This is a genomic window from Candidatus Ichthyocystis hellenicum (assembly GCF_001460935.1).
Lineage (GTDB): Bacteria > Pseudomonadota > Gammaproteobacteria > Burkholderiales > 2013Ark19i > Ichthyocystis > Ichthyocystis hellenicum.
The window spans coordinates 1,818,314-1,875,984 of sequence record NZ_LN906597.1; the positions used below are offsets into that span (position 1 = coordinate 1,818,314).

Genomic DNA, 57,671 nt, shown 5'->3' on the forward strand with positions numbered 1-57,671 from the left:
AATTTGGGTATGATAAGGATGGATATAAGAAAGATGGATATGATAAGCATAGATATGACAAATTCGGATATGACAGAGCTGGGTATGATCGATTGGATTTTAATAAATATGGTTACAACAGATATGGAAATGAATATAAATATGAAAAATATGAGGGATAAATCATCTTAACGTATTTCCTAGGTTAGGCGTCGAGGCGCATAGTTGTTGAAACTAGAATCCACAGAAACGCCTCAACCGAACCTTCCTCCATACTCAGCCGCATTCCACATATCAATACCGGTGATATCCGTCTATATCGAATCCTTCTCTATCAAACCATTTTATGTTACATCCACTCCCATCTTTATCAAATATTCTTTTTGTGGAAAATAATAATCGATCAAATACTGATCCATCAAATCAAAGTAGGAATCGCACTAAAACTAGAAGATTATCCTGAAGTTTCCACCTCGGTATTAGATATAGATTCTGTTACAGATTTATATACATAAACTATAGCAAATAAATCACATTCATTAATTTTGCATTTTTATCTAAATCTAAATCTTTTTACGGTTACATTATCATGTTAATTTTTCTTCACTAAAAAATCACTATGGTTGGTCACTATGGTTGGTAATAATGTAATAATATTTATGTTATTACTGACCAACTTGTATCTCAGAAAAATATCAAAAGCAAACATGATTTTTTAATTAACAAAATATCGTCTGATTAATTATAAATTATCGCTAAAATCTTCTAGTTTGGATAACCCCTTCATCATACCTATATGTTACTCTGTTACCATTTTATTCTTATTCTATCTACATATCCATACATGTATCTCCATATTTATCAAATTCTTATTTCGTGATTACGATAAAAAAAGAAAAGGATATAACAAATATACAGACATGACGAATACACAAGAAAGATAGTAGTAGATATAGTAATCATGACAAAAAAATATAAATTTAAAAAATAATAAATACTTATAAATGATTGTCATAAGCACTACATTTAGACAATAAAATTAAAAACTAATGGGAGTTATTAATGAACGTGATTTATTTATTGCATTTAAAATATTACAAATGTTACCTTGGGAATACGATTGTTGATAGCCTATGGTCGGATGATATTTGGGATGAATAAAATGTCAATCGCACCCCTTGCGATCACTTTTTGTGTACTTGCTAACTGCATAAAGGATGTTAAACAATGAGTGATTGTTCTATTACTGCATGTAAGTCTGAAAGAGTGTCCATTTCTGATAATGAGACAAAAGATTTAGAAGAAATTGCTAGTACGAGTGCAGCACCTTCTTCGATTACGGAGCTGTCACAATCAACTGATATTCAGTCTGGATCTTCATTTGCCACTCAAAGGTTTAATGAAAATGGATATGACAGATTTGGGTATAATAGGTGCGGTTTCAACAAAGAAGGATTTCATATAACTGGATCTAAGTATAATGATTATGGGTATGATAAAGATGGATATGGCAGAGATGGATATGACATATCTAGATATGATAGAAAAGGATATGATAAATTTGGTTTTAACAAAGAAGGATTTCATAAAACTGGATCCGAGTATAATCAATATGGGTATGATAGATTTGGATACAATAAAGACGGATGCAGGTATGGGAGTGAATATGATAAAGATGGATTTAACAAAGATGGATTCGACAAAGATGGGTTACATAAAATTAGCTCTGGGTATTATAATGAAGATGGGTATGATAGATTCGGATACAATAAGGACGGGTACAATAGCAATGGGTATGATAGAAAGGGATATGATAAATTTGGGTACAATAGATGGGGTTTCAACAAAGAGGGATTACATAGAACTGGATCCAAGTATAATGAAAAAGGGGAAGATAAATTTGGATATGACAGAGATGGCTGGAAATATGGTTATAAAAATGGGTTTGATAAAATGGGTTATGACCTTCGCGGGTATGATAAACATGGGTTTGATAGGCGTGGCTATAACATTCAGGGATATAACAAGGATGGGTACGATAAGCGTGGGTATGACAAGTACGGGCGTGATCGTGATGGTTGCATAAAAAAAGACATAGAGGGTGTATTCGATAAGAATGGTCTTGATAAGGATGGTTTTGGTAAACACGGATTAGATAAGGATGGGTTTGATAGAGCCGGGCTTGATAGAGATGGATTTGATAGAGATGGGTTTGATATAAACGGATTTAATGAACATGAATTAGATAGAGAGGGGTTTTGTCCAGATGGGTATAGTGATGATGGGTATAATAGGAATGGATTTGATGGAGACGGTTATAACAGGGATGGATTTGATAAAAATGGATTCCGCAAAAATGGACTTTATGTAGATGGATCTAGATATGATAAAGAGGGTTATGACAAGTTTGGATATAATAAAGATGGATATAATAGAGATGGATTTGATGGATATGGATACAATCGTGATGGAGTTAACAAGTCAGGATATAACAGGGACGGATCGAGATCTGAAAAAATAGCTAAATACGAATCGGTTAATGATGAACCTGAATTTAATGAAAATGGATACGATAGATTTGGGCGCGATAGGTATGGATATAATAAAGATGGATATGATCGCGATGGATATGATCGCGATGGGTATGATCGCGATGGGTATAACAAGTCAGGGTATGATTCACTTGGATTTAATAGGAATGGGTATAAGAGGGAGGATTTGTTATCGTGAGTGAATCAAGTTGCATGCTCGATAAGGTTAGTGCCGCCGTCTCGAGCATGCGCTGCACTGGTTAGTACGTCAAAATTAGGTGCAGGTTAGATACTGCTGAACTTTACAACTATTCATGATAAAAGTGTCATAAATAAAAGTCCAATAATTAATTATGCAATAAAAATATAAATGCTACAGTTCAGACAGTCTATTTTTTACAGGAAAAATAATGTTTTGCACTAATAGTAAATGTTTGAATTGTTCTCAGAGCGATAACTTTGAATCCCAAACAGAAAGCAAAGTTGAAGGAGGAATTGAATGTGTAACAATTATTGATGAACATGATGAAAGTTTTCAACAAACCCACCGTTCCATCAGTAAAAATTTAGTTAGTGCTTTAATTACACTTAGTGTGTTGGGGGAAACAACTGGGTCTGCACCTGAACGTAGACGTCCTAAACCTCTTGACCCTCTTGACCTTCAATGCAATAATTATATAAATTATATAAAAGTTAAACGTTATTCATGCTATGTAGCACAAAAAATCTGTAGTATTTCTAGCTTTAGTAAAAAAGTAAGAGTCATTGATTCTTACGAAATAATTAGAGAAGCTATTAATGTATCAGTGTCAAGAATGAAAAATTTGGAGAAAACAAACCATGTTATTAATAATGGTATTCCATTAAGTTTAAACTTTACTTACGACTATTTTAAGGACGATTGCAGTAAGGTAGAGAACACTGCAAGTGTACTATCATTTGTTAATGGCCACCTTTACTCTTATATTAAAGATAATAACTTAATAAATCCTGCCGAATGCAGGTTTGATACTGATAAACTTTGCGGTCACGACAAAAACCCAAATAATTATCTTTTGAGTAAATGTTGCTCTGATATTGGATCATACCTAATTCACCCTAATATATCATTATCAGAATCAACAATTACTGAGACTGTGGCAACTACTGTAGCATCTAATATTGCAAGTTCAACAATTGGAATTTCGACTGCAACTACTGTAGCATCTAATGTTGCAAGTTCAACAATTGGAATTTCGACTGCAACTACTGTAGCATCTAATGTTGCAAGTTCAACAATTGGAATTTCGACTGCGACTGAATCTGAATTGCCATCTGCTGCTAGTATTATTAGTACGTCAAATATTGTATTAATTGTATTTTTATCTCTTGCTCTTGCTTTAATATCCTTTATAGGACATAGAGCTCTCAAACATTCTAGATCACAACAACCTCAGCCCATATCACAATCTGATAACACAGAAAACGCTGAGAGAGAAGATCTTGTTTAGTATTTAGTACAATGTTTCCAATAGTATGGACTATTGGAAACTATGGAATTTTTTCCAGTAAAAACATACTAGTGCATGCTCGAGGCAGAGATGCTAACCTATCGAGCATGCACTTATTTGTCATATTCATTAACTAGAATCCAGAAACGCCCCAACCTAACCTTCTCCCATACCGGTGATATCCACTCCCATAAATCAAATTAGGAATCTCACTAAAAGCCGCACTAAAAACAGAAGATTATCCTGAAGTTTCCACTTCGGTAGCAAATAAATTACATTCATTAATTTTGCATTTTTATCTAAATCTAAATCTTTTTACGGTTAAGTTATCATGTTTTATGTCATTATAATTAATAAAAACACGATTTTTAATTAACAAAATATAATTAAATATCGTCGAATTAATTATGAATTATCGATAAAATCTTCTAGTTTGGATACCCCTTTCATAATACCTATTCTCCTTTCGTGATTACAATAAAAATGTAAAAGGATATAATAAATATACAGAAATGACGCATACAGAAATGACGAATTATTTATTGCATTTAAAATATTACAAATGTTACATTGGGGGTGAGATTGTTGATTGCCTCTGTCTAGATGATATTCGAGATGAATAAAATTTCAAGCGCACTCCTTACGATCACTTTTTGTGTACTTGCTAACTGCATAAAGGATTAAACGATGATTAATTGTTGTTCTATTACTGAATTTTGTTGTTCTATTACTGAATTTGAATCTGAATCTGAAACAGTATCCATTTCTGATGATAATATGAAAAATTTAGAAGAAATTTCTGGTACGAGTACAGTCTCTTCTTCGCTTACGGCGTTGTCAACATTATCTGATATTCAATCTAGACCTTCATTTGCCACTCAAAGGTTTAATGAAAATGGATATGACAGATTTGGGTATAATAGGAGTAGTTTCAACAGAGAAGGATTTCACGGAAGTGGATCTAAGTATAATGATTATGGGTATGATAAAAAGGGATTCGACAAGGATGGGCTACATAAAAGTGGATCCGGATATTATGATCAAGATGGGTATAATAGATTCGGGTACGATAAGGATGGGTACAATAGCAATGGGTATGATAGAAAGGGATATGATAAATTTGGGTACAATAGATGGGGCTTCAACAAAGGGGGATTACATAGAACTGGATCCAAGTATAATGAAAAAGGGGAAGACAAGTTTGGATATGACAGAGATGGCTGGAAATACGGTTATAAAAATGGGTTTGATAGAGATGGGTTTAATAGGCGTGGGTTTAATAGAGATGGATTTAATAGGGATGGGTTTGATGAAGACGGGTATAACAGGGATGGATTTGATAAAAATGGATTTCGCAGAAATGGACTTTATGTAGATGGATCTAGATATAATGAAAAGGGTTACAACAAGTTTGGATATAATAAATATGGATATAATAGAGAAGGATATGATGGATATGGGTACGATCGTGATGGATTTAATAAGTCAGGATATCACAGGAATGAACATTGGGTTAATATAGATAGAGACGGGTTTGATAGAGATGGGTTTGATAAAAATGGGTTTGATAGAGATGGGTTTGATGTAAACGGATTTAATGAGCATGGATTAGATAGAGATGGGTTTGATATAAACGGATTTAATGGGAATGGATTAGATAGAGATGGTAAATGCCCTAATGGAAATTAGGGCATCTTGGCTAAGGCATTTTTTGTCATGTTATATTATGTCATTACCATATATATCATTACCGTACCTGTCGAAGCCATCTTTATTAAAACCTGAACTATCAAACCCTCTTATATTAAAATTTTCTCTATCATATCCATTTTTGTCATACCCAGATTCATCATATATCCCCCCTCCTTTGTGTAACCCATTTTCATCAAAAAAAATTAGTATTCATTAATTTTTTAGATTTCAGTATATGAATCCCCAGACCTAGGTACAGTCAAAAGATATCACACTTCTTTTAATATCCATTACACTGCATTAAAACAGATGGGTATGATGCACGGGTTATCCAAACTAGAAGATTCATAATTCATTCCACGATATTTAGTTATAATTACATTATTACCAACCATAGCACTTTTTTAGCGAAGAAAAATTATTAACATGGCAATGTAATTGCAAAAAAATTTAAAATTAAATAATAAAATGCAAAATTAATAAAATTTATTTGAACGTGATTTACTTGCTTATAGTTATGTTATTCCAAATGTTACTCTCACTTAATGTCATATCATTTATGTTTTATGTATAAATGTAATGGTACGTCATATTTTATACGCTTGTTGATTGATAGGGAGATTGTGTAATGGATGCTTCTATCGTTTATGTATCTAAATCTGGAACAGAATCTATATCTAATACCGAGGGGGAAACTTCAGGAGAATCTTCTGGTTTTAGTGCGACTTCTACTTCGATTTCAGTGTTGTCAGAGTTATCTGGAGCAGAATCTAAATCTAATACCGAGGTGGAAACATCAGGAGAATCTTCTAGTTTTAGTGCGCTTCATACTTCGATTCCAGTGCTGTCACAGTTATCTGAAGCAGAATCTAAATCTAATACTGAATCTAATTATATGAAATCCCTCTCTGTTTCAACATTTAGACCAAAAAGAATATTTAACGATGGATATGACAATAGGGGGTATAACATAAAGGGGTTTAATAGAAAAGGATTCGATGCAAAGGGATATGATAAGGATGGATTTAATAGTAATGGATATCATAGGTATGGATATGGGCATAATGGAATGGGAGTAAGGGATAAAAAAGACGGATATAGGTATAAGGATACCCATTATGGGTTTGATGAAAATGGTTATGCCAAAGATGGGAGTAAATTTGAAGATCTAGATTTTCGTTGGTTTAAGTCGCCTTATCCGCCGATAGATAGAGACATATATGATGCCGATGGGTACAATAAAAAGGGATTTAATAAAGAAGGATTCCGTAGGGATGGATCTATATATGATGCGGCTGGGTACGATAAAGAAGGATATGATGATGAAGGATTCGATAGACTAGGATTTGATAGACGAGGATTTGATATATGTTGGTTCGATAAGTACGGTATAGATAGAGACGGGTGTGATATTTACGGATTCAATGAAAAAGGATTTGATAGACGAGGATTTGATAAATACTGGTCCGATGAGCTCTGTACTAAAGATGATGAGATAGTACATAAATATAGATTAACATTATGTAGATATGATAGAAATGTATATGATGCAGAAGGGTACAGTAAAAGGGGACTTAATAGGGAAGGATTAACCAGATATGGATCTAGATACGATGCTGCTGGGTATGATAAAGAAGGATATGATGTAGAAGGATTCGATCCCAAGGGATTTAATAGATCAGGGTATGATATAGAGGGATATAATAAGTATGGAGTTAATAGTCGCGGATTTGATAGGTATGGATACAGAGATAGTGATAACGACGACAGCGGTAATGAAATTGAAGTAATAAATGATGATGGTTATATAAGTGCATGATAATTAATCACTTCGGTTGCGGCGTTCTTCAACGCCGCAACGTGTGCCTCGCTCTCATATTTATAATCACCAAATTTCATCATATATCCCCCCTCCTTTTATTGAATCCATATTCGTCAATCAAGTTAATAACAAAGGTAACTCATACTAAAAAATTCTCCTGGGTATTCCATTTTCGTATCAGGTGTCGTGGCTGTTTCAGTATTACATAAAGACATAGAGCAATCACTCATTTGACTGTAATTAATAAATCTCATTTAGCATTTTGTTGTTTAAATTAGTATTAATTATTTTTTTAGAGATGAAGCAAAAGCAATCTTCTTCTAAATTTTTTACACACTATTAAATAATCACAAAAAAAACAAACGTACAGCGCACCACTTTTATATTTTTCATTCATCACAAACTCAGAATCATGTTTCTAGATCACTAGAAGTAATTTAGCTCTAAATAACTACAACTCTAGAAGGTGTCCATGATAGTTTTAGATTATTTTATTTTATATGTACATAGCAAATGTGAGGTAAACAATAATTTTAGATAATAAAATGCAAAATTAATCAACGTTGAATGTTATTAATGCATGTGATTTAATTCGCATGTGATTTATTTGCTATAGTTATATTATTCCAAATATACTTTAGCTAATTTAGTGTCATATCTATATAAAACAATGTAATGGTATGTCATATTTTATACGCTTGTTAATTAATAAGGAGATTGTGTAATGGCTGGTTCTACAGTTTATGCATCTAAATCTGGAACAGGATCTGCATCCAATGACGAGGTGGAAAATTCAGGAGAATCTTCTGGTTTTAGTGCGCTTCCTACTTTGATCCAGTTATCTGGAACAGGATCTATATCTAATACTGAAGTTGAAACTTCAAGCTTTCACCCAAAAAGAATATTTGATGGTGGATATGATAAGAGGGGATATGACATGAATGGGTTTAATAGAGAAGGATTCGATATGGATGGGTATGATACGAATGGATTTAATAGTAATGGATATCATAGGTATGGATATGGGCATAATGGAATGGGAGTAAGGGATAAAAAAGACGGATATAGGTATAAGGATACCAATTATGGGTTTGATGAAAATGGTTATGCCAAAGATGGGAGTAAATTTGAAGATCTAGATTTTCGTTGGTTTAAGTTGCCTTATCCGCCGATAGATAGAGACATATATGATGCCGATGGGTACAATAAAAAGGGATTTAATAAAGAAGGATTCCGTAGGGATGGATCTATATATGATGCGGCTGGGTATGATAAAGAAGGATATGATGATGAGGGATTCGATAGACGAGGATTTGATAGACAAGGGTTTGATAGATGCTGGTTCGATGAGTGCTTTAGAGATAGAGACGGTTATGATATATACGGATTCAATGAAAAAGGACTTGATAGACGAGGATTTGATGGATACTGGTCTTGTAAGATCTGGGCCGGTAGGACGGATATTAAAAGAGATGATGCCAGAGTGCATAAATATAAGTTCACGTTAGATCGGTCTCATACAGATAGAAATGTATATGATGCAGAAGGGTACAGTAAAAGGGGATTTAATAGGGAGGGATTAACCAGAGATGGATCTAGATACGATGCTGCTGGGTATGATGGAGAAGGATATGATGTAGAAGGATTAGATCCCATGGGATTTAATAGGTCAGGTTATGATATAGAGGGGTACGATAAGTATGGACTTAATAGTCGAGGATTTAATAGGTATGGATACGGAGGTAGTGATGACGACAGCGGTAATGAAATTGAAGTAGCACGTAATAACGGTTAAAGTGCATGATAATGAATGACTTCGGGTGCGGTGTTCTTCTACGCCGCACCTAGGCGTCATATCCATCAATCCCATCTTATGTCCCTCCTCCTTTGTGTAATCCATCTCTATCTCTGTCAAAACCGTCCTCATCATATCAATTATGACAAAGATGGATACAATGTGAAAGGATTTAATCAAAAGGGGTTATGTAGAGATGGTTCCAGGTATGATAAAGAAGGATACGATAGTGGAGGATATGACAGGGATGGATATAATAGGAGAGGGTTTAATGTAAAGGGATTACGTAGAGATGGATCTGAATATGATAACACCGGATATGATAATAACGGATATGACGAAGACGGATTTGATAAACATGGATATGATAAAGACGGTCGTAAATATGGGTACAAGGATGGGTACGATAGGAGCGGATATAACCACCAAGGATTTAATAGGGATGGGTATGATAAACGCAGATATGACAAGTACGGGCGTGATCGTAATGGTTGCATAAAAAAGTATCCAGAAGGTGTATTTGATCAAGATGGCTTTGATAAACGCGGATTAGATAAGAATGGATTTGATAGATCCGGATTTAAGGATGATGATGAATTTGATAGGGATGGGTATGATCAAAATGGATTTGATGAACATGAATTGGATAGAGATGGGTTTTGTCCCGATGGATATAATAATAATGGGTACAATAATAGGGATGGATTTGATGGAGACGGGTATAACATGGATGGGGTTAATAAAAATGGGTTCCACAAAAATGGACTTTATGTAGATGGATCTAGATATGATAAAGAGGGTTACGACAAGTTTGGATATAATAAAGATGGATATAATAGAGAGAGATTTGATGGATATGGATACAATCGGGATGGAGTTAATAAGTCAGGATATAACAGGGATGGATCGAAATCTGGAAAAATAGCTAAATTATTATTAGTAAATGATGATGGATATGATAAATTTGGGTATGATAAGGATGGATATGACAGAGCTGGGTATGATCGATTAGAGTTTAATAAATATGGTTACAATAGATATGGAAATGAATATAAATATGAAAAATATGAGGGATAAATCATCTTAACGTATTTCCTAGGTTCGGCGTCGAGGAGCATAGTTATTGAAACTAGAAGCCAGAAACTCCTCAACCGAACCTTCCTCCATACTCAGCCGCATTCCACATATCAATACCGGTGGTATCCATTTCTATTAAATCCATCTATATCAAACCATTTTATGTTATATCCACTCCCATCTTTATCAAATATTCTTTTTAGGGGAAATAACAATCGATCAAATCCTGATTCATAAAATCAAAGTAGGAAGCGCCAAAGTAGGAAGCGCACTAAAACTAGAAGATTATCCTGAAGTTTCCACCTCGGTATTAGATATAGATTATGTTACAAATTTATATACATAAACTATAGCAAATAAATCACATTCATTAAATATCAAAAGCAAAATAATTAATAAAAACACATGATTTTTTAATTAACAAAATATCGTCTGATTAATTATGAATTATCGCTAAAATATTCTAATTTGGATAACCCCTTCATCATACCTATATGTTACTCCGTTACCATTTTATACTTATTCTATCTACATATCCATACATGTATCTCCATATTTATCAAATTCTTATTTCGTGATTACGATAAAAACGGAAAAGGATATAACAAATATACAGGCATGATGAATACACACGACTTAAATGTTAAGTCTGCAAAAAAATATAAATTTAAAAAACAATAAATACTTATAAATGATTGTCATAAGCACTTAGATAATAAAATTAATGGGCGTTATTAATGAACGTGTATTAATGAACGTGGTATATTTATTGCATTTAAAATATTACAAATGTTACATTGGGGGTACGACTGTTGGTCGCCTCTGGCCAAATGATATTTGGGATGAATAAAATGTCAATAGTATCCATTGCGATCGCTTTTTGTGTACTTACTAATTACATAAAGGATGTTAAACAATGAGTAATTGTTCTATTACTGCATGTAAGTCTGAAACAGTGTCCATTTCTGATAATGAGATAAAAGATTTAGAAGAAATTGCTAGTACAAGTGCAGTCCCTTCTTCGATTACGGAGTTGGCACAATCATCAGAATTTCGGTTAGATTCATCTTCTTTTACCTTTAAAAAAGAGTTTGATGTAAATGGATTTGATAAAGATGGTTATCATAAAGATGGATACGAACATAATGGTTGCGGAATAAGGAATAAGAAGGATGGTTATAGGTATAAATATATAGATCATAAATTTGATAAAAACGGTTGCGATAAAGATGGAAACAGATATCTAGTAGGAAGTCCTATGGTGGAGAATTTTGTCGACTATATAAAGGACTACGATTATGACAAAGATGGATATAATAGGAGAGGGTTTAATGTAAAGGGATTACATAGAACTGGATCTAAGTATAATGAAAATGGGTATGATAAATATGGATATGATAAAGACGGCCGTAAATATGGGTATAAGGATGGGTACGATAGGAGTGGTTATGACAATTATGGGTACGATAAAAATGGGTACGATAGGAGCGGATGTAACTACCAAGGATTTAATAGGGATGGGTACGATAAACGCGGATATGACAAGTACGGGCGTGATCGTAATGGTTGCATAAAAAAGGATCCAGAAGGTGTATTTGATCAAGATGGCTTTGATCAAGATGGTTTTGATAAACGCGGATTAGATAAGAATGGATTTGATAGAGCTGGATTTAATAATGATGATGAATTTGATAGGGAAGGTTATGATCAAAATGGACTTGATAAATATGGATTGGATAGAGATGGGTTTTGTCACGATGGATATAATAACTATGGGTACAATAGGAATGGATTTGATGGAGACGGGTATAACAAGGATGGGGTTGATAAAAATGGATTCCGCAAAATTACACTTAGTGTGTTGGGGGAAATATGATAAAGAGGGTTACGACAAGTTTGGATATAATAAAGATGGATATAATAGAGAGAGATTTGATGGATATGGATACAATCGGGATGGAGTTAATAAGTCAGGATATAACAGGGATGGATCGAAATCTGGAAAAATAGCTAAATTATTATTAGTAAATGATGATGGATATGATAAATTTGGGTATGATAAGGATGGATATAAGAAAGATGGATATGATAAGCATAGATATGACAAATTCGGATATGACAGAGCTGGGTATGATCGATTGGATTTTAATAAATATGGTTACAACAGATATGGTTAAATGAAGATGCTCATGTTGTGGCTGATCATCTTCAACAAAAAGAGAAAAAAAATACTAGATATTCTTCATTAGTAAGTCTGGTTCCTACTATGTTGGGTGCTCTTAGTATGTTAGGATTGCCCGGAAGTTCTCAGGCACTTGATTTTTTGTCTTCTAGTTTTTGTCAATTGAAATCGGATGTTTGTAGTATAATTCACAGTGGGAACTGCAACCTTAACCGTAATTATACGTATAACATTACGGATATAATTAATGCTGCTTTTGTCAGAGCATCAAATGAATTAAATAGTTCCAGAGATATGTTGTTTAACTGGAGTTTTCCTCTTATAGTTCCAGTGTCTAAAGACGTAGACGGAGAATTCTTCATAATGGGAGATCAATTGAATCGCATGTCTAAATATATACGTGGAAATATGTCTGCTCTTACTGATAACAATTGTACTTCTGACATTATTAAGATACGTTCTTCATGCTTATCCAGTCCATATATGACCAAGGAAGTCGTTAATAAGTACTGCCACAATATTACTAAGTACTTGTCAGATAGTAAAGATATAGACGAAAAAACTATAGTTACTACTGAAGAAAGTAATACAAAAACTTGGGCATTAATTTGTGCATTAACTTTATTTTTACTCATTGCTGGAGTTGTAATGTTTTTAGTAAGACGCAGGCATAAAAGCAGGGGCGCTTACTATATGAGACAAAATCGTCCATTAGAAATAGAACTCAGGTCTCTTGAAGAAAGAAGGACATCAACTGAAGAAGAAAACTAGAATCACTTTAAAGTAAAGATTACATTTTGATTATACTAGCATAATTTTCATTATATCACTATGATATCCTACTTGAATTTTCCACTACTGGTCGGAGTGCAACTGCACTAATTTATCTAAACAATGTACTCCGAAAGTACTTCTGTCGCCAATTATACAGAACTAACCATCTCTAGCATAACCACATCTTCTCTTCGTCTTTGTTGCAGCAATCTTTGTTGATCATTACGGCGTTTGTATTTTACCAAGGCAAATACTGTAGCACCAATAATAGCTAAAGCTAAAAGCAGCACACAGGATACAATAATTGCAGTATGATCTTTTTCTTCATCTGCTGATGTAGATCTAATAGTTGTTGATTCCAAAAATGTTGGTGCGACAGATGTTGAATTTATCACCGTTTCTGCCAAAGATGTAGATTTAATAGTTGTAGGCATCAAAGTTGTTGGAGTTATAGTTGTTGTTTTAATAGTTGTAGGCATCAAAGTTGTTGGAGTTATAGTTGTTGCTTTAATAGTTGCAGGCATCAAAGTTGTTGGAGTTACAGTTGTTGCTTTAATAGTAGTAGGAATAAAAGTTGTTGGAGTTACAGTTGTTGCTTTAATAGTAGTAGGAATAAAAGTTGTTGGAGTTACAGTTGTTGCTTTAATAGTAGTAGGAATAAAAGTTGTTGGAGTTATAGTTGTTGCTTTAATAGTTGTAGGAATAAAAGTTGTTGGAGTTACAGTTGTTGCTTTAATAGTAGTAGGAATAAAAGTTGTTGGAGTTATAGTTGTTGCTTTAATAGTTGTAGGAATAAAAGTTGTTGAAGTTATAGTTGTTGCTTTAATAGTTGTAGGAATCAAAGTTGTTGGAGTTATAGTTGTAGGAATAAAAGTTGTTTGAGGTGTAGCTGTTGATTTAATAGTTGTGGAGATCAAAGTTGTTTGAGCTATAGTTGTAGGAATCAAAGTTGTTGGTTTAACGCTGGTTAATTTCATAGTCATTGAAGACAAAGATGTTGGATCAGACATTGTAGGAGAAAATATTTCTGAAGGCATACTTGTTGCAGGACTAAGTGAATCACCTAAAATACCACTAGCATATTCCATCGTATTAATAAAAACTAAAGATGACATTAAATTTTTAATAAAGGATGATTTTAATAATGAAACTCCCTCATTAAATGAAGAGGATCATGTTGTAATTGATCATGCGCAACAAAAAGAGAAAAAAAATACTAGATATTCTTCATTAGTAAGTCTGGTTCCTACTATGTTGGGTGCTCTTAGTATGTTAGGATTGCCCGTAAGTTCTCAGGGACTTGATTTTTTGTCTTCTAGTTTTTGTCAATTGAAATCTGATGTTTGCAGTATAATTCACAGTGAAAACTGCATTCCTTACCGTAATTATACGTATAACATTACGGGTATAATTAATGATGCTTTTGTCAGATCATCAAATGAATTAGAGAGCTCCAGACATATGTTGTTTAACTGGAGTTTTCCTCTTACAGTTCCAGTTTCTAGAGACATAGACGAAAAATTCTTCATAATGGGAGATCAATTGAATCGCATGTCTAGATATATACGTAGAAATATGTCTGCTCTTACTGCTAACAATTGTACTTCTGAAATTAGTAAGATACGTTCTTCATGCTTGTCCAGTTCATATATGAGACAGGAAGTCATTAATAAGTACTGCAGTAATATTACTAAGTACTTGTCAGATCGTAAAGATATAGACGAAGAAACTATAGTTACTACTGAAGAAAGTAATGCAAAAATTTGGGCAACAATTTGTGCATTAACTTTATTTTTACTCATTGCTGGAGTTGTAATGTTTTTAGTAAGACGCAGGTATAAAAGCAGGGGCGCTTACTATATGAGACAAAATCATCCATTAGAAATAGAACTCAGGTCTCTTGAAGAAAGAAGGACATCAACTGAAGAATAAAACTAGAATCACTTTAAAGTAAAGATTACATTTTGAGTATACTAGCATAATTTTCATTGTAATCACTATAATATCTTACTTGAAGTTTCCACTACTGGTCGGAGTACAACTGCACTAATTTATCTCAACAATGTACTCCGGAAGTACTTTTATCGCCAATTATACAGAACTAACCATCTCTAGCATAACCACATCTTCTCTTCGTCTTTGTTGCAGCAATCTTTGTTGATCATTACGGCGTTTGTATTTTACCAAGGCAAATACTGCAGCACCAATAATAGCTAAAGCTAAAATCAGCACACAGGATACAATAATTGCAGCATGATCTTTTTCTTCATCTGCTGATGTAGATCTAATAGTTGTTGATTCCAAAAATGTTGGTGCGACAGATGTTGAATTTATCACCGTTTCTGCCAAAGTTGTTGCTTTAATAGTTGTAGGCATCAAAGTTGTTGGAGTTATAGTTGTTGCTTTAATAGTTGCAGGCATCAAAGTTGTTGGAGTTATAGTTGTAGGAATAAAAGTTGTTGGAGTTACAGTTGTTGCTTTAATAGTTGTAGGAATAAAAGTTGTTGGAGTTATAGTTGTTGCTTTAATAGTTGTAGGAATAAAAGTTGTTGGAGTTACAGTTGTTGCTTTAATAGTTGTAGGAATAAAAGTTGTTGGAGTTACAGTTGTTGCTTTAATAGTTGTAGGAATAAAAGTTGTTGGAGTTATAGTTGTTGCTTTAATAGTTGTAGGAATAAAAGTTGTTGAAGTTATAGTTGTTGCTTTAATAGTTGCAGGCATCAAAGTTGTTGGAGTTATAGTTGTAGGAATAAAAGTTGTTTGAGGTGTAGCTGTTGATTTAATAGTTGTGGAGATCAAAGTTGTTTGAGATATAGTTGTAGGAATCAAAGTTGTTGGTTTAACGCTGGTTAATTTCATAGTCATTGAAGACAAAGATGTTGGATCAGACATTGTAGGAGAAAATATTTCTGGAGGCATACTTGTTGCAGGACTAAGTGAATCACCTAAAATACCACTAGCATATTCCATCGTATTAATAAAAACTAAAGATGACATTAAATTTTTAATAAATGATGATTTTAATAATGAAACTCCCTCACCATATCTGTTGTAACCATATTTATTAAAATCCAATCGATCATACCCAGCTCTGTCATATCCGAATTTGTCATATCTATGCTTATCATATCCATCTTTCTTATATCCATCCTTATCATACCCAAATTCATCATATCCATCCTTATCATACCCAAATTCATCATATCCATCCTTATCATACCCAAATTCATCATATCCATCCTTATCATACCCAAATTCATCATATCCATAATCATTTACTAATACTAATTTAGCTATTTTTCCAGATTTCGATCCATCCCTGTTATATCCTGACTTATTAACTCCATCTCGATTGTATCCATATCCATCAAATCCCTCTCTATTATATCCATCTTTATTATATCCAAACTTGTCGTAACCCTCTTTATCATATCTAGATCCATCTACATAAAGTCCATTTTTGCGGAATCCATTTTTATCAACCCCATCCTTGTTATACCCGTCTCCATCAAATCCATCCCTATTGTACCCATAGTTATTATATCCATCGTGACAAAACCCATCTCTATCCAATCCATATTTATCAAGTCCATTTTGATCATAACCTTCCCTATCAAATTCATCATCATTATTAAATCCAGCTCTATCAAATCCATTCTTATCTAATCCGCGTTTATCAAAACCATCTTGATCAAAGCCATCTTGATCAAATACACCTTCTGGATCCTTTTTTATGCAACCATTACGATCACGCCCGTACTTGTCATATCCGCGTTTATCGTACCCATCAGAATCATAACCATTCCTATCGTACCCATCCTTGTACCCATATTTACGACCGTCTTTATCATATCCATGTTTATCAAATCCGTCTTCGTCATATCCGTTATTATCATATCCGGTGTTATCATATTCAGATCTATCTCTACGTAATCCCTTTACATTAAACCATCTCCTATTATATCCATCCCTGTCATATCCTCCACTATCGTATCCTTCTTTATCATACCTGGAACCATCTCTACATAACCCCTTTTGATTAAATCCTTTCACATTGTATCCATCTTTGTCATAATTGCTATCCTCCGACTATATAACAGCTTTACTGCTAATTTCAGCAGCACCCAAATAGGTTTTAGTTATTAGTAGTATATTTTGTCTAATTTCTATTGTTAAATGTATTAGTGTATGACATAATAATAATGTAATTGTTTAGTATGACGTTTGTGATGTGCGTCGATCAGTGCACTATGCTTCGTGTATGTATTATTGTGCTGGGTTGGAAATGGGGCCTGCTGTCATCCTGTAGTGGTGGTGGGCCTCTCGTTGTTGTATAATCATAATATAGTTATCTCTAACCCATGGGTGCCTGATTGAGTTTGTAGGTAGCTTGACTTCCTAAGCATTGATCTTGGGTATTTTTTTGTAGCAAATATGATATTTGTAAGTGATCGATGGTTACGCTGGTCATAATGAAAATATACTCTTTTGGGTGTATGTCTCGTTTTTGCAGTTGTGATTTTATGTAATACGTGGCAATTAAATCTATTTCAATCCTAAGGTAACAGACGTTGGTGCTCTATCTTGAATCAGGAAGGGATAATATCTTCTGCAACCATTCGTGACGCGATGGTGCCCATTCTGTTTTTATCGCCCTCGTATAAAATAATTTTTAACGCACAAAAACGAAAGACATATTTCAAGTCCATGTAGTCTGATCTATAAGTTACGTTTTTTGTAAAAATGTATTGTTGAATCTAGATATCAAAGCAATCATGGATACGTAACAGCGCTCAAAAATGGCAATCGTTGTCTTTTAATTAGTATCATTTAATATTAACTACCAGTGATACAATTTATATAACTACTTGTAAATACATAAATAACTGTTAACTACTATCATGCCCAGCTCTCGTTCATTATAAAAAAATTAAAAACACATGAACAAAAACCTTACAATAACACTTTAATTTAAAAGTCAAAAGTTATAGCTACTAACAAATATAAGAGATGTAGCTTAAATAGTTTTATCGTATAGCAGCTGTGGATTTCTTTTCGAGGTAAAAAATTATTTATTCTTAGAATAATAATAAAGAACAAAAAAGTGGCTACAGAACTTAATCCACAACTATGCTATACAAAATATCTAATTTTTATTACGAAATACACTATACGCTTTCCTTAAATCAATAAATATCAATCTATGGACTCATATATGTTTTCTTCTAAATTCTCTACCTCTAAATCTTTCATAAAATCGCTATCAGGCTTAGCTGAGCAAGCATTGCCAACAGAATGAGAATGTGGTGAACACTCGTATTCATTTTCCACTACCAGTAATGGTGGCAAAATACGGACTTCTCGTTCTTCCAATTCTTCTGATAATACTACTCGTTCTTCTCTTCCCATTCTTATATAGCGAACATACTTTAAGACACTATTAGTAACATGATGCTTTTTATATCTTGCATAGAAAAATATCAAAGTAAATAGTGATAAAGCTGCCATAAATATTACTAATATGTTTGTTATAAATGAAGATGAAGAAGTTAATTCAGTATCAGGTAATACTGCGGTGGTATTCCCAATCGAATAAGTCACGACTGTACCATTATTGGTATCTGCAGATACACTATTTGGTGTATTTGTATAAAAGGAAGATAAAATTGTATCAAGGGTACTTTTAAGCACTGTCGATGCAGTCACTTGTACAGTGGTTGATGCAGTTGTTGGTATAGTCGTAGCAACAGTAGACGCAAGAGTTGTTGATGTTGTTTCAGGAGCTGTATTATCCAAGTATTCATGCAAATTTGAACAACTCTCAATGTCTAAATTAGCACTGCTGTATAACTGTTGGGCTTGACGTACAGGCTGCCTGTCTATGCCAACTGATATTAGCCTTACTTTGAGGTCACTCATAACAGTTAATACTCTATCTGATAACGATTTAATAGCATCACGCACATTATCATGGCTCATTGCACTCTTGATTAATTTAGACCTGCCTACGATCGACTTCAATTCCGATTTAACATTTATACTAGGAAAATTACCTTGTCTTTCGAATTTACGATCACCCTTGAAACTTCCAACTGTTCTCTGTAAAAAAATTAGGAGACACAACCTTGACAGCAACAAGTCCCAATCTTCAGTTTGTTCATCTTCGGCATTAATGCCTACGACAAAGCTCATAAATATAGCTGATGACATGATAATGTTAGCTGGTAAGATAATTCTTTTCAAAAATCTGTTAAGTATTCCTCTTCTCACAGTAACAATATCACTGCCAGAAATATAACTCTGTGAAACTGAATTAAGCAACAAATGATTATTTAATAAAACGCCTGAATCACTTGAATCACTTCTATCACCATCCTCTGTAGTCTCTCTAAAAAAATAACTATCACATGATTTCACTGTAAGCATTCCCATAAAATTTACTGTATTCCCATATTTTATATAGGACGATATATTTTACTAAAGGAACTCTTATACTTATATGCTGACACATATATCAATGCCAAGATTTACTATTACACAGTTTAATTAAATAAAACTTATTATATTACTAATAATAGATTAGTAGAAATTTGCAAATCATCCTCAAATAGATAAAGCTTACAACTCCTGTATATTATCTAGTGCAAATGCAGCACTACTAATTGATACCATTCAATATATGTTTATTTATAACTCACTGATAATTTGTTATAAATATAAAATCAGTGATTTTTTATTTATCATCATAACGTATTAATTAATAATTTATTTCTAACAATTTTTGTGATTTAGTAGATCCAAATTTCACACTATAATCATAGCCAACAAATTTTGCCGTTATCTTCATTGTAAAAAAATCATATTAATATTGATTAATGATCATCACTATTAGCAATGAAATTTATTACATACATAAATTTCAATATTTGTAAAACATATGACTACCCTCATATGACCACCTTAATAATTAATTTCATATACTAAAGCCTCTATTATCTATTGTTTAAATAAACATATAAAATAAGAAAGAAGATAGATAAAAATTTACGTTATTTACACAACAATTAAAATATGCCTATATATTATCAATAATTAAGGAATATAGATTAACTAGCAAGAAAATTTATTACATAAAGATAAAAAGAAGATATGATTATGGTGCATAAATTTCATATTTTGACTATTTATAAGAAAAATAATTAATTACTATTATGATAAGCAATGCTGCATAGTAATTGGGTTACAACATTAAATTTACTCGAACACGCTTTATGAATTTATCTGAGAGAAAGACAAATTTCAAGTACATTGATAATATGTAATCTTATCAATAGTGGTAATCATATTGTTCGCATAAATTCGCCTTACTCTAAAGGTACAACATCAAAGGAAGTAACTACTATTACGAATTAAATCTAATAAATTATGCTATAAAAATATGTATTTTGACGAAATTTAAATTTCTTATCAAAATAACGTAATTGCATGTATTATAAATAATAAGTGAATTAATAAAAACAAGTAATATAAGTAATTTGTCTAAAAATCTTATTTTTATTTCTTTAGCCTACTTAATTGAAAATGATGTTTCCATGTTCACAAATAAAATTTTATACTAAATCCATAGATTAGTGTACAATTAAAATCATAGGAGATAACATATAATTTATTTTTAGACCTTAGAATGTTCAGGTATTTTCATATGTATCCGTACTGCTCAAGAGATAATTTAGATATAAGTGATATAGACGAAACTAACAATGCTGTAAATAGTATAATTGGTAGTAATGATGACAATGTTTTATACCAAGATCAGTTATTAAATCAAGATCCATTCTTAAATCAAGACTTGGACGCAACCTTAAGTTCATACATAGATAAACTAATAAACGAACAATCATTCAGTGATTTTTTAAACTTCCCTGTTGACGATGAGTTATTACAGGACAATTACGATGACAATAATTATGAAGGTTTACCTGGTATATTCGAGTTTAACAAACTAGATGGACTTAGCGCAGAAGGTGCTGTTGAAAATTTTGATGATGGCCAACCCTCTACATCTGCTGGGATAAAGCGCTCATCAATTGAATGTGAATTGCCACAGACAGAACCAAGTCACAAAATAATTAAACAGGATATTAATGAAGAAAATACTTTAGGTGATTCAAATATAACTGCTGCAGAACCAATAATAACAGCACCGCTAATAAAAAGTGCAGAACAATTGGTACAAAATCAGTCAATTAATCAACAAAAATATACTCCCGATACAACAAAACAACGTGTAATGAAAAAAGAAATAACTCTAAGATCGTATCATCGTAATGACCTCTATTATACAGAATTTAATGCAAGCATATATAAGGATGCTATTAGAAGAATTAATATTGATAATGATGGATTATTCAGAAAAACGATACTAAAAGAACTTGATTCTACTCTTAGAGAAAAAGGTCTCACGAAATTGTTTGCTGATTTTTTTGATACTTATTCAAATGTGCGTAAATATATTTCAGATATAATTTTTCCTTTTCTTAGCGATATTATTCCTAATGCAGATGTATTGATAACCCCTGGGATGTCCATTTCAGACATGAAGTTTAGCTGCATGTCAAATAAAATTTTCTTTGAAAAACTAACTAAAAAATGTGAAAAAATCATAGGAGATATTCGTGCAGCTCCCGATGATTCTTTATTGCATGTATTTCAGAGTTATATTAATTTTAGCTATGAAATTTCTGAAAATATGAAAAACAAGAAATTTAGACTTTTCCCAAAGAGAATTAAATTTATCCCGGCGTTAAAAATTTTAATTATAGATACGTTGTTTGGTTTAACACGCAGTATTATTCGTGAAATTGATAAATTTGATCAAAATGACATTGTGAGAGGATTATTTTCAGATATACACGGTGTATTTATATCTAAATCTTTAATAAGAGATATAAATTCATCTTTTGATTCCAGTAGTAGGAATAAGTTTATAAATAATGACTTTAATGATAATTTAAAATTACTTAATAATTTGTTTGAAAAGTTAAGCAGTTTAGTAAGGAAGAGATGTGTATTCCACGAAGGAGGAGTGTTTTTTCTAAGTGAGCACACGGTAGAACAGCTATCCAGATATCTTTTGTCCGATATATATGGTATACCATCTAGGTTTCATAAAGAACTTAAACTATCAGAATTAAACTCAATAGCAGAACAAAATAATAGTGATGATTATTATAAAACCGAACAAATTTCAACTGTGTCAGGTATAGTAAACACAGAACAATTAGAAAAAAGGTTCAGCGTAGGGTCATATCACAGAAATAACTTGCGTTCAAAAGTATTTATCGAAAGCATATACGAAGATGCTATCAAAAAAATTGACGTTGACACTAAAGGATCATTTGAAAATAGCGTAATAGAAGAATTAGCTAATAATATTATAAGCAAGGGTTTCATAAAATCATCTATTAACCTCTCTTTAACATATTCAAATGTTCGCAAATATATTTTAGATAAAATTTCTCCACACATTAATGATATTATTACTGCTGCAGACATATTGGTATCAGTTGGAATGTCTATTTCAGACATGAAGTCTAGCTGTATATCAAATAAAATTTTCTTTGAAAAAATGAATAAGAATTGTGAAGAAATAACAGAAATTATACGTGATATTCCTGAGGGCACTTTCTCAAATATGATTCAGAGCAATGTTCGCTTTGGATCAGACGGACACTTGAATATAGTTCATAAGAGAAGTAAGTTTTCCTCAAAAATAAAGGAGTTGATTATAGAAACAATATTTAATTTGTCAAATAGTATTATTCACGAAATTAGTAAATTTAAACAAAGTGAAATAGTAAAAGGTTTGTTTTCATATACTCATGGAATGTTTATATCTAAATCATTAATAAGGAATATAAATTCATTTTATTATTACAATAGGCTTCCAAGTAGTAACTTTGATGATCATTGGGATTTGCTCAATAGTTTTTTTGAAAAAGTGTTAAATATGGTAAAAAAGTCCTGTATATTATTCGAGGGAAGACTATTTCTTCCTGATATGCATACAGCAAAAATACTTTCTAAATACTTTTTATCAGATATGTACGGTATTCCGTCTATATTCCATAAAAAGATTGAATTATCTGATGATCCAGTATCAACTTACAATATTAAATCACCTGGTGATGATACGATTGATAGTTATACAAAAGTAGAATCAAATTTACCAGAAGAGTCAAAGTTTATTCCAAAAATAAATCCAAATTGGAATCAAATGCTTATAACATCTTTGAATATATATGAATTAGCTTTATCAATGATAAAGCTGGACAAGGAAGAGTTTGAGAATCATTTCATAAATAAGATGAAGCAATCATCATTAGTAAAAAAACATTTTAATGCAAAAGAAAGTATTGCTATTGACCTTTCTATAACATATGCCCGCATTAAAGGTTATATTTTAGAATCATTTTATCCTTTATTGAAAGAAAGCGAAGAAGAAATAAAAAATACAATAAAAATACACGATGGTATAACTTTATCTGGACTGGAACATGCTTATGTATCAAATGAAAAATTCTTCACTAAGTTGCGCGAATTCCGTGGAAAATTAATAAAACGTATTAAAGATTCCAGTGATAGCACATTAAGTGATTTGATCCAATACCTTATACATTTGAAACCAAAAACAGGAGCTCATAAGAAAATATTGATGAAAAAAAAGAGGAGAGTTACATTTAGCAAATCTATAGCACAGCTATTAATTAAAAATATTTCCAGCGTTCCAGAAAAAGTTGTAAATGCAATTAAAATGCTCCCTCCCTCTAAACTTGTAGAAGAACACTTCTCTCTTTTTTATAATTTGTATATTGATAATGTATCATTACTAAAAGTAAAATCAGCGTTTGACTTTACACGGGAAAAAGTAATGAATGATCCTATCTTAGTTTCGTTAGTAGATAAAATTTCTTTAGATATGGTAAGTAAATTCGGAAATAGAAAGAATTCTAGAGTATCAATAAGTACTTATAAAATCATCAATAGTAATATTGTTACTGACAAGTTATCAACTTATAACTATATAAGAAAATTAGTAAGAGAGGAGGTTATTTTACTTAAAAACAATATAAGTGAATCTATTATGGTTATGTATGGCGATAAAATTAAAACTGCAGATCAAAAAATAAAAAATGAAATACTAGATAAACTAGAATCAGATCTAATTGAAACGTCTATAAAACTATATAGAGGTTTATGTGTTAAAACATACAAATCAAAAATAGCAACTAGCCAGAAGTGTAGCCTGTAATTGGATAAATTTAATAGTGATAGTTGATAAATTCGTTGATAACTAGATATGAGGAATTAATCTTAAAAAAATTTATTGTTAATACTAGAGAAGGTATAAACTATGGATTATTATGCCAAGTTAATAAAGTAAAAATTAATCTCCATAGTTAGGTATTTGTATATGTGTCTATATAATTCAGTTAATAATTTCAATGTAAGTAACGTTGATAAAAATATTAAAAGCGATCAGTGTGGTAGCACTTCTGAACAATCATCCTGTCAATACCCAAACATAAGTAAAAATAAACAGTTAAATTGTTGTATTAGTGTCTTACAAAGATATAAATCATTACATGATATTTTAAATTTGTCTAGTCATGATGAATTATATCAAGAAGATAACTACGAAGAAAAATTATTACCTCCCAATATATTTAAATTGTCCTACTTAAATAACTCTAATTTAACTAATTACCATACTGAACAATTATATACATCTAGTTCTGTAAAGAGAACATTAGCAGAAGATGAACCATCGTCAGTAACAAATTCAAAAAGAATAAAAAAGGAACTTACACTAAAATCATATCGACGCAATAATCTATATGTTTCAGACTTCAATGAAAGTATATATAAAGATGCTATTAAAAAAATAGACATTGATAGTAAAGGAATATTTAAGAATAGTGTACTAGAAGAACTAGACCCCACCATTAAAGATAGAGGGTTTATAAAATCTTCTGCTGATTTATCTGCAACCTATTTTAACTTAAAAAAATATATTTTAGAGAAAGTTAATCCTTTCCTTAACGAAATTACTCCTACTTCAGATATAGTAATAACTCCAGGAATGTCCATCTCAGACTTGATATTTAATTGCATATCCAATAGTAATTTTTTTGAAATGCTTAGTGAAAACTGTAGAAAAATGTTAATAAACATAAGAGCAACCTTTGATGAGGTATTACCCCATATACTTCAAAATTACATCAATTTTAAACACAATGATTCTTTTAAGAAAACTAAAATTTTCCTAAATAAAAAAAAGCTACTCCCAATAGTAAAAGAATTAGTTATAGATACAGTACTAAAATTGCCAGATAGTATTATTCATGCAATTGAAAAGTTTGATCAAAATGAAGTTATAAGTAGTTTGTTCATAGATTTCCATGATGTCTTTATCTCGAAATCATTTATGAAAAGAAATATAATTCCCATCATTAATTCCAATAAAAATAAATTTGTAAATAAAGAAGTTGATAATAATTTAATATTTTTTAATAACTTACTTGAAAAAATAGGAAACTTATTAAAAACGTCTTGTATATTCAATGAAAGAGTAATTTTGCTAGGAGAATATGAGGTAGAACAATTAGCTAAATATCTATTGTCAGATATATGTGGCATGCCAGCTAAATTTCACAAAAAACTTAAATTAAATTTTGGAAATATAGAAGACCACCAAAAACTAATTGATTATGATGATTTAGATAAGCATTGCAAAAAAAACATGGTAACCTCCCCCTCCGTAAAAGAATTACAGCAATTTACAAAAATAAATTTAGAAAATATAGCAAATACCAATAGCTATGAAGTAATTAACAAAATAATTGAAATAGATGGTAGTTTAAAACAAGCAGAAGCTACATCAATCATAAAAAATAATAATCAACTAAGACAATACATAGCAATAAAAGAGTTGAATTTACGGTCATACCATATAAATAATTTGCGCCATAGAGAACACACCTCGAGCATATATGAACATGCTATACAAATGATTAACATTGATAATATGGAATTATTTAAGAATAGCGTACTAAGAAATCTAAATGTGATCATAAAAAGAAGGAATTTTACTAAATCTTTTATCAATCTTTCATTGACATATTCAAATGTTCGTAAATATGTTTTAGATATCATTTCCCCACACATTGATAACATTATACTTACTGCAGATATAAAAATAACTCATGAAATGTCTATTTCAGATATAAAGTATAAATGTCTATCAAATACTGTTTTTTTTAAAAAATTAGATAAAGTCTGCAAAAAAACAGCAGAAAAAATAGTTACTATTCCAGATGATAATTTCTCACATATTATTCAAAGTCACATTAATTTTGATTCTGAAGGGCGCCTAAATATTACACATAGGAAAAATGAATTTTTCTCAGAAATAAAGTCGTTAATTATAGAAACAATATCTAATCTCCCCCAAAGCATTATCAATGAAATTAATAAATTTGAACAAAATGAAATATTAACAGGGGTATTTTCAGTCACACACGGAATACTTTTACCAAAGAATTTGATAAGGACTCTAAATTTACTTTTTAATCGCAATATGCTTTCTTATGATAGCTTCGAATGTACTTTATATCTTAGTAGTATGATTAGAAAAATAGGAAATATAGTAAAAGAATACCCTATATTCCACAAAGGAAAATTGTTTTTTCTAAACGAATATGCAGAAAAAACATTATCTACATACTTATTGGGTGACATATATGGAATTTATGACAAAACAATCACCAAAAAATTAAATTGTGATATAAATTTTATGCCCCTCCTAGGTATATATGAACAGGATTTATCTATGATTGTAATCGACAAAGAAGAGTTTGAAAATTCTTTCATAGATAAACTTAAACAGACAACACAATTAGATAAATATTTCACTAAAAAAGGAAAAGTCGATATTGACCTTTCTTTAACCTACTCTCGCGTTAAAAACTATATGTTGGAAAAGTTTTACCATTTCTTAAAAGAAGTTGAAGAAAATACAAAAATAAAATTGTATCATGGCATGACTTTAGATGATTTGAAAATATCATATATATCAAATGAAAAATTATTTCATCAATTACGAATGTTTTGCAGTGATTTAAACGACTTCATTAAAAATTGCACTAATAGCATATTAATTAATTTGATTCAGTGCGTTGTATATTCAAAGATAGAATCATCACAAAAGATAGTGCTAAAAAAAGATATGAGAGCTGTATTTCATGAAGATATATCAATGCTATTAATTAAAAATATCCCTAAAGCATCAAAAGCAATTGTAACTGCAATTAAATCATTAACTCAATCCAAACTTGTAAAAATGCATTTCTCTTTGCTAGATGGAGTGTACGTTAATAATACATCTTTAATAAAAATCAAATTGGCATTCGAGTATACGCAAAATAAAGTGGAAAATGACAAACTATTAATTAGCTTAGTAAATAAAATTGCTCTAAATGTAAATACTATTGATAAATACGAGCATAGTAGTTTTAATAAAATTATCAATAGTCACATCGTTTTTGAGGATATGACTGCCTATGATTATATAACAAAGTTAGTAAAGGAGGAAATATATGCTCTTAAAAATTCCTTAGCTGCATCCGTGAAGATTATTAATAATGGTAAAATTGAAAATGCCGATCAAAAAATAATGTGTAAAATATTAGGTAATATTGAATCGCACTTAATTGAAATATGCGTAAATTCATACAAAATTTACGTATTAAAACATGTAAATCAATAATTAAGACGCAGCTGACTGTCTTATTTATCTAAACTCCATTCACAATTATGAAAAACACCAAATAACTGCGATGATAAACAATCATCCCATATTTTATGCCTTAAAATACCAACTAAAAAAATATAATTAAAGCAGATCATGAGCAAAAAATAGCATTACATACTTAGCCACCACAAAACACATAACAATAAATACGGTACTACAAGCATTAATAAAAATACAGGGCCAAAATAGCAACACTAACAACAAGTCATTGCATAAGAATAAAATGTATTTTTTATAAGTTACCTATGCACTACGTGCTAACACCAAAAACAACCTTTTACGTAAATTCACTGAAAATAGTAAAATTACATAAGGCAACTGTGCTCAATAAAATTTCTAATGCAAAAGAAAACATAAATACATACATTCTAACTACACCACCCGTGGTAGATTATACACATACTTAATATTAATTAGCAAGGAAAAGACAATGCAATCATGCAACATAAGTGATCATACAATGAATATTATTCATAATAAGATTGAAACTGCAGATAAAAAATAAAATTTTAGAGATACTATGTGTAACTCTATCAACCCATTGTAAATGCAGCGCACATAAATTTACGTATAGGGCCGTATAGGGCATATAAATCAAAATAGGAAATAAAAATTCCTAATAATCACACTTATGGTACTTAAATAAAAGTTTAAAAACATAAATGATGATTTTGAAAAATTATTTTTACTAAAATTAAGATAAGTGTACAATCTACACCTGTCATGAAGAACTGGGTTATTTTAGTTTGTTTAGGTTTTTACATATATGTATCCATATTGTTCAAGCAATAATCTCAATGTAAGCGATGTTAGCAAAGCAGAAAATATTTCAACTAATACTGCTCATGGCACTGACGGTAGTGACCAAGTCCCATGTAAGTACTCGTGCGAAAGTAAGAATAAAGATTTAGATTATTATGCTAGTGTTTTACCTGAAGGTGGGTCTTGCTATGATCGTTTGGATTTTGACACTGTTTCCACCCATGAAAAATTATACCAAGATAATAATTGTGAAGAAAAGTTAGTGCCCCTTAGTGTGTTTGAATTAAATGAGGTATGTGGATCTAACATATTAGAAACAACTATTTGTTCAGGCAGTGAACAACTTACTACTCCTAGCGCACTAAAACGTCCCTTTGTTAAATATGAACCTGAGTTGGAATTATCAAACAAAAAAAGAATACCACTTGTAACAGTTACCGAACCAACAATAGATATCATTGGAAATATCAAACAATCATCACTACAGTACTCAACTAACAAACAACTTAAAAATTGTAAAAAGTTAGAAGGATATGTAACCCCAAAAGAACTAAGATTGAGGTCATATCATCGAAATAATATGTGTCATGCAGAGTTCAATGCAAGCATATATAAAGATGCTATGAAAAAAATTGATATTGATAGTAAAGGGTTGCTTAATGATATTGTATTAGAGGAAGTAAGGAATACCATTAAAAACAGAGATCCTATGAAGTTACGCATTGATCTTTCTGCAACTTATTCAAATGTACGCAGGTATATTTTAGAAATATTTTCTCCATGCATTAATGATATCATTCATACTTCGGATATATTAATAACACCTGGAATGTCTATTTCAGACTTAATGTTTAGTTGTACAACAAATGATGTATTTTTTGATAAATTGCGTGAAAATTGTGAAAAAATATTAAAAAATGAACGTGAAATTTCTAATAGTTCTTTGTCACGTTTATTCCAGAGTTATATAAATTTCTGTTCCGATAATAAGAAAGGAAGAATTAGTTCGCAGAAAAATAAGTTTCTACCAATATTAAGAGACCTGATTATAGGGACAATATCTGATTTACCTAATCGTATTATATCTGAAATTAAAAAATTTGATCCAAGTGAGATAATTAACAGTCTGTTCTTAGACTCTCATGGTGTATTTATATCAAAATCATTAATAAGAAATTTAGTATCTTTTTTTAATTCTAGCAAGGATGAATTTGTATTAAATGTTGATGGTGATAATAATTTAAATTTATTAAATAAGTTGCTTGGGAGAATAGGAAATTTGGTAAGAACGTTCTGTATCTTCCATGAAGAAGTGTTATTACCGAATGAGCCCATGGTAGAATGGATTTCTAAATATCTCCTGTCAGATATGTACGGTATTTCTGCCTCATTTCATAAAAAACTTAAACTAACTACCGTAGATATACCAGAATCTCAGGATGATGTTAGTTTCGAGCCAGAACATAAAAAGCATGTTTCACCTATTAATACTGTCGAAGAAAAGTTTGGTCTATCTGAAGTTGATACTATAGTTTATAACGTCATTAACACCAAAATAGATATTGGATACAATAGTGATCAGGATGAAATAAAATTGCTCAAAAAAGATGAAACAAAGTTAGAAGAGCATACAAAATCAATAAGGTTTAATCTGAGACCTTACAATCGAAGCAACTTGAACTCTGCAGAGTTTACTTCAAATATATACGAAGATGCCATCAAAAAAATTGACGTTGATAGTAATGCTTTGTTTAAAGATGTTGTATTAGAAGAAATAAAAAGTTCTATTGTAGGCAAAGGATTTATGAAATCATCTATCAACCTTTCATTAACTTATTCAAATATTATTAAATATATTTTAGATAAAATTTCTCCTTACATTTCTTATATTATAACTACTTCGGATGTTATAATAAATACTAATATGTCTGTATCAGACATTAAGTATAGCTGTATATCTAATGAGATTTTTTTTAAAGAATTAAGCTATAATTGCATAAAAATTGCGGATGAAATAAAATTAATTCCAGACAATACTTTCTCAAACATAATTCAAAGTCATGTTTCTTTTGGTTCAGATGGACGCTTTAACATTCGTCACAAAAAAAACAAATTTTGCTCAAAAATAAAATTGTTAATTATTGATACAATAAATAATTTACCCAGCAACATTATTAATGAGATTAAAAAATTTAAGCCTCATGAAATTGTTAAAGGCACCTTTTCATGTATTCATGGTGTATCTATATCAAAAAACCTAATGAGAAATTTAAATTTATTTTTCAATTATAGTAAAATTTCAAATGACAGACTTAGTTTAGATTTACTCAAAAATTTATTTATAAAAGTATATAACCAAGTAAAAACATCGTTTATATTCCATGAAGGAAATATTTTTTTTCCAGATGAACCTACAGCAGAAACATTATCCAGGTATCTATTGTCGGACATGTACGGCATTCCTGCCAAGTTTCACAAGAAACTTAAAATATCCCCTGAAAGCAGCGAAAAAACTCATGAGTTCATTGATAGTATTAATTTAGAAAAAGACAATATGGTTAATGAACACATGAATATAGAATCAAAATTGCTAAAAAAATCTATCCTCGCACCTCAAAAAAAATCGAAGTGGGAACCAGCCCTTATAACATCTTTAAATATATATGAACTAGCTTTATCAATGATAAAAATTGACAAAGGAGATTTTGAAAGTTCTTTCATAGATAAAGTTAGACATACATTTTTGATAAAAGAGCATCTTAGTAAAAAAGGAGAAATTAATATTGATTTCTCAATAACATATGCTCGTGTTAAAAATTATATTTTGGAAACTTTTTACCCTTTCTTAAAAAAAATTGAAGAAGAAACAAAAATAAAAATAAATATATATCCCAGTATAACTCTAGATGAATTGCAGTATTCATATATATCAAATGAGAAATTCTTTAGTAAGTTACGTGAGTTTTGTAATAAAGTCACTAAGAACATAGAAAACTGCGCCACTAACAGAATAATTGACTTAATGCAGTGCGTTTTACGTTTAAATGACGGATTCAAAAAAAAAATAGTGCTAAAAAAAAGAAGAAGAGTTGCGTTTCATAAAGATATGGTAAAACTTTTAACTAGAAATATTTCGATAGTACCCGAAGTAATTATAAGTTCCATCAAATCATTACCACGCCCTAAAATTGTGGAGGAATATTTATCTCCTTTTCACGGTATATATATTGACAATTCATCATTATTAAAATTAAAATCGGCCTTTGATTTTACTCAAAAAAAAATAATTTGCGATCCGGTATTAGCTGGACTAGTTGATAGAATTTCTCTGAATATTATTGATAAATTTGGAGATGGAAAGAATGCCTGCATATCACTCTACCTGTATAAGATTATTAATAGCTATACTGTTTGTGGAGAATTATCCACGTATAACTATATAAGAAAATTAGTAAGAGATGAATTGCCAATTATTAAAGACAAGACTCTTAATGATCCTATCATGATTATGCATAATGACAAAATCGAGGCCGCAAATCAAAGAATGATATCTGAAATATTCGATAAAATTGAATCAGATCTAATTGGAATATCTATAAAATCATACAGAGAGCTGTGCATTAAAACATATAAGTCAAAATTAAATACAGTAATTTTAAAAAAATTATTTTTACTATAATTGATATGGGTGTACAATCCTTACTCCAGCTGTAGGTATTCTTTTGTCTTTTGTTTTTTTACTTCTTAGGTTCTTTGAATGTATCCATGCCGCTCAACAAATGATTTTGATGTAACTAATGCCGATGAAATTAAAGATATTGCAAGTGATAGCAGTGTTAGTAAAGTATCTTGCATAAATCAATGTGAGAATAAAGATCAAGAATCGTATAATTACGTAGGTTTTTTTCCAGAATCTGGATCTTTACATGATTTTTTAAAACTTCCTACTAATGATAATTTATGCCAAGATGATAGTTGTATAGAAAGATTATTAGTACCTGATGTTTTTAGCGACACCTTTGAAAACACTAAGTTAAGTAAATCTGAACTGGTAAGCGCTACTGATAGCTGTAATGCTCATCAGTCTAGTGCCAAAAAACTTCCACTAGCTGAATATGAAGCATCTTCAACAGAATTAATCCCTAAAACAGAAGATATTCAAGACACAGATAATGGAAAATATTCTGATTCGTCATCTGTAATGTTTACCGAAAGAAAACACAATGTATATGAAATGTCAGGAATACACGTAGTAAGAAAAGAACTAAAATTAAAATCGTACCATAGGAATAATTTGTCTTATAAAGAAACCAACGCAAATATATATAGAGATGCTATTAAAAAGATTATTGTTGATAGTAATAAATCATTTATTAATTTTGTGTTGGAAAAAACAGAAAATAACTTTAAAAGAAAGACTATCGTAAAATCGTCAGTTGATATTTCCAAAACTTATTCAAATCTTAGAAAGTATATCCTGGAAAAACTTTCGCCTTTCATTGATGAGATAATGCCTACTGCAGATATATTGATTAGTGCTGAAATGTCTGTTTCAGATTTAAGATCAGCTTGCATATCGAATGATGTTTTTTTTGAAAAATTACGTGAAAACTGCGAGAAAATTGTTACAAATATTATTTGCACTTATAATGATAATCTGGAACATATATTCCAGTCTTCTATTAGATTTGAAGCAACTAATGACTTGAGCGGAATGCATAAGGATGTTTTGTTTATCCCAAACAAGAGTATCTTTATTCCGAAATTAAAAGAGTTAATTATCGATACAATATCTAATTTACCCAACAGCATTATTAGTGAAATTGAAAAATTCAGTCAAAATGATATTGTGGACAGTATCTTTTTGAACGTGCATGGCATATTCATTTCAAAATCATTAGTGAGAAACATAAATTATTTTTTCAAATCCAATAAAAATAAACCGATAAGTAATGATTTTGATGATAATTTAAATTTATTTAATGTATCGCTTGGAAAATTAGAAAGGTTAGTAAAAGAATCATGTATATTTCACGAAAAAGTCATTTCACCTAATGAATCTATAGTAAAGCTATTATCTAAATATCTACTCTCTGATATGTATGGTATATCTAGCAAATTTCACCATAGACTTAAGGCTTGTGATGAAAATGTAGAAGAGTCTGATGATTTTCCGGAAAATGAATTTGAAAATGAGGCCAAACAAACCGAATCAACTCTAGCCGCAAAAAACAGCATTCAGTTAGAAAGATTCATAACTTTAAAAGAATTAAGACCTAGAGTATACCATCGTAATAGATTTATTTTTAGAGAATTTACTGCAAATATATATGAAGATGCCATTAAAAAGATTGATGTTGATGACAAGGGATCATTTAAGAACATTTTATTAAATGAGCTGGATAGCTATATTACAAAGAGATGGTTTGTAAAGTCATCTATGGATATTTCATTAACTTATTCAAATGTTCGCAAGTATGTTTTAGATAAAGTATCTCCTTATATTAACGACATTTTAAAAAACATGGATGTATTAATAACTGTTGGAATGTCTATATCTGATATGAGATTTAATTGCACTTCAAATGAAGTTTTTTTTGAAAAATTGCGTGAAGGCTGTGAAAAAATTGAAAAAGATACAAGAATGATTACGGACGATGTTTTGTTAAAAATAATTCAGTCTAATATAAGCTTTGGTTCTGACGGACGAATAAACATATCTCACTTTGTTAGGATAAACAAAATTTTATCTGAATTAAGGACATTGATAGCAGAGACAGTATCTAATTTACCAAATAGCATTATTCACGTAATAAAAAATTTCAAACAAACTGAAGTTGTAAAAGGTTTGTTCTTAGATGTTCATGGTATATTTGTCTCCCGGCATTTAATAAGGACCCTGAAGTCATTCTTTGATTTTAACAAAGTAGAAGAAAGCTTTAAATATGATGTAGATTTTTTTAATAATTTGCTCATAAGATTGGTAGAAAAAGTTGATGAATACCCCGTACTTCATCAAGGAAAACTATTCTTTCCAGACAAGTATACGACAGAAATAATATCTAGGTATTTGTTGTCAGATGTGTATGCTATTACCGCCAAACTTAGAAAAAAGATTAAAATATCTGATAAAACTGAAAACAGTGAAGGTGAAGAAGAATTTAAGGAGTCCATTAACATTGTTAATGTTAATCCTAGTTATAAAAATAATGTGGCACCAATGGTTTTACCCCAAACTATGGGGGCACAATCCATTGAAAAAGAAACAGATCTTTCAAACGAAAAATTAAAATGGGACCCAACTCTCATAACATCTTTAAATATATACGAATTAGCTATATCAATGATTAAAATTGATATAGGAAATTTTAATCATTCTTTCATAGATAAAATTAAACATTCACCATTGGTTAAAAAATATCTTGAAAAAAAGGGAAAAGTCAACATTGATCTTTCTGTAACGTTTGATCGTATAAAAAGTTATATTTTGGAAAAATTTTACCATTTCTTGAAGGGAATAGGAGAAGGAACAAGATTGAAAATAAAATTGTATCAGGGCATGAGTATACGTGAACTAGAAGATAACTACGTATCAAACGAAGAATTCTTTAGTAAGTTACGTGAATTTTGTGCTAGCCTAACCGAGAGTATTGAAGGTATTACTGATACTACATTAATTGATCTTATGAGATGCTTTATACTTTCAGAGTCTAGAAGACCAAAGAGACTGGTAATAAATAAAAGCATGGCAATAAAGTTTCATGAGGACATAGCACGAATATTAATCAAAAATATTTCTAATCTCCCGGAAATGATTGTGAGTGCCATTAAATTATTGCCAAAATCTACTCTTGCTAGAGAGCACCTATCCCCCTTTTATGAAATGTATATAGACAATATTTGGTTACTAAAAGTAAAGTCGATATTTGATTGTGCTCATGATAAAATAATTGATGATCCACTATTAAGCTGGCTAGTAGACAAGGTATCTACTGATATGATTGATAAATTTAGCACTGGAGATAGAACGAAAGTATCAAAGCAGCAGTATAAACTCATCAATGGTCATATTGCCTGCATAAAGCTATCTGCATATAAGTACATAAAAAAAATAGCAAGGGATCTTATGACTGCACGTAAGGACGATATTAGTGCTCCTATCCTTATTATGGATAATGATGAAATTAAGACAGCTGATCCAAAAACTAGACGTAGGATATTATGTATGGTTGAATTGAGCTTAATCTCAGTATCCATAAATATATATAGAAAGCTATGTCTTGACGCCTACAAGTCAAAAATAGAAAACAAATGCTTGGATTTATGATATTTAAGTAAAATTTATGCCGTCAGTACAATAGGTTTTGAAAAATTTATTTTCACTTTAATTGATATGGATGTACAATTGCCACTAAACTTGCTGGTGTTGATTTGTTTTTTTGTCATTTAGGTCACAATATATGCATCCGTATCACACAGGAGATAATTTTACTGTAGGTGATGTTGATGAAAAAAAAGATATTACAAATTACCAAAATTGCTACTCATGCAAAGATCTTTTAGAGTTACATCAAAACTATAATTATACGGAAGAATTGTTGCTTCCTGATATATTCAAATTAGATAAATTAGAAGAAAGTAATTTAAAGGTAGATATTAATAATTGTTACCCTGAGAAACCACATGAGTCTTGTTCATTGAAGAGACCATTTAATGATGATGAAACACCATCAATAAATATAAAAAGGATAGGTATTAACCTTATCATTGATAACAATGAAGAGGAAGGTACATCATATTCAACATTTAATGAACGAATGACAATAATAAAAAACATTGAACAATCAGCGCAGTCACCTGAGGTACATATGTGTACTAATCTAACGACCAAGACTAAAGGTCTTGATTCCTATAGAGCACCTACATCTATTGATGTAAAAAATATACACATTAAACACGAACTACCTTGCTATGCAGTAAAAAAAGAACTGAAATTAAAATCGTATCGTCGAAATTACCTATCGCGTAGCGAATTTACCACAACCATATATAAGGATGCCATTAAAAGCATTGTAGTTGATGCTGATAATTTGTTTAATAAGGCTGTATTAGAGAAGATAAGGACGAATTATCTTAAAAATAAAATAAAATATTTAGTAAAATCAAAATTATCTATTGACCTTTCCCGAACTTATTCTAATGTGCGAAAATATATTTTAAAGAAACTCTATCCTTTTCTTGACGATATTATTCTCACCCTAGATGTACCAATAACACCTGGCATGTCTGTTTCAGAATTGAGGCATAATTGCCTATCAAATAAAATTTTCTTTGAGAAATTAAGTAAAAACTGTAGAAAAATTGCAGAAGATGTACGTATGAGCACCTATGATTCTTTGTCGCATGTATTTCAATATAGTATTAGTTTTTACTCTAATGACAGTACAAACTCCACTTGCGAAAAGATTAATTTCTCCCCATTGAAAAAAAAATTCCTACCTGAATTAAAGATTTTGGTTATGAATACAATATTTAATTTACCAGACAGTATTGTTAGTGAAATTAAAAAATTTGATAGAAATAATATTTTGAATAGTTTTTTTTTAAAAATGCATGGTATATTGATATCCAAATCATTGATAAGAAATCTTGAATTACTTTTTAATTCCAATAAAAACAAATTTATAAATGGTGGATCTGATGATGACTTAGATTTATTTAACGACCTACTAAAAAAAATAGGAGAATTAGTAAAAACATCATATATTTTCGATGAAGTGGTATTTTTTCCAGACAAACCTACACTTGAAAAATTATCTAAATATCTATTATCAGACATATATGGTGTATCTTCTAGATTTCATAATAAACTTAGTTTATTTAATGAAAAAGCAGATGAGCGTCAAGTCTCAAATGATAATAATTACAATAAAAGCTCAGAAACTAATATTTATGTAAAAGAAAAATATCAACTTTCAGAATTAAGCAATATAAAAAAATCAGATCCTGTAACATCAAATATAGCGGATAAAGAGATAGAAATTAGCGATAAATACAAACATAGTAAGATAGTAGAAAAATCACCCATAAAAAATTCTAGTCAACTAGAAGGAGGAGTGATTTCAAGAAGATTCAATCTTTCAGCCTACCATAAAATCAACTTATTTTCTACCAAAAATACTGTGAGTATATATGAAAAAGTCATTGAAGTAATATGTATTGATGATGAAGAAACATTTAAGAATAGTGTATTAAAAGAACTTAATGGTGACATAATAGGTAAAGGATTTATAAAATCATCAATAGATGTTTCATTAGCTCATTCAAATATTCGCAAGTATGTCCTAAATAAAGTATCACCATATATTAACGATATTATAACTACCACAGACATTTTAATAACTCCTGATATGTCTATCCACGACATGAAACTTAAATGCATATCCAATAACTTTTTTTTTGAAAGGTTGCGTGAAATATGTGAAAAACTAGTAAGAGATGCTCATTTAATTCCAGAAACTACTTTCTCAAATATAATTCCCACTCACATTAATTTTGGCTCCTCTGGGCGCATAAGCATTCGTCGCAAGAAGAACAAATTTTACTCAGAAGTAAAATCTTTGGTCATGGAAACAATATCTAATTTGCCTGATAATATTATCAATGAAATTAAAAATGTTAAAGAAGGTGAGATTATAAGAGGTTTATTCTCAAAGATACATGGCGCATTCTTATCAAAATCCTTAGTAAGGAATATAAAATTGATGTTTGACTCTAACAAAATTCAAAGTAAGGGTAATTTTGATTTATTCGACAAATTACTTATAAAAATACTAAATTTAGTAAAAACATCACTTATATTCCACGAAGGAAAATTAGTTTTTCCAGACATCTACGAGGCTAAAACAATATCTAAATATTTACTCTCAGATATGTATGGTGTTCATTTTAGATTTAATGAAAACCCTCAGAAAATATTGTAGAGCACACGATATACCATATTAACAAACTCTAAATACATCAATATATTTATTTAATATTGATAACGAATTCACAAAACTAAAAATGTGAAATTTAAATTTTATGTCTTTATATAAATATATAAACTACCCCCAAATAGTAAGGAAGTTGATTAAAATTGTTACTACCTCAGAATAGTATGAGATATATAATCTAGTAAGTAAATGATAATTAACAATTTGATATAAGTATAATATCCTTTGATATCAATTTTTTAAACTTTAATTATACCAAATTAATAATAGTTAATTTAATTATTACTTTATGATATATTTATTAGGACAGGTGTACAATTCAGGCAGTGTAGTTTATTTTTATAATTTAGGTCTTGCTACATGTACCCGTATAATTTCGATAGCAATTTTACCGCAAGCAACGTCGACGAAACTAACAATACCACAGGTGATATTAACAATAGTACAGCTGATCAAATACCACAAATAAATATATTACCAAACAATGACCAAGATTTGGATTATTACCTCAGTATTTTAGCAAATGATAATTATTATCTTAGTATTTTAGCAAAGGATAGATCATCCTGTGATTTTTTAAACATCTCCACTAATGATAGCTTACCTCAAAATAGTGATTATGAAGAAAAACTACCTCTCTTTAACTACCATGAACAACCATCTACATCTTATGATGTTAGCTGTGAATTTAACGAATATGCCCCTCATTTAGCACAACCAATCCAAGAAGAAAATAGTTTTCATGATATTGGGGATAAAGAATTTTGTGATACTTATGATACATCGCATCTAGCATTTGCTGAACAAATTACAACGGCTCCCATTACAAAAAACATTGAACAATTTTCACAATTCTACACAACTGATAATAAAAATACTAACTGTGAGCAACCAAAACAATCTGTGGTAAAAAAAGAACTAAAACTAAGATTATATCGTAGAAATAATTTATCTTATAAGGAATTCAATGCAAGTATATATAAAGATGCCATTAAAAAAATTGATATTGATGATAATAAATTATTTAGAAACAGCGTATTAGAAGAAATTGGTAATTCTCTAAAAAATAGAGCTGTTATAACTTCATCTATTGACCTTTCTGTAACCTATTCAAATGTAAGAAAATACATTGTAGAAAAATTTTCTCCTTACCTTAATGAGATTATACCTTTTACAGATATATTGATAACCGAAAACATGTCTTTTTCAGATTTAAGATCTGCTTGTATATCAAATGACATTTTTTTTGTAAAACTTCGTGATGGTTGCGAAAAAATTGTAAATGATATACGTGTAACTTCTGATGATTATTTATCACATATATTTCAAAGTTATATTAATTTCAGTTCAATGGATTACTCAAATTCTAATTATAGTAATGTTAAGCTTCTTCCGAAGAAACATAAATTTTTGCCGAAATTGAAAGAATTGATCATAGATACGATATCCAATTTGCCCAATAGCATTATTGGAAAAATTGAAAAATTTGATGAAAATGAAGTTAAAAATGGATTATTTTTAGATTTGCATGGTGTATTTTTATCCAAATCCTTAATAAGGAGTCTAAGCTCATCCTTCAATTCTAATAAAATTAAATTTATAAATGGCAAGAATAACGATGATTTAAATTTATTAAATAGTTTATTTGAAGAAATAGTAAATTTAATCAAAACATCATGCATATTTCACGAAAGAATAATTTTACCAAATGAATCCATAGTAGAAAAACTATCTAAGTACTTGTTATCAGATATGTATGGCGTGCCTGCTAAATTTCATAAAAAACTTAAATTATCCACTAAGGATAAAGAATTAAGTGATAACATTAATTTGATAAATGATTACCCGACTGGTAGACCAAATGATGTCTCTGAGAAAAAAGAACTGCAACCAACAAAATTATACTTAGAAAATATGACAGCTACCGTGATATCAACCCCAGTAGATAAAGTAATAGGGAGCCCCCATGAACTTGAACAAATTTCAACAGCATCAGTAACAAAAAATATTAATCAGCCAGAAAAATATATAACACCCCAAGAATTAAAAATAGGACTGTATCGACGAAATAAATTTCTCCAAAGAGAACTTAGCTCATGTATATACGAAGATGCCGTTAAAAAAATTAACATTGATAGCGACGAATTATTTAAAAAAACAGTGATAGAAAAACTAGAAGGTTATATTGTTAAGAAGGGATTTGTTAAGTCATCCCTAGACATTTCATCGACTTATTCTAACATTCGCAAATATATTTCAGATAAAGTTTCTCCTTATATTAGGGAGATTATAGCTAATTCGGATATATTAATAAATTTTGGCATGTCAATATCAGATATTAAGCACAATTGTATATCAAATATAGTTTTCTTCGAAAAATTACGTGAAAACTGTGAAAAAATTATAAAAGATATAGTTTTTATCAGGGATGATCATTTCTCTAATATACTTCAGACCCATATCAATTTTGGATTTGATGGCCGTTTAAATATTTCCCGGAGAAGAAATAAGTTTTACTCGGAACTAAAGTTGTTAATTATAGAAACAATATCTAATTTGCCCAATGATATCGCCCAAGTAATTAATAATTTTAACCAAAGTGAAATAATTAATGGTCTATTCTTAGAAGTACATGGCGTAAGCATATCTAAGTCACTAGTAAGAAATTTAAGTTTATTTGGTAGATCGCACAAACTCCTAAGCGATAATTTAAATGAAAATTTATATTTACTTAGTATTTTACTTGGAAAATTGGTAGATATAGTAAAGAAATCTTTTATATTCCACAAAGGGGAGTTATTTTTCCCAGACACTCATTCTGCAAATATTCTATCTAGATATTTGATATCAGATATGTATAATATTCCATCTACACTTCATAAAAATCTCAAACTGCTAAATGAAAATATACCAGAATCTGAAAAATTAACTAAAAAAGAAGAATGCCATAAATATATTAAGATTATTAATTTAGGTAGTAGCTACAAAAATAATCTTGATTTTTCTACAAATTTAAGCTCCCAATTGTTAGAAGAAACAACACTCAATTCAAAAAAAAATTCAAAATGGAATCCTAATTCGATAACATCTTTAAATATATATGAACTTGCTATATCGATGATCAATATTGATAAAGAAGATTTTGAAAAACATTTTATGGATGAAATTAAAGATGTACCCTTAGTGGAAGAATACATTAGTAAAAAGGAAAAAGTATATATTGATCTTTCCGCAACATATGATCGGGTTAAAAGTTATATTTTGGACGCATTGTACCCTTTTTTGAAAAAAAATGAAGAAGAAACAAAAAACAAAATAAAAATATATCATGGCATAACTTTAGATGAGTTAGAACAAGCATATACATCAAATAATGAATTCTTTACAAAATTACAAAAGTTTTGCAGCAAAATTGTAAATAACGTTAAAAACTGTGTCGATAGTACATTAGTTGATCTAATACAGTGCTTTATACATCCAGAAACAGAAGGAGGGAAAGCCCAAAAGATAATCATGAAAAAAAACAGTAAAATTAAGTTTCACAGATATATGGCAAAAATGATAATTAAAAATGTTTCAAACGTTCCAGAAATAATTATAGGAGCAATAAAATTATTACCCAGGTCTAAACTTGTAAAGGAACATCTATCTCCTTTTCATCATATATACGTTGACAATTCATCTCTACTAAAAGCAAAATTATTATTTGATTCTACACATAAGAAAATAACTGATGACCCACTACTAAGATGGTTAATAGACAAAACATCCACAGATATGATTTGTAAATTTAAAGAAGAAAAAAGTATAACACCCTCAAAACGAAGTAATAAATCTATTAATTCTAATGTTGCTCGCAAAAAAATATCAACATACCGTCATATAGGGAAATTGGTGAAAGAGGAGATGATAGTATTTAGAAATACCATAGGTGATAATATAATTATAATGCATCACAATATAATCGAAATAGCAAACCAAGACATAAAATGTAAAATATTAGATAAATTTGAATCAGATTTGATTACATCTTCTGTAAAACTATACAAAAAATTATGCACCAAAGCATATAAGTTAAAGTTGAAAATTACTCATTAAATATAGATATTTAATTAAATATGTTTGTAATAATTTATACTTTAAAACATACAAATCAATAAAAGTAGATAACATATCCTATGCTTATTTACATATATCCCAAAATCAGAAAGTAAATACATAAGTTTTAAATAAATACAATATGTTAAATAAACTATTCTTATAAGCAGCACTGTTATCAGAACTGTTTTTTAAAAAATTGTTTTTACTACAATTAAGATAAGTGTACAATTTACGGCTTCGATAGAGGAAATTATTTTTTCGATTATTAGGTTATGTATATGTATCCGTGTCATTCAAGAGATGGTTATACTGTAAGCAATACTGATGGAAATAAAAATATCAATGACATGTCATCTATGGATACCAACCGGGTTTTATGCAGTAACAATCAGGATATTAGTTCCTTTGTAGATACTTTACAAAAAGATACATCATTATATGATTTTTTAAACTTTCCCGCTCATAATTATTTAAATCCAGATGATATATATAAGGAAGAAAAATTACTCTTTCCTGATGTATTTAAATTGAATAAAATTTGTGAATCCAACCTCGAAACAGCAATTATTAATTATGACAATACTAAATTATCTACGTCTTGCTCAACAAAACGTCCATTGATTGAAAACGAAACACATACAGCACTACCAGAACCAAAAAGAATAAATTTCGAACAAAATATTGGCAGTTGTTCAATCGGAAATTATTCATATTACGATAAATCGTTTGATTACGAAAAACAACTACCAACGGTAGTTGAGTCATCGTCAACGGCACTAATGACTAAGGACACAGATAATCCTCAAAGCACATATGCCAAAGAAGGAAATCATCCGTCATCGATAAAGATCACAAATGAATTATCACAAAACAAGCAATATGTAGATACCAAAACTCCAAGAGAAAATTCAATTAAAAAAGAACTATATCTTGAAACATGTCGTATGAGTAATTTCTGTTATGAAGAAATAACCATGAGTATATATATCCATGCTATTAATAAAATTAATATCGATAGCAGTGGATTGTTTAAAAACATAGTCTTAAAAGAACTTGATGGCATTATTAAAAGCAGGGGATTTTCAAAATCATCCATTAATCTTTCTGTAACTTATTCGAACATACGCAATTATATTATGGATAGAGTATGCCCTTTCCTTAATGATCCTACTACTTCAGATATATTAATAACTCCAGGAATGTCTATTTCAAATTTAAGATCTAGTTGCTTATTAAATCACCTATTCTTTGAAAAACTACATGAAAATTGCATAAAAATAGCAAAAAATATATTTCTCATTTCAGATAATTCTTTGTCATATTTATTTCAAAAATATATTAATTTTAATTTAAGTTCTTGCTTGAACTCAGCAGTTAATGATGGAAATATCATATACACTCAACAAAATAAATTTACCTCAGCATTGAAATACCTAATTGCAGAAATAATATATAATTTGCCCAATAGCATTATTTTTGAAATTAAAAAATTTGATGACGATGAAATTGTAAAATGTTTATTTTTTAAAATGCATGATGTATTTATATCCAGATCTTTTATGAGAAAATTAGGATCCTTATCAGAATCTTATAAAAGTAATCTTCCTAATAGTAGATTATCCGCTAACTCACGCTTGTTTAACAATTTTCTTGAGGAGGTAGAGAATTTAATAATAACGTCATGCATATTGTTCCGTAAAGAAACATTTCTTCCAAGTAAAACAATGATAAGACGATTATCCGAATACCTACTATCAGATATACGTAATGAACATGATGGATTTGGTAAAAACACTAAACTAGCTACTGAAAATGCTTCAGTAGATGTAGCAAATGCTTTCTCGTCAACGACAGTAGATATAAAAATAGAAGATTACAACTGCGAACCCATTGCAACAACGTCAGATATAAATGGCACCAAACAGTTGAAGAGATGTACAGTGTTGAAAAAGTTGTATTTAGTTCCCTATCATCACCATAATTTACATTCTGCAGAATTTACTTCGAGTATATATGAATATGCTATCCATACAATTGACATTGATAGTGACGAATTTTTTAGCCGTACAATAGCAGAAAAGCTGTACGATCATATTAATAGGAGGGGGTTGGATAAGTTATCTATGAGCATTGAATTAACTTATTCAAATGTTAGAAGATATATTTTAGGAAAAGTATCACCCCACATTAATAACATTATTACTAATGCAGATGTGATAATAACTCCTCATATGTCCATATCAGATATAAAGCATAAATGCATGTCAAATATCATTTTTTTTGAAAAACTAAGTGAAAAATGTGAAAAAATTGTAGAAGAGATAAATATAATTCCAGATTTATATTTCTCAAATATTATTCAGAGTTGCATTAATTTTGGTCATCATGAACGTTTGAATATTAATCACAAGAAAAATAAATTTTGCTCGGAGGTAAAATTATTGATTATGAAAACAATATTTAGCTTACAAGATAAAATAGTCAATGAAATAAATAAATTTAATCAAGATAAAATGGTGAGAAACTTATTTTCAAGTATACACGGCATATTTATTAGTAAATCATTAATAAGAAATTTAAATTTATTTTTTAATTCCAATAAGCTTCCAACTAATAGCTTTAAAGATAATATAAACTTACTTAATGATTTACTTGCAAGCTTAATAAATATGGTAAAAACATCACCCATATTTCATGAAGGAAAATTGTTTTTTCCAAATAAACATACATCGGAGAAGCTATCTAAGTATTTACTGGCTGATATGTACGCTATTCCTGCTAAATTTCATAAAAAACTTAAAGTATCTCGTAAAAATATATCAAATCCTAGAACATTAATAAGTAGTGTTGATTTAGATGGAACACATATAAATAACATGATTTATACGTCTAAAATCATAAGATCAAAATTACTATCAACTGAGGAATCAATAAGTTATCATAAAATAAATTCTAAGTGGAATCCAACTTTTATAGCATCTTTAAATATATATAAATTAGCCATATCAATGATTGATATTGATGAAGGAGAATTTAAAAACTCTTTCATAGATAAAAACAAGCACATTTCCTCAGTTAAAAATCATTTTAATAAAAAAGGAAAAATTGATGTCGACCTTTCTGAAACATATAATCGCGTTAAAATATATATCACGGATTTATTTTGCAATTTCTTGAATGAGGTTGAAGAAGAAACAAAGCCTAAAATAGTAATATACGATGGTATGACTCTAGATGAATTTGAGTATTCGTACATATCAAATGATAATTTTTTTGATAAGTTTCGTAAGTTTTGTAGCAAAATGGTCGAACATATTAAAAAATGTACTGATAGCACATTAATTAACTTGGTGCAAAATGTTGTATATTTAAAAACGGAAAAAGAAATGCCTAGAAGAATATTAATCAGACGGAGCGGTAAAGTTAAATTTCACAAAGATGTAGCAAAGATATTGATCAGAAATATATCAACTGCCCCAGGAGTAATTACAAATTTGATCAAGTTATTGCCTCGCAATAAAATCATAGGAGAATATATGTCTCCCTTCCATGAAATTTATATTGATAATACGTGGCTACTAAAAGCAAAATCATTGTTCGAGTTTACTCAAAAAAAAGTATCTGATGATCCCCTATTAAGTTGGTTAATAGACAAAATGTCACTAGACATGGCTGATAGAGTTAGTAGAAAAAATAATGATGCAAAGCAGTCTAGACAGCAGTCTAAACTCGCTGATAGCCACATTGCTTGCAGAGTAAGAAAGTTGGTAAGAGAAGAACTGAATGCATTTAATGATAAATTAGATGATCCTATCATGATTATGAATCATAATAAAATTGAAACCGCAGATCAAAAAATAAGATCTAAAATATTAGATAATCTCGAATCGGACTTAATATCAGCAGCCATAAAGCTATGTAGAGATTTGCGTCTCAAAACGTACGAATCAAGAGTAGTAACTTAAAATTATAACAAACAGCATATATCATATTACTGTCAGCAAGATCATTTATTGCATTGATTTTGGTAAAATTTAGTATATTTTCAAAGAAATTATTACCCATGACTATGAACATATCAAGATGATAATTATTTAGATGCAAACCACAAGTTTACTATAGCAATATACGAGATACCCCCTACCCTATATTGAGGCCAAAATTTATTACGCTTTATATTGTGAACATAAATGCTTTTGTAATGCAAAAAACTTTGACTTATGTGATTACCAGAAGATACACTTTTTAAAATTTACCATCAATAACACATTATATTGATGAGATTATTATGAATAAGGAGCAAACAAAAATTTAATTTATTAAATGCAACTAACAGTTACATTTATCTATTGCCATATACCATCCTAATGTAAAAATTTTAATCGATATGGTATTAACATCAACCAAGAACAATATATTAATTATTGTGCTATCTTCGAAGATAATTTATATTTAATTATTATTAATTTAAAAGTCAAAAATATTCTTTGCACAACATAAAGGTAAGTTTAATGTCGATTAAAATCAAATTATTGCCACAATATAAAGATCATTTACTTGCAAAATAAAAATTACTTATAGATTTAAAAATAACTAGCTGTATTATATTTAATGGATCTTATTTTAATTTAAGAATATAAAAATATGTAGCCAATTTAATGTCTTAGAAATTTATTTTTACTTTAATCGATATAGCTGTACAATGTACAGCTAAGCATAAATTTTTTATTTAGGTTTCGATATATGTACCCATGTCATTCAGGGGATAGTTTTTCTGTAAATGAAGTTGATGAAACAAAAAATATTGCGGGCAATGTGAGGAGTATAGATGCTGATCATCCACCTCATAAAATCCTATGCTCATCTAATGATTTTTTAAAATTATATGACAGTAATGACCTGAACCAAAATAATAATTACGGTCAAGAATTATTAGCTTGTGATGTATTCAAATTAAATAAATTATGTGAATGCGATTTAGGAATTTTAGTTTGTAGTCATAATGATAATACGGCACGCACCTTTAATGCTGTAAAAAGTCCTGTTACTAATGAAGAATTATCTAATAAAAAACACAATTCTCATTCTGAAAATACAGAGAGTTGCGTAATACCCAAAGAAATTAAATTAAAGTCATATCGTCGAATTTTTCTGTATCGCAAAGAATTTAATGCAAGTGTATATAAAAATGCCATAAAAAACATCACCATTGATAGTAATGAAGCATTTAAAAACACAGTATTAGATAAAATGGGAACAGATTTTCTCAAAAATAAAAGAACGGCTTTAGTAAAATCAAAATCATCTATTGAACTTTCCCAAACCTACTCTAATGTTAGAAAGTATGTTTTAGAGAAACTTTATTCCGTTCTTAGCGATCTTATCCCTACTTCGGACATACCAATAACCCCAGGAATGTCTATTTCAGACTTGAGACATAGCTGCTTATCAAATAAGAACTTCTTTGATAAATTGAGTAGTGAGTGTGAAAAAATCGCAGAAGATGTACGATCAACCCCTTACGCTTCATTATCTCACGTGTTCCAGCATAGCATTAGCTTTGATTCTAATAATTGTACAAATTCTACTAACAATAAAGTTAGTTTCTTTCCATTGAAAAACAAATTTCTACCGGGATTAAAAAAATTAATCATAGATACAACGTCTAGTTTGTCCAGTAATATTATATCTGAAATTGAAAAATCTGACCAAAACGGTATTGTAGATGGATTGTTTTTAAAGACACATGGTGTATTAATACAAAAATCATCAATAAGAACTATAAATTGTTTTTTCGATTACAATAATAAAGTTTTAGCAAATTATGACTTTGATGATAATTTAAGTTTACTTAAACATTTACTTGAAAAATTGAAGAATATAGTGAAGGCGTCGTGTGCATTCCATGAAAATAAGGTAGTTTCACTGGGAGAATCTACAATAGAGCAATTATCTATCTATATATTAACAGATATGTATAACATACCTGTTAAGTTTCATAGAAAACTCAAGCTTACTCCCCAAAATATTATAGAACGTCAAAGATTAAGTGAAAACTTCTATTTGAATTATAGCCGTGTGGCCAATCATATACCATATACTGATGACGGAATGGAATTACAATTATCAAAATTGGACCCAACTAGCAGAACAAAAATATCAACAGAAATTAACAGTAATTACGACCCTAGTAAATTAGTTATAGAGTATACCAATTTAGAACAGTGCGTATCCTCCCCAAAAATTAATCTTATAAAGTATAGTAAAAGTGACTTATTTTTGGATAAACTTAGTTCAAGCATATACGAAAATGCCATTAATAAAGTTGATATAGACATTAATAGAATGTTTAGAAACAGCATATTAGAAAAATTAGATGCCCATATTAAAAGGAAGGGATTTGCAAAGTCATCTGTAGATCTTTCTTTAACTTATTCTAATGTCAGAAAATACATTCTATGTAAATTATCGCTCCACATTAAGGATATAATCAAGACAGCAGATGTACCGATAACTTTGGGAATGTCTATCTCAGATATTAGGTCTAGATGTTTATCAAATAAATTATTTTTTGATAAATTAGCCAAAAGTTGTGATAAGGCGTTGGAGGAAGTACCTGCAATTTCAGAAAAAATTTTATTATCCATGATTCAAAGCAACGTTATCTTTGATTCGGACGAAAGATTGAACATTAATCATAAGAAATATAAATTTTTACAAGAATTAAAATTATTAATTACAGAAACAATATCTAATTTGGTAAATAGCATTATTAATGTAATTAAAAATTTAAAACCAAGTGAAATTATAAATGGTTTATTTTACAAAACACATGGCATATTTGTATCAAAATCTCTTATAAGGGAATTAAAACTTTTCTTTAATTCTAATAAAATACCAATCGGTAGCATTGAATACAACTTAAGCTCAATTAATAATTTTCTTGTAGAATTAACAATTTTAGTAAAAAAACACGTTATATTCCACGAAGGAATGTTATTTTTTCCTGAAAAACACACAGCAGAAGCGCTATCTAGATACTTGTTGTCCGACATGTACAATATTCCTTCTAGATTTTATAAAAAGATCAAAGTATCTAGCGAAAACATATCAAAACCCCATTCGTCAATTGAAATTGCTAGCACAGATATTAACTGCAGAAAAGATATAACATATCACACTTTCACAAATACAGAATCTAAATTACTAGAAAAACCTATAACATTTGTTCAAAAAAAATCAAGTTGGAACCCAGCCTTAATAAGGTCCATAAATATATATAGACTAGCAATATCAATGATTAATATTGATAAAGGAAACTTCGAAAACTCGTTCATAGATAAAATAAAGCACATACCATTGGTAAAGAAATATCTTTATAAACAGAAGAAAATTGAGATTGGCCTTCATGAAACTTACACCCGTGCCAAAAGTTATATTCTGGAAACCTTTCATCCGTTCTTGACAGAGATAGAAAAAGAAACAAAGACTAAGATAGTATTACACCACGGTATAACTTTAAATGATTTAAAAAATTCATATATATCAAATGAAGAGTTCTTCAAAAAATTGCGTATATTTTGTAGCAACGCTGTAGAAAGACTTAAAAATTTTACTGACAATAGCCCGATAAATTTGATACAAGAATACATATGTTTAGGAACAGAAACACAGAAAAAGATGATAATTAGGAAAAATATAAAATTAAACCTACTTAAAGACATAACAAGATTGTTAATCATAAATATTTCAAGTATTCCAGATGTAATTATAAATTCTATAAAGTTGATTCCCTGCTCCAAACTCGCAGGGGGACATCTATCCCCCTTTCATGACATGTATGTTGACAATATATCGCTGCTAAAAGTAAAATTAGCATTTGATGCTGCAATATCGAAAGTAATTAATGATCCGCTATTAAGTTGGTTAGTAGATAAAGTATCTCTGGAAATGATTGGCAACTCATGCGATGGAAATAATATAAAATCAAAAAATCAGTATAAATTCATTAATAGTTATATCACTTCTAAGGGATTGTACACATATAGTTACATAAAAAAATTAGCAAAAAACGAACTGGTTGCCCTTAGAAATAATATAGGTGATACCATCATGATTATGAATAACGATAAAATTGAAAACACGGATAAAGTAACTAGATCTGAGATATTAAATAAACTTGAATCTGATTTGATTGCAGCATCTATAAAAGCCTACAAAAATTCATGTATTAAGGCCTATAAGTCAAAATTAGGAACTAAACATTGACTAAGGGATGTAACATCATCATTATTAATACTTTTTTAAAGAATTTATCTCTACCAAAATCTAAAGTGATATCGATGATATAAACTACCATTCAAGTAACACTTTATACAATATCAATGTCTAAACTCAGAAAGTATTAATCAAATAAGCCCCGTAAATGTAAAATATGTTAATATCAGCTAGTATCGTAGATATAAAACCAACCATAGAATATAATAAGGACCAAAATAACTATGGAAAAAATCATCATACTATGACCTAAAAAGGCCATATATTGATATTGCGGATAAATTTATCCCTGAAAAAAATAATACAGCTGAAGGATTATTTGAGATTACTAACAATGATAAAAATACATGCTTATAATCTGTTTATACCATAGCGAAAAAAACCAAATTTTAAATTTATAAAAAAATATAAATACCAGAAAAATTAATAATAGAGGAGTTCAAGAGAAAAATTTAATATTGAATGATATTTTCTTTAATAAACTACATATCTCTCATTTAGACGCTGATTTCGTAATTTTGCTTAATGTATATGTTGATCATTAACCACCAATAAAAATAAGATTTTTTTTGTAATCAGTACTAAAAGAAACAGTTAATCAGATACCATTATCTCATAATAAAGATAAATTTTATAATGGCGTCAATGATCAATGATAATAAAATTCTAAAAAATTAAGTTAGCCCATTATGATTAGGAAAAATGATAAAATTTAAACTACAGATAAACAATAAAGGAATGATATATTTGATGAAATGAAATCAGATCTAATTAAAAAACCATAAGATCATACAGTACTTCATTTTTAAAAACATGAAAATTAAAACTAAAAAATCACATCTATTGTACCAGTGTAGTGCAATTTTATGTGTTTAAAATCCATATCATATCATTATTACTAATAATAGTATCACATCAATTTTGATTATCAGTGAGATGTATTAAAAAATTCATTTATCCTAAAACTAATACCAGTGTACAATTATCACTATTGTGAATAAACTAATTTGATAGGTTACAGCACATGTATTCATGCCATTCAAAAGATGATTTTATTAGGGGCGGCAATGGAAATCTAAGTATTAAAGATGAGGATGACAAAAACACTACTGAAGAAGCTGTGTCCTTCAAGAAACAAAAAGTAAGTAAAAATGAAGATTATAGCTATTGTGCAGACATTTTACAAAAAAATGAGCCATCTTGTGTTTTTTTAAACCCTAATACTCCTCACTCTGAATTATCCCAAGATAATTATTATCAAGAAAAATTACTACTTCCAGATATATTTAAATTGACTAAATCATATGAATCTAATTTATCTGCTACGGATGAAACCTTTGATACCGATAAACCATCTACGTCCATTGCGGTAAAACACCTACTAACTGAAAAAGAACCAGTCTCAATAGCCCTAAATCCAAAAATAATAAAATTCAATCAAAACACTAATGACGAAAAAAATCTAGATACTACATATTCAACTTCTAAGGAAGATATAGTAAGCCCCTCAATTTCAAAAAACACTGAGGAAACAGCATCAAATAATCCAACCACTTGTAAAAAACCAGAACAATCAACAGTTAAAAAAAATATAAACCTAAGGGCATATCATCGACACAATTTATGTCATACAAAAATTAACTCAAACGTAATATACAGAGACGCCATTAAAAAAATTAGTATTGATCGTAACGGATTATTTAAAAAATGTATATTAGAAAAACTAAGTAAAAATGTTAAAAGAGGAGATTTAGTAGAATTAGACCTATCCGCGACCTATTCTAACATACGCAGATACGCTTTAGAGAAACTATCAACATTTTTTAATGAAAATACTCCTAACTTAGAAAAATTAATAACTCCCGGGATATCTATTTCGGATTTAAAATACAACTTCATATTAAACAAAAATTTTTTTAAAATACTACGAGAAAATTGTGAAAAAATTGTAGATAATGTACGAGCAACTCCGGATAATTGCTTATCACATATCTTTCAAAGAATACTTATTTGTAATATTAATGATTCCTTGAATTCAACCAGTACTAAGATCAGATTACCTCATAAAAAAGATATATTCCTCCCAGAATTAAAAGATCTAATTGTGGATACAATATCAAACTTGCCCAGCAGCGTCATTGCCGAAATTGAAAAACTTGATCAAAATAATATCGTGAATGCTTTATTCTCAGATCTGCATGGCGTATTAGTATGTAATTCATTGATAATAAACATAAATATATTTTTAAGACCATATAAAAATAAATTTCTAAATAGCAAGCTTGAAGATAATTTTCATTTATTTAACAGTTTAATCGAAAAAATAAGAAACCTGGTGAGAAAATCCTTTATATTTCATGAAGGATTTTTTTTATTAGATGAATCAACAGCAGAGCAACTGTCTAAATACATATTGTCAGATATATATGGCATACCAACTAAATTTTATAGAAAAATTACACTATCTTCTAAAAATGCACCTGAAAACCGTAGACTAAGTAATGATATTGATACAATAAATATTAATCGATCTGAGCAATGTGTAATGACAAAAGAATTTGACTTAGGAGCACATCATAAGATCAACTTATGCTCTGAAAAATTCACATTAAACATATATGAAGATGCTATTAAAAAAATTGATATTGACAGTAATGATATGTTTAGGGATAGTGTATTTGAGAAAATAAATTATTATATTACAGGCAGAGGACTTACAAAATCATCCCTCAATCTTTCTACAACTTATTCGAATGTTAGAAAATATGTATTGGATAAAATTTCACCTTACATTCGTGATATCATCTTCACTGAAAACATATCAATAACACTAGGAATGTCTATATCAGACATAAGGTGTAAATACATATCAAATATAGATTTTTTTGAAAAACTAGCCAAAAGTTGCGAAAAAATTGCAAAAGATATCCATGAAATTTCAGATGATTACTTCGCAGGGATTATTCAAAATTGTGTTTGTTTTAGTTCATCTGAGCATTCCTATATTGTAAACAAGAAAAATGACTTGTTCTCAAAAGTAAAGTTATTAATTGTGGAAACAATACTAAAATTGCCAAATAAAATTGCCATTGCACTTAAAAAGTTTACCAAAATAGAGATCGTTAATAGTTTGTTTTCAGATATACATGGCTTATACATTCCAAAATTACTAATAAATTCTTTAGCAATTAATATGAAATCATTTTTTGACTACAATAAAATTTCAGATAGTAATATTGTTACAAATTTAAATTTTCTTAATAGCTTACTTACAAAAATATTAGTTCAAGTAAAGACATTACCCATATTACATAAAGAAAAAATTTTTTCCCTAGATGAATCTACAGCAGAATTACTATCTAAATACCTCTTATCAGACATATACAGTGTACCTTCTAAACTTCACAAAAAAATCAAACCCCAGGAATCTATTAACAGCACTGTCGTTGCATTAGATAATACTTTTACAAAAGGTGCTGTAACTAATACTTATGACATAATGGAATCTAAATTACTAGAAAAACCTCCACTCATACCACAAAAGAAATCGCAATGGAACTTGGATCTTATATCATCTTTAAATATATATGAACTAGCTATATCAATGATTGATATTGACAAGGGAGATTTCGAAGATTCTTTCATAGATAAAGTCAGACATTACCAGATAGTAAAAGGACACGATAGCGAAAAAAGAAAAATTAATATTGCCTTTTCCAAAATATATAATCGCATCAAAAATTATATTTTGGAACTATTTTACCCTTTCTTAAAAGAAACAGAAGAAGCGGCAAAATCTAAAATAAAACTCACTGATGGCATGACTATAGATGAATTAAGACACAATTACATATCAAATGAGGCATTTTTTAATGAATTAAATGACTTTTGTAGTAAAGTTGTTGATCGTATTAAAGGCATCGATGATAGAACATTAGTAAATCTTATACCATGCAGAATCATCCTAGTAAAAGAAGGACATAAGATGATTAGAAACGGAAATAAAATTAAATTTCGTAACGTAATAGAAAATCTATTAGTTAGGAACGTTTCAAATTACAGGAAGATGATTACAAATGCTATTAAATTAGTTCCCGACTCTAAAATTGTGGAGGGATATTTTTCTCTTTTTTACGATATGTATATTGATAATGAATCTCTTATAAAAGCCAAATTAGTATTGGATTATGTAAGAGAGAAAGTGGTTAATGATAACCTATTAATCAAATTAGCAGACAAAATTTGCTTGGATATGATTAGTAATCCTAGCAAAGGAAAAAATATATGTAAAACAATTAACACTCACGTAGTCTGCGAAAAATTAACTACCTACAAGTATATAAGAAAACTGGTAAGAAAAGATATACATCTCATTAAAGACAAGCTAAGTGAACCTATTATGATTATGCGAAATAATAAAATTGAGATTGCTGATCAAAAAACAAGGAATATACTATTTGATAAAATTAAATCATCTCTTATTGAGGCAGCTATAAAGTCGTACAGAGATTTGTGTGCCAGAGCATACAAATCGTACAAATCAAAATAAAAAATAACATATTGACATGATTAAATTTATTTAAACAGGAAAAAGGATTACAACGATATAATCGTAAGAAATTAATGTATCATCTTTCATTTCAACAAGGGCATATACGGCATATTTTCCAAGTCTCATAAGACAAAGGTTTACGGTATATAACTATCAATGGTCAAATACCAATTCCTGTTATAGGTCACACAATTTAAAGAAATTTATTTTAGATAAAATATACATCAGTGTATAATCTTACTTACTTTAGAATAAATTATCACCATCAGGATTCATTATGTATCCATATCACTTAAGTAATAATTCTAATGTATGCTGTATCAGTGAAAAGAAAGATATTAAAAACGAGACTGATGATAAAGTTTCTGGGAATTCATGTTATCAGGATAAATATGCAAATAAAAATTTAGACACTTATCATTCTACAGGAATAGAACTAAAAGACAAACTTCCTTGCAATTTTCTAAATACTCATACTTATTGTGAATTATACCAAAATGATAATTATGAAGAAAAATTACTATTTCCTGATGTATTTAAATTAGACAAATCTAATTCAATAAATTCAATTTGCGACTTTGACGATAATGAACCATCTACATCTTATGCAGTAAAACGTCCACGTATTGAAGATGCAGTGCTATCAACAGCACCAAATCCAAAAAAGATATACCCTGAACAAAGAGCTGACAAAGAAAAAAGTTTCATATCTCCATCGCTAGATTTTGCGGGACAAATAATAAAAGATCCTAATTTAAAAAATACTGAGCAACTTACACAAAATCATGCAGTTAAAAAGAATGTAACCCTAAAATTTTATCGTCGCAACAATTTATGCTACACGAAAACTAACTTAAGCATAGTATATAGAGATGCCATTAAAAGAATTGATGTTGATGCTAATGGATTATTTAAGAAATTTATATTGGAAGAAATGGGCAAAGCTCTTAAAAAAAGAAATTTCTTAAAATCACATCCCAATCTTTCCACAACTTATCATAATATACGAAAATATGTTCTGGGAAAGCTGTCTAAATTACTCAACGAAGATTCAATGGATGCTGATATATTGATAAGTCCAGGAATGTCTATTTCAGATTTAAGATCTAATTTCATATCAAATAATAATTTTCTTAAAAAACTACGAGATAATTGCGAAAAAATTGCAAGAGATGTACGTATAGCTTCCGATAATTATTTATCACATGTATTTCAAAGTCGTATTATTTTCAAAACGAATGACTCTTTAAATTCAACTAATACTAAAATTTCCATTTTTCCACAAAAAGATAAGCTTATCGCAAAATTAAAAGAATTAATTATAGATACAGCATCTAACTTGCCCAATAGTGTTATTCGTGAAATTGAAAAGTTAGATCAAGATAGTATAGTAAATGCTTTGTTTTCAAACCTTCATGGTGTAATGGTATCAAAATCATTGATTAAAAATTTAAACTTGCTCTTTAATTCTAATAAAAACAAATCCATAAATGGAATATTTGACGATAATTTAGATTTATTTAATGATTTACTTCATAAAATAGGAAATCTAGTAAGATCATCTTGTATATTTCATGAAGGAATTTTTTCACTAGATGAACCAACAGTAGAACAGTTATCTAAATACCTACTATCAGATATGTGGGGTATATCTTCAAAATTTCATGACAAACTCAAACTGCCTGCTCATAATACACACAAAACTCAAAAATTAACCGATGACGTTAATTTGGAGTACAATTATAAAAAATATGTAGTAACAAATATATC

23 protein-coding genes (1 of these 23 cut by a window edge) are annotated in these 57,671 nt (G+C 29.6%); 20 read left to right on the forward strand and 3 right to left on the reverse strand.

Annotated elements, in window-relative coordinates:
- The first annotated feature begins 1,206 nt into the window (after positions 1-1,206).
- From Arg41_RS08380 to Arg41_RS07010, 9 genes are all read left to right on the forward strand, one after another.
- Positions 1,207-2,709, forward strand: a complete 1,503-nt coding sequence (locus Arg41_RS08380; RefSeq protein ID WP_092490648.1) for a hypothetical protein — start codon at positions 1,207-1,209, stop codon at positions 2,707-2,709.
- Between the two features lie 211 nt (positions 2,710-2,920).
- A complete protein-coding gene (locus tag Arg41_RS06970; RefSeq protein WP_092490649.1) occupies positions 2,921-4,000 on the forward strand; it encodes a hypothetical protein in 1,080 nt (359 codons plus the stop codon).
- 687 nt (positions 4,001-4,687) lie between these two features.
- The gene (locus tag Arg41_RS08385) at positions 4,688-5,689 is read left to right on the forward strand and encodes a hypothetical protein (protein ID WP_092343735.1); all 1,002 of its coding nucleotides are present in this window, start codon (positions 4,688-4,690) and stop codon (positions 5,687-5,689) included.
- 631 nt (positions 5,690-6,320) lie between these two features.
- Positions 6,321-7,511 (forward strand): hypothetical protein, encoded by a 1,191-nt coding sequence (locus Arg41_RS06985; protein ID WP_092490651.1) that lies wholly within the window; start codon positions 6,321-6,323, stop codon positions 7,509-7,511.
- A gap of 727 nt (positions 7,512-8,238) precedes the next feature.
- Positions 8,239-9,309: a hypothetical protein gene (locus Arg41_RS06990; protein ID WP_092343738.1), complete on the forward strand. Its 1,071-nt coding sequence runs from the start codon at positions 8,239-8,241 to the stop codon at positions 9,307-9,309.
- Between the two features lie 15 nt (positions 9,310-9,324).
- Positions 9,325-10,386, forward strand: coding sequence for a hypothetical protein (locus Arg41_RS06995; RefSeq protein ID WP_172792684.1), 1,062 nt, complete (start codon positions 9,325-9,327; stop codon positions 10,384-10,386).
- Positions 10,387-11,302: 916 nt separating this feature from the next.
- Complete coding sequence (locus Arg41_RS08390) at positions 11,303-12,262, forward strand: hypothetical protein (protein ID WP_242641422.1); 960 nt, start codon at positions 11,303-11,305, stop codon at positions 12,260-12,262.
- A complete protein-coding gene (locus Arg41_RS07005; protein ID WP_092490653.1) occupies positions 12,219-12,563 on the forward strand; it encodes a hypothetical protein in 345 nt (114 codons plus the stop codon). Before Arg41_RS08390 ends, Arg41_RS07005 begins: the two co-directional genes overlap by 44 nt.
- Before the next feature lie 17 nt (positions 12,564-12,580).
- On the forward strand, positions 12,581-13,339 hold the full coding sequence (locus Arg41_RS07010; RefSeq protein ID WP_092490654.1) for a hypothetical protein: 759 nt from the start codon (positions 12,581-12,583) through the stop codon (positions 13,337-13,339).
- Between the two features lie 152 nt (positions 13,340-13,491).
- On the opposite strand, the gene Arg41_RS07015 is transcribed toward Arg41_RS07010, so the two are convergent.
- Positions 13,492-14,457 (reverse strand): hypothetical protein, encoded by a 966-nt coding sequence (locus tag Arg41_RS07015; protein WP_092490655.1) that lies wholly within the window; start codon positions 14,455-14,457, stop codon positions 13,492-13,494.
- A 154-nt stretch (positions 14,458-14,611) separates the two neighbouring features.
- Between Arg41_RS07015 and Arg41_RS07020 the strand changes: the two genes are divergently transcribed.
- Positions 14,612-15,274 (forward strand): hypothetical protein, encoded by a 663-nt coding sequence (locus tag Arg41_RS07020; protein WP_157722324.1) that lies wholly within the window; start codon positions 14,612-14,614, stop codon positions 15,272-15,274.
- A 159-nt stretch (positions 15,275-15,433) separates the two neighbouring features.
- Here the strand turns inward: Arg41_RS07020 and Arg41_RS08040 are convergent, their stop codons facing one another.
- Both Arg41_RS08040 and Arg41_RS07030 read right to left on the reverse strand, forming a co-directional pair.
- Complete coding sequence (locus Arg41_RS08040) at positions 15,434-17,395, reverse strand: hypothetical protein (protein WP_157722325.1); 1,962 nt, start codon at positions 17,393-17,395, stop codon at positions 15,434-15,436.
- Between the two features lie 1,143 nt (positions 17,396-18,538).
- The gene (locus tag Arg41_RS07030) at positions 18,539-19,759 is read right to left on the reverse strand and encodes a hypothetical protein (RefSeq protein ID WP_092490657.1); all 1,221 of its coding nucleotides are present in this window, start codon (positions 19,757-19,759) and stop codon (positions 18,539-18,541) included.
- Between the two features lie 1,285 nt (positions 19,760-21,044).
- Between Arg41_RS07030 and Arg41_RS07035 the strand changes: the two genes are divergently transcribed.
- The 10 genes from Arg41_RS07035 to Arg41_RS07080 form a co-directional block, all read left to right on the forward strand.
- Complete coding sequence (locus Arg41_RS07035; protein ID WP_092490658.1) at positions 21,045-24,653, forward strand: hypothetical protein; 3,609 nt, start codon at positions 21,045-21,047, stop codon at positions 24,651-24,653.
- Between the two features lie 162 nt (positions 24,654-24,815).
- Positions 24,816-28,169 (forward strand): hypothetical protein, encoded by a 3,354-nt coding sequence (locus Arg41_RS07040; RefSeq protein ID WP_092343631.1) that lies wholly within the window; start codon positions 24,816-24,818, stop codon positions 28,167-28,169.
- A gap of 811 nt (positions 28,170-28,980) precedes the next feature.
- Positions 28,981-32,655, forward strand: coding sequence for a hypothetical protein (locus Arg41_RS07045; RefSeq protein WP_092343632.1), 3,675 nt, complete (start codon positions 28,981-28,983; stop codon positions 32,653-32,655).
- A gap of 78 nt (positions 32,656-32,733) precedes the next feature.
- Positions 32,734-36,303 (forward strand): hypothetical protein, encoded by a 3,570-nt coding sequence (locus Arg41_RS07050; protein WP_092343633.1) that lies wholly within the window; start codon positions 32,734-32,736, stop codon positions 36,301-36,303.
- 133 nt (positions 36,304-36,436) lie between these two features.
- A complete protein-coding gene (locus tag Arg41_RS07055) occupies positions 36,437-38,959 on the forward strand; it encodes a hypothetical protein (protein ID WP_092343634.1) in 2,523 nt (840 codons plus the stop codon).
- A gap of 372 nt (positions 38,960-39,331) precedes the next feature.
- Positions 39,332-43,069, forward strand: a complete 3,738-nt coding sequence (locus Arg41_RS07060) for a hypothetical protein (RefSeq protein WP_092490659.1) — start codon at positions 39,332-39,334, stop codon at positions 43,067-43,069.
- Between the two features lie 281 nt (positions 43,070-43,350).
- A complete protein-coding gene (locus tag Arg41_RS07065; protein ID WP_092343636.1) occupies positions 43,351-47,037 on the forward strand; it encodes a hypothetical protein in 3,687 nt (1,228 codons plus the stop codon).
- A 778-nt stretch (positions 47,038-47,815) separates the two neighbouring features.
- Positions 47,816-51,340 (forward strand): hypothetical protein, encoded by a 3,525-nt coding sequence (locus tag Arg41_RS07070; protein ID WP_092343755.1) that lies wholly within the window; start codon positions 47,816-47,818, stop codon positions 51,338-51,340.
- 1,033 nt (positions 51,341-52,373) lie between these two features.
- Entirely contained in the window at positions 52,374-55,898 is a 3,525-nt protein-coding gene (locus tag Arg41_RS07075) for a hypothetical protein (RefSeq protein WP_092343754.1), read from the forward strand.
- A 280-nt stretch (positions 55,899-56,178) separates the two neighbouring features.
- On the forward strand, positions 56,179-57,671 hold the beginning of the coding sequence (locus tag Arg41_RS07080) for a hypothetical protein (protein WP_092490660.1). The gene runs 2,179 nt beyond the window's last position; only the first 1,493 of its 3,672 coding nucleotides appear in the window; its start codon is at positions 56,179-56,181; its stop codon lies beyond the right edge, outside the window.

Coding starts and splice junctions, on each gene's coding strand:
- Arg41_RS08385 (WP_092343735.1), top strand. CDS start 4,688: ATGATTAATTGTTGTTCTATTACTGAATTTTGTTGTTCTATTACTGAA.
- Arg41_RS07040 (WP_092343631.1), top strand. CDS start 24,816: ATGTGTCTATATAATTCAGTTAATAATTTCAATGTAAGTAACGTTGAT.
- Arg41_RS06970 (WP_092490649.1), top strand. CDS start 2,921: ATGTTTTGCACTAATAGTAAATGTTTGAATTGTTCTCAGAGCGATAAC.
- Arg41_RS07055 (WP_092343634.1), top strand. CDS start 36,437: ATGCATCCGTATCACACAGGAGATAATTTTACTGTAGGTGATGTTGAT.
- Arg41_RS07070 (WP_092343755.1), top strand. CDS start 47,816: ATGTACCCATGTCATTCAGGGGATAGTTTTTCTGTAAATGAAGTTGAT.
- Arg41_RS07045 (WP_092343632.1), top strand. CDS start 28,981: ATGTATCCATATTGTTCAAGCAATAATCTCAATGTAAGCGATGTTAGC.
- Arg41_RS06985 (WP_092490651.1), top strand. CDS start 6,321: ATGGATGCTTCTATCGTTTATGTATCTAAATCTGGAACAGAATCTATA.
- Arg41_RS07035 (WP_092490658.1), top strand. CDS start 21,045: ATGTATCCGTACTGCTCAAGAGATAATTTAGATATAAGTGATATAGAC.
- Arg41_RS08380 (WP_092490648.1), top strand. CDS start 1,207: ATGAGTGATTGTTCTATTACTGCATGTAAGTCTGAAAGAGTGTCCATT.
- Arg41_RS07050 (WP_092343633.1), top strand. CDS start 32,734: ATGTATCCATGCCGCTCAACAAATGATTTTGATGTAACTAATGCCGAT.
- Arg41_RS07020 (WP_157722324.1), top strand. CDS start 14,612: ATGTTAGGATTGCCCGTAAGTTCTCAGGGACTTGATTTTTTGTCTTCT.
- Arg41_RS07065 (WP_092343636.1), top strand. CDS start 43,351: ATGTATCCGTGTCATTCAAGAGATGGTTATACTGTAAGCAATACTGAT.
- Arg41_RS08390 (WP_242641422.1), top strand. CDS start 11,303: ATGAGTAATTGTTCTATTACTGCATGTAAGTCTGAAACAGTGTCCATT.
- Arg41_RS07015 (WP_092490655.1), bottom strand. CDS start 14,457: ATGTCATCTTTAGTTTTTATTAATACGATGGAATATGCTAGTGGTATT.
- Arg41_RS06995 (WP_172792684.1), top strand. CDS start 9,325: ATGACTTCGGGTGCGGTGTTCTTCTACGCCGCACCTAGGCGTCATATC.
- Arg41_RS07005 (WP_092490653.1), top strand. CDS start 12,219: ATGGATTCCGCAAAATTACACTTAGTGTGTTGGGGGAAATATGATAAA.
- Arg41_RS07075 (WP_092343754.1), top strand. CDS start 52,374: ATGTATTCATGCCATTCAAAAGATGATTTTATTAGGGGCGGCAATGGA.
- Arg41_RS07060 (WP_092490659.1), top strand. CDS start 39,332: ATGTACCCGTATAATTTCGATAGCAATTTTACCGCAAGCAACGTCGAC.
- Arg41_RS06990 (WP_092343738.1), top strand. CDS start 8,239: ATGGCTGGTTCTACAGTTTATGCATCTAAATCTGGAACAGGATCTGCA.